49 protein-coding genes and 1 tRNA gene (1 of these 50 running past the window's edge) are annotated in these 57,671 nt (G+C 66.4%); 30 read left to right on the top strand and 20 right to left on the bottom strand.

Features of this window, described 5'->3' with window-relative positions; translation table 11 throughout:
• From gluQRS to CON76_RS04015, 4 genes are all read left to right on the top strand, one after another.
• A protein-coding gene (gene gluQRS / locus CON76_RS04030) for a tRNA glutamyl-Q(34) synthetase GluQRS (RefSeq protein ID WP_101102074.1) crosses the window boundary here: on the top strand, positions 1-635 show its 3' portion. It extends 301 nt beyond the left edge of the window; only the last 635 of its 936 coding nucleotides appear in the window; its start codon lies beyond the left edge, outside the window; its stop codon occupies positions 633-635.
• Positions 636-646: 11 nt separating this feature from the next.
• Positions 647-1,399, top strand: a complete 753-nt coding sequence (trmB, locus tag CON76_RS04025) for a tRNA (guanosine(46)-N7)-methyltransferase TrmB (RefSeq protein ID WP_240592760.1) — start codon at positions 647-649, stop codon at positions 1,397-1,399.
• Positions 1,400-1,433: 34 nt separating this feature from the next.
• The gene (locus tag CON76_RS04020) at positions 1,434-2,381 is read left to right on the top strand and encodes a pseudouridine synthase (protein ID WP_101102072.1); all 948 of its coding nucleotides are present in this window, start codon (positions 1,434-1,436) and stop codon (positions 2,379-2,381) included.
• Between the two features lie 292 nt (positions 2,382-2,673).
• Positions 2,674-4,368, top strand: a complete 1,695-nt coding sequence (locus tag CON76_RS04015; protein ID WP_169928973.1) for a sensor domain-containing protein — start codon at positions 2,674-2,676, stop codon at positions 4,366-4,368.
• Between the two features lie 23 nt (positions 4,369-4,391).
• Here the strand turns inward: CON76_RS04015 and CON76_RS04010 are convergent, their stop codons facing one another.
• Both CON76_RS04010 and alaS read right to left on the bottom strand, forming a co-directional pair.
• On the bottom strand, positions 4,392-6,560 hold the full coding sequence (locus CON76_RS04010) for a sensor histidine kinase (protein ID WP_101102070.1): 2,169 nt from the start codon (positions 6,558-6,560) through the stop codon (positions 4,392-4,394).
• A 36-nt stretch (positions 6,561-6,596) separates the two neighbouring features.
• Positions 6,597-9,233 (bottom strand): alanine--tRNA ligase, encoded by a 2,637-nt coding sequence (gene alaS, locus CON76_RS04005; RefSeq protein ID WP_101102069.1) that lies wholly within the window; start codon positions 9,231-9,233, stop codon positions 6,597-6,599.
• 122 nt (positions 9,234-9,355) lie between these two features.
• Here alaS and CON76_RS04000 point away from each other — a divergent pair, with 122 nt between their 5' ends.
• Positions 9,356-12,313, top strand: coding sequence for a UvrD-helicase domain-containing protein (locus tag CON76_RS04000; protein WP_101102068.1), 2,958 nt, complete (start codon positions 9,356-9,358; stop codon positions 12,311-12,313).
• 12 nt (positions 12,314-12,325) lie between these two features.
• Entirely contained in the window at positions 12,326-12,835 is a 510-nt protein-coding gene (locus CON76_RS03995; protein WP_101102067.1) for a dihydrofolate reductase, read from the top strand.
• A gap of 2 nt (positions 12,836-12,837) precedes the next feature.
• Here CON76_RS03995 and CON76_RS03990 read toward each other — a convergent pair whose 3' ends face one another.
• The 3 genes from CON76_RS03990 to CON76_RS03980 all read right to left on the bottom strand — a co-directional run bounded on the left by CON76_RS03990 (position 12,838) and on the right by CON76_RS03980 (position 14,010).
• The gene (locus CON76_RS03990) at positions 12,838-13,290 is read right to left on the bottom strand and encodes a DUF2442 domain-containing protein (protein WP_101102066.1); all 453 of its coding nucleotides are present in this window, start codon (positions 13,288-13,290) and stop codon (positions 12,838-12,840) included.
• A 115-nt stretch (positions 13,291-13,405) separates the two neighbouring features.
• Positions 13,406-13,720, bottom strand: a complete 315-nt coding sequence (locus CON76_RS03985; protein ID WP_101102065.1) for a HigA family addiction module antitoxin — start codon at positions 13,718-13,720, stop codon at positions 13,406-13,408.
• 11 nt (positions 13,721-13,731) lie between these two features.
• Positions 13,732-14,010 carry a type II toxin-antitoxin system RelE/ParE family toxin gene (locus tag CON76_RS03980; RefSeq protein ID WP_101102064.1) on the bottom strand — a complete coding sequence of 93 codons (279 nt, stop codon included), beginning with the start codon at positions 14,008-14,010 and terminating at the stop codon, positions 13,732-13,734.
• Between the two features lie 71 nt (positions 14,011-14,081).
• Between CON76_RS03980 and CON76_RS13675 the strand changes: the two genes are divergently transcribed.
• The gene (locus tag CON76_RS13675; RefSeq protein ID WP_101102063.1) at positions 14,082-17,762 is read left to right on the top strand and encodes a class I SAM-dependent DNA methyltransferase; all 3,681 of its coding nucleotides are present in this window, start codon (positions 14,082-14,084) and stop codon (positions 17,760-17,762) included.
• Positions 17,763-17,793: 31 nt separating this feature from the next.
• Positions 17,794-18,312: a PBECR2 nuclease fold domain-containing protein gene (locus CON76_RS03970; RefSeq protein ID WP_101102062.1), complete on the top strand. Its 519-nt coding sequence runs from the start codon at positions 17,794-17,796 to the stop codon at positions 18,310-18,312.
• A 134-nt stretch (positions 18,313-18,446) separates the two neighbouring features.
• Here CON76_RS03970 and CON76_RS03965 read toward each other — a convergent pair whose 3' ends face one another.
• Both CON76_RS03965 and CON76_RS03960 read right to left on the bottom strand, forming a co-directional pair.
• A complete protein-coding gene (locus CON76_RS03965; RefSeq protein ID WP_101102061.1) occupies positions 18,447-18,674 on the bottom strand; it encodes a helix-turn-helix domain-containing protein in 228 nt (75 codons plus the stop codon).
• A gap of 13 nt (positions 18,675-18,687) precedes the next feature.
• Positions 18,688-18,939 (bottom strand): DUF2442 domain-containing protein, encoded by a 252-nt coding sequence (locus CON76_RS03960; protein ID WP_101102060.1) that lies wholly within the window; start codon positions 18,937-18,939, stop codon positions 18,688-18,690.
• Between the two features lie 140 nt (positions 18,940-19,079).
• On the opposite strand from CON76_RS03960, the gene xth reads away from it, so the two are divergent.
• A complete protein-coding gene (gene xth / locus CON76_RS03955; protein ID WP_101102059.1) occupies positions 19,080-19,874 on the top strand; it encodes an exodeoxyribonuclease III in 795 nt (264 codons plus the stop codon).
• 15 nt (positions 19,875-19,889) lie between these two features.
• Here xth and ntrC read toward each other — a convergent pair whose 3' ends face one another.
• The 12 genes from ntrC to CON76_RS03895 form a co-directional block, all read right to left on the bottom strand.
• Positions 19,890-21,407 carry a nitrogen regulation protein NR(I) gene (ntrC, locus tag CON76_RS03950; RefSeq protein ID WP_101102058.1) on the bottom strand — a complete coding sequence of 506 codons (1,518 nt, stop codon included), beginning with the start codon at positions 21,405-21,407 and terminating at the stop codon, positions 19,890-19,892.
• 60 nt (positions 21,408-21,467) lie between these two features.
• Entirely contained in the window at positions 21,468-22,577 is a 1,110-nt protein-coding gene (gene glnL / locus CON76_RS03945) for a nitrogen regulation protein NR(II) (RefSeq protein WP_101102057.1), read from the bottom strand.
• A gap of 20 nt (positions 22,578-22,597) precedes the next feature.
• Positions 22,598-23,170 (bottom strand): hypothetical protein, encoded by a 573-nt coding sequence (locus tag CON76_RS03940; protein WP_101102085.1) that lies wholly within the window; start codon positions 23,168-23,170, stop codon positions 22,598-22,600.
• Positions 23,171-23,321: 151 nt separating this feature from the next.
• Entirely contained in the window at positions 23,322-24,737 is a 1,416-nt protein-coding gene (gene glnA, locus CON76_RS03935; protein WP_101102056.1) for a type I glutamate--ammonia ligase, read from the bottom strand.
• A 218-nt stretch (positions 24,738-24,955) separates the two neighbouring features.
• On the bottom strand, positions 24,956-25,807 hold the full coding sequence (locus CON76_RS03930) for a competence/damage-inducible protein A (protein ID WP_101102055.1): 852 nt from the start codon (positions 25,805-25,807) through the stop codon (positions 24,956-24,958).
• A gap of 66 nt (positions 25,808-25,873) precedes the next feature.
• Positions 25,874-26,836 carry an EI24 domain-containing protein gene (locus tag CON76_RS03925; protein ID WP_101102054.1) on the bottom strand — a complete coding sequence of 321 codons (963 nt, stop codon included), beginning with the start codon at positions 26,834-26,836 and terminating at the stop codon, positions 25,874-25,876.
• Positions 26,837-26,906: 70 nt separating this feature from the next.
• Positions 26,907-27,638, bottom strand: coding sequence for a pseudouridine synthase (locus CON76_RS03920; RefSeq protein ID WP_101102053.1), 732 nt, complete (start codon positions 27,636-27,638; stop codon positions 26,907-26,909).
• A 56-nt stretch (positions 27,639-27,694) separates the two neighbouring features.
• On the bottom strand, positions 27,695-28,978 hold the full coding sequence (locus CON76_RS03915) for a heme biosynthesis protein HemY (protein WP_101102052.1): 1,284 nt from the start codon (positions 28,976-28,978) through the stop codon (positions 27,695-27,697).
• Between the two features lie 19 nt (positions 28,979-28,997).
• Complete coding sequence (locus CON76_RS03910; RefSeq protein WP_101102051.1) at positions 28,998-30,188, bottom strand: uroporphyrinogen-III C-methyltransferase; 1,191 nt, start codon at positions 30,186-30,188, stop codon at positions 28,998-29,000.
• 6 nt (positions 30,189-30,194) lie between these two features.
• Entirely contained in the window at positions 30,195-31,034 is an 840-nt protein-coding gene (locus CON76_RS03905; protein ID WP_101102050.1) for a uroporphyrinogen-III synthase, read from the bottom strand.
• The gene (gene hemC, locus CON76_RS03900) at positions 31,031-31,996 is read right to left on the bottom strand and encodes a hydroxymethylbilane synthase (RefSeq protein WP_240592761.1); all 966 of its coding nucleotides are present in this window, start codon (positions 31,994-31,996) and stop codon (positions 31,031-31,033) included. The genes CON76_RS03905 and hemC overlap by 4 nt, the downstream gene beginning before the upstream one ends.
• 375 nt (positions 31,997-32,371) lie before the next feature.
• Complete coding sequence (locus CON76_RS03895; protein ID WP_240592759.1) at positions 32,372-32,851, bottom strand: LytTR family DNA-binding domain-containing protein; 480 nt, start codon at positions 32,849-32,851, stop codon at positions 32,372-32,374.
• Positions 32,852-33,079: 228 nt separating this feature from the next.
• On the opposite strand from CON76_RS03895, the gene ectA reads away from it, so the two are divergent.
• The 21 genes from ectA (at position 33,080) to CON76_RS03795 (ending at position 55,243) form a co-directional block, all read left to right on the top strand.
• Positions 33,080-33,589, top strand: a complete 510-nt coding sequence (ectA, locus tag CON76_RS03890) for a diaminobutyrate acetyltransferase (protein WP_101102048.1) — start codon at positions 33,080-33,082, stop codon at positions 33,587-33,589.
• 42 nt (positions 33,590-33,631) lie between these two features.
• Entirely contained in the window at positions 33,632-34,927 is a 1,296-nt protein-coding gene (ectB, locus tag CON76_RS03885; RefSeq protein ID WP_101102047.1) for a diaminobutyrate--2-oxoglutarate transaminase, read from the top strand.
• 85 nt (positions 34,928-35,012) lie between these two features.
• Positions 35,013-35,402 (top strand): ectoine synthase, encoded by a 390-nt coding sequence (locus tag CON76_RS03880; protein WP_101102046.1) that lies wholly within the window; start codon positions 35,013-35,015, stop codon positions 35,400-35,402.
• A gap of 77 nt (positions 35,403-35,479) precedes the next feature.
• Positions 35,480-35,968 (top strand): SH3 domain-containing protein, encoded by a 489-nt coding sequence (locus tag CON76_RS03875; protein ID WP_240592758.1) that lies wholly within the window; start codon positions 35,480-35,482, stop codon positions 35,966-35,968.
• Between the two features lie 2 nt (positions 35,969-35,970).
• Complete coding sequence (locus CON76_RS03870; RefSeq protein WP_101102045.1) at positions 35,971-37,116, top strand: mechanosensitive ion channel family protein; 1,146 nt, start codon at positions 35,971-35,973, stop codon at positions 37,114-37,116.
• A gap of 86 nt (positions 37,117-37,202) precedes the next feature.
• A complete protein-coding gene (argH, locus tag CON76_RS03865) occupies positions 37,203-38,654 on the top strand; it encodes an argininosuccinate lyase (RefSeq protein ID WP_101102044.1) in 1,452 nt (483 codons plus the stop codon).
• A gap of 4 nt (positions 38,655-38,658) precedes the next feature.
• Positions 38,659-40,710 carry an autotransporter assembly complex protein TamA gene (locus CON76_RS03860; RefSeq protein ID WP_145995319.1) on the top strand — a complete coding sequence of 684 codons (2,052 nt, stop codon included), beginning with the start codon at positions 38,659-38,661 and terminating at the stop codon, positions 40,708-40,710.
• Positions 40,711-40,735: 25 nt separating this feature from the next.
• Positions 40,736-45,307, top strand: a complete 4,572-nt coding sequence (locus CON76_RS03855) for a translocation/assembly module TamB domain-containing protein (RefSeq protein ID WP_101102042.1) — start codon at positions 40,736-40,738, stop codon at positions 45,305-45,307.
• Positions 45,298-45,372: transfer RNA gene (locus CON76_RS03850), tRNA-Arg, on the top strand. The genes CON76_RS03855 and CON76_RS03850 overlap by 10 nt, the downstream gene beginning before the upstream one ends.
• 179 nt (positions 45,373-45,551) lie before the next feature.
• Complete coding sequence (locus tag CON76_RS03845; protein ID WP_101102041.1) at positions 45,552-46,772, top strand: tyrosine-type recombinase/integrase; 1,221 nt, start codon at positions 45,552-45,554, stop codon at positions 46,770-46,772.
• Between the two features lie 137 nt (positions 46,773-46,909).
• Positions 46,910-47,515 (top strand): hypothetical protein, encoded by a 606-nt coding sequence (locus CON76_RS03840; protein WP_101102040.1) that lies wholly within the window; start codon positions 46,910-46,912, stop codon positions 47,513-47,515.
• A 107-nt stretch (positions 47,516-47,622) separates the two neighbouring features.
• A complete protein-coding gene (locus tag CON76_RS03835) occupies positions 47,623-47,862 on the top strand; it encodes a helix-turn-helix transcriptional regulator (RefSeq protein ID WP_101102082.1) in 240 nt (79 codons plus the stop codon).
• Between the two features lie 14 nt (positions 47,863-47,876).
• Positions 47,877-48,608: a hypothetical protein gene (locus CON76_RS12735; protein WP_145995318.1), complete on the top strand. Its 732-nt coding sequence runs from the start codon at positions 47,877-47,879 to the stop codon at positions 48,606-48,608.
• Positions 48,605-48,841 (top strand): hypothetical protein, encoded by a 237-nt coding sequence (locus tag CON76_RS03825; RefSeq protein ID WP_101102038.1) that lies wholly within the window; start codon positions 48,605-48,607, stop codon positions 48,839-48,841. Before CON76_RS12735 ends, CON76_RS03825 begins: the two co-directional genes overlap by 4 nt.
• 14 nt (positions 48,842-48,855) lie before the next feature.
• Positions 48,856-49,170: a hypothetical protein gene (locus CON76_RS03820; protein ID WP_145995317.1), complete on the top strand. Its 315-nt coding sequence runs from the start codon at positions 48,856-48,858 to the stop codon at positions 49,168-49,170.
• On the top strand, positions 49,167-50,021 hold the full coding sequence (locus CON76_RS03815) for a toprim domain-containing protein (RefSeq protein ID WP_240592757.1): 855 nt from the start codon (positions 49,167-49,169) through the stop codon (positions 50,019-50,021). Before CON76_RS03820 ends, CON76_RS03815 begins: the two co-directional genes overlap by 4 nt.
• Complete coding sequence (locus CON76_RS03810; protein WP_169928972.1) at positions 50,008-51,657, top strand: YfjI family protein; 1,650 nt, start codon at positions 50,008-50,010, stop codon at positions 51,655-51,657. Before CON76_RS03815 ends, CON76_RS03810 begins: the two co-directional genes overlap by 14 nt.
• Positions 51,658-52,154: 497 nt before the next feature.
• Entirely contained in the window at positions 52,155-52,403 is a 249-nt protein-coding gene (locus CON76_RS12730) for a hypothetical protein (RefSeq protein WP_145995316.1), read from the top strand.
• Between the two features lie 13 nt (positions 52,404-52,416).
• Positions 52,417-53,088: a hypothetical protein gene (locus tag CON76_RS03805; RefSeq protein ID WP_101102035.1), complete on the top strand. Its 672-nt coding sequence runs from the start codon at positions 52,417-52,419 to the stop codon at positions 53,086-53,088.
• A 2-nt stretch (positions 53,089-53,090) separates the two neighbouring features.
• Positions 53,091-54,224 carry a S49 family peptidase gene (locus CON76_RS03800; RefSeq protein WP_240592756.1) on the top strand — a complete coding sequence of 378 codons (1,134 nt, stop codon included), beginning with the start codon at positions 53,091-53,093 and terminating at the stop codon, positions 54,222-54,224.
• Complete coding sequence (locus CON76_RS03795) at positions 54,224-55,243, top strand: major capsid protein (RefSeq protein ID WP_101102033.1); 1,020 nt, start codon at positions 54,224-54,226, stop codon at positions 55,241-55,243. Before CON76_RS03800 ends, CON76_RS03795 begins: the two co-directional genes overlap by 1 nt.
• Before the next feature lie 522 nt (positions 55,244-55,765).
• On the opposite strand, the gene CON76_RS03790 is transcribed toward CON76_RS03795, so the two are convergent.
• On the bottom strand, positions 55,766-57,671 hold a 1,906-nt coding region (locus CON76_RS03790), incomplete at its 5' end, for a chemotaxis protein CheW (protein WP_205758169.1).

The following is a 57,671-nucleotide window of genomic DNA, read 5'->3' as shown; positions in this document are numbered from 1 at the left end:
CCCGCAAAGCCATTGCCACCGCCCAGGCCGCACGTGGCCAAGCACACCAGCGGCACCACGAGTGGGTGTACCCCGGCACCTGCCGCCCCGAACACGGCGGCCTGCACGGCCAGCCCGCCCGCGCTTGGCGCTTGCACGTGGAGGCATGCACCCGCCGCTTACATTGGCCTGCCGTACAACATTGGACCGACCGCCGCTTGGGGCCGCAACAACAGGACGTGGCCACCGACGTGGGCGACTTTGTGCTGCGCCGCGCCGACGGCCTGTGGGCGTACCAATTGGCGGTGGTGGTGGACGACGCAGCCCAAGGCATCACCCATATAGTGCGCGGCGAAGACCTGACCGACAACACCGCCCGCCAGCGCCTGCTGCAAGCCGCGCTGGGGCTGCCACACCCACAATACTTGCACACACCCTTGGTAAGGGGCCCAGATGGCGAAAAACTCTCCAAGCAGCACGGAGCACCAGCTCTGGTGCTGGACACCCCAGCCCAAGCTCTGGCTGCCCTGAACACCGCCGCTGCCGTGCTGGGCCTGCCGGTGAATTCGACAGCCACCACGGTGGCACAGGCGCTGGCCCACTGGGTACCCGCTTGGGCGGGCTCTCTACAATGCCGGGCCACGCACACACGCTGATGGACCCACACATGACGACAGAACACCCCGATACCCCGTCCGCTGACCCCACCGCCCCCGGTACCGCCCCCGCTGGCGTGGCCCACCCCAAGACCATCAAGAGCTACGTCAAACGCGCAGGCCGCACCACCACCGGGCAGGCCAAGGCCTTTGAAGAACTGGGCCCGCGCTTCTTGCTGCCCTACACCGGCCAGCCGCTGGACGCTACCAGCGCCTTTGGCCGCAGCGCGCCACTGATCCTTGAAATCGGCTTTGGCATGGGCGAAGCCACCGCCCACATTGCGCGCGTGCGCCCGGACGACAACTTTCTCTGCTGCGAAGTCCACGAACCCGGCGTGGGCGCGCTGCTCAAGCGCATTGGCGAGCAAGACCTCCACAACATCCGCATCCTGCAACACGACGCGGTGGAGGTGCTGGAACACATGCTGCCAGGGCAACCGCTGGCAGGCATCCACATCTTCTTCCCCGACCCGTGGCACAAGAAGAAGCACAACAAACGCCGTCTGATCCAGACCCCCTTCGTGGCCAAGCTGGTCAGCCGACTCCAGCCCGGCGGCTACCTGCACTGCGCCACCGACTGGCAACCCTACGCCGAACAGATGTTGGAAGTGCTGAGCGCCAACCCCGACCTGGCCAACACCGCCACCGACGCGGGCCTGGGTGGCTACGCGCCCAAACCCGAGTACCGCCCCCTGACCAAGTTCGAGAACCGTGGCCTGCGCTTGGGCCACGGGGTCTGGGACGTGGTGTTCCGCCGCATCTAAACCCGCCGTTCAACCCCGCCACGCCACCCCGCTTATGGCCCACGTGCCCAAGAACCCCGCCATCCCGATGCGCGAAGGGGTCTCGCCCAGCTGCGTGGCGCTGCCCCACATGCGCCAGCCGCCGTGGCGGCTGCTGCTCGACTATTTGGCCGAGCGCATGCCCGCCGTGGGCCGGGACGACTGGGCCCAGCGCATGGCCAGCGGCGAAGTGGTGGACGATGCCAACCAGCCGTTGCCCCCCGACACCCCGTGGCGCAACGGCCTGCGCGCCTACTACTGGCGGCAACTGCCGCACGAACCAGAGATCCCGTTCCGCGAAACCGTGCTGTTCCAGGACGAGCACCTGCTGGTGGCGGACAAGCCGCACTTCCTGCCCGTCACGCCGGGCGGGCGCTACGTGCGCCAAAGCCTGCTGGTGCGGCTCAAGCAACGGCTCAACCTGCCCGACCTGAGCCCCCTGCACCGCATCGACCGCGAAACCGCTGGGCTGGTGCTGTTCAGCCTGCGCCCGCAAGACCGCGATGCCTACCAACGCCTGTTTCGCGAACGGCGCATCGGCAAGACCTACGAAGCCATCGCCCCCGCCGCGCCCCACCTGACTTGGCCTCACACACGGCGCAGCCACATCCTGGAGCAAGAAGACGCTTTCTACAAGATGCGCGAAGCCCTGCCGCACGAGAACCTGCCCCACAACAGCGAAACCCACATCCACCTGCTGGAACAGCGCGGCGGCTGGGCGCGCTACCAGCTCGAACCCGTGACCGGCAAGCGCCACCAACTGCGCGTACACATGCACGGCCTGGGCCTGCCGCTGCTGGGCGACCAGTTTTACCCCACCGTGCGGCGCGCCCCCGGCGAGCTGGAAGACTTTGCCGAACCGCTGCGCCTGCTGGCGCGCGCGGTGCGCTTCACCGACCCCGTGACCGGGCAGGAACGCCACTTTGTCAGCCAGCAACAACTGGACTGGCCCGCCGCCACCTGACAACCACCCCCAGCCACAGATTGCCTGTTTTTTAGGCACCCTGTGCATATCAGGGTTTCCCCTTGGTTGGCACCGCTGCCTGGCCCGGTGGCGCACCCCGTGGTGGCAACTACCGCTAGTGGGCGGCGCCCTTGCACCACCCCAGCGCTAGTGGCCCGCCCCAGGCCCACCCATGCACCACGGCGGGGCACGTCATCAAAGTTACACACAGAATCTGTGGATAACTTTTGCAGCCAGGGCCCCCGCAACCACGTAAGATAGCGTTTCTCCTTTTTTGCCCGACAGGTTCAACGTGAACAACGAACTGCTCCAACTGCGCGCCGTGCTGGACAACGTGCAGGCCTGCATCTACACCAAGGACCGCCAGGGCCGCTACACCTACGCCAACCAGCAGGTGGGGCAGCTGTTCAACACGGCGCCGGAGCACATCCTCGGGCGCGACGACAGCGCCTTCCTGGCCCCGGCTCACCACGCCCAGGTGCGCGCCAACGACCAGCAGGTCATGACCAGCGGCGAGCCACTGACCGTGCGCGAGACCCGCACCCTGAGCAGCAGCGGCCAGACGCACAGCTTCCTCAGCGTCAAGGTGGCGCTGCGCGACGAACAGGGCCAGGTGGTGGGCCTGTGCGGCATCTCCAACGACATCACCGCGCAGGAACAGGCCGAGAGCGAACTGCGCGCGCACCGCGAACTGCTCGACACCGTGCTCGACAACGTCGAGGCCCACATCTACATGAAGGGGCCCGACCGCGCCTACCTCTACGTCAACGGCAAGGTGGCCCAGCTCTACGGGCGCGACGTGGCCGACATCATCGGCCACACCGACCAGGAGCTGCTGCCGCCCGAGACCGCCGCGCAGTTCCGGGCGCTGGACGACCGCGTGTTTGCCAGCGGCCAGCGCCAGGCCGGGCACGAGCTGGTGCACGACCGCCACGGCGTCAAGCACCACTTCTGGTCGATCAAGCTGGCGCTGGAGCGCCCGCCGCTGGGGCGCTGCCTGATCGGGTTCTCGTCCGACGTGACCGAACTCATGCAAGCCCAGGCCGCGCTGCAACGCTCAGAGCTGCGTTTCCGCACCCTGTTCGAGGCCACCAGCGAGGCCGTGCTGGTGCTGCAGGAGCAACGCTTCATCGACTGCAACAACATGACGCTGCAGCTGTTTGGCGCAACCGACAAGGCCGCGTTCTGCCGCCACCAGCCCGGCGACCTCTCGCCGCAGCGCCAGCCATGCGGCAACCTCTCGGCCACGCTGGCCCACGAGCACATCGCCACCGCCTGGCGCCTGGGCCGCCACCGCTTCGAGTGGGTCCACCAGCGCCTGGACAACGGCCAGCTCTTCCCGGCCGAAGTCACGCTCAACACCGTGCGGCTCGACGGCGAGGCGCTGCTGCTGGCCAGCCTGCGCGACCTGACCGAGCGCAAACGCTACGAGGCGCAGATCCAGCACCTGGCCTTCTACGACACCCTGACCCAGCTGCCCAACCGCAGCCTGCTGCACGAGCGCCTGTCGCAGGCGCTGGTGCGCGGCATGCGCACGCACCAGTACGGCGCGGTCATCTTCCTGGACCTGGACAACTTCAAGCCCCTCAACGACACCCACGGCCACGCCGCCGGCGACCTGCTGCTGCAGGAAGCGGCGCGGCGCATGAAGCACAGCCTGCGCGCCCAGGACACCGTGGCCCGCCAGGGCGGCGACGAGTTCGTGGTGGTGCTGCTGGACCTGGGCCTGCACCCCAGGGCCGCCCAGCGTGCCGCGCTGCACGTGGCCAACAAGGTGCGCCAGGTGCTGGCCCAGCCTTACGTGCTGCCCCTGCCCACCGACGGTGACAACGACGGCACCCACACCGTGCAGCACCACTGCTCGGCCAGCCTGGGCCTGACGCTGTTCAGCCCCACCGACCACAGCGTCGATGCCGTGCTCAAGCGCGCCGACGACGCCATGTACCAGGCCAAGGCCAAGGGCCGCAACCAGGTCTGCCTGGGCTGAAGCCTGGGGTGCAGGCCAGCGCCTCAGTGCGCGGGCTTGTGCAGCGCCAGCGGCACCTGGAACCAGAAGCGTGAACCCCGGCCAGGGTCACTTTCCACGCCCACGCGCCCGCCCATCAGCTCGGCAAACTGGCGCACCAGCGACAGCCCCAGTCCGCTGCCACCAAAGGCGCGCGTGCTGGACTCATCCACCTGCGTGAACGGCTGGAACAGCAGGTGCTGCTTGTCGGCGGGCACGCCAATGCCGGTGTCGGCCACGGCAAACTCCACCCAGCACAGGCCCGCGTCGGCGGCGCCAGGCTCGTCCAGCGCACGCACCTGCACCTGGATGGTGCCCTGGGCCGTGAACTTGATGGCGTTATTGACCAGGTTGGTCAGCATCTGCTTGAGGCGCAACGGGTCACTCCAGAACACCTGGCCCGGCTCCAGTGCGCAATCCACGGTCAAGGCCAGCCCCTTGAGCTGCGCGTTGGGCGCCAGCAGGTCAAACACCTCCTGCGCCACCTTGGCCGGTTCACAGGCGTGGTTGTCCAGCACCACCTGGCCCGACTCGGTGTTGGCCAGCGTCAGAATGTCGCCCAGCAGCACTTGCAGGCTGTTGCCCGATTCGAGCAGAATGTGCGCGTACTCCAGCCGCTCTTCGTTGCTGGTGTCGTCGTACACCATCAGCTGCGCCATGCCCAAAATGCCGTTGAGCGGGGTGCGGATCTCGTGGCTCATGTTGGCCAAGAACAAACTCTTGATACGGCTGGCTTCTTCGGCGGTGATCTTGGCATCCACGTAAGCGCGGGTGCGCGCTTCCAACTCGCGGATCATGACCGAGAAATTGTTGCCCAAATCGTCGATTTCCTCGATCTGCACCGGCTCGATGTGCGGGTTCTTGAGCTTTTGCACAAAGTCGCGCGTGATGGCCGACAGGTTCTCGATCGGCGCCGACAACTGCGCCGCCAGCTTGTGCGACTTGCGCTGCACGTACACGAAAAAGATCAGGTAGAACAACAGCATCACCGCAATCGCCAGGTAGCCGATGCGGTCGCTGATTTTCTTCAGTTCGGTGATGGGCGCAAACACCGTGTTCTTCTCGATGAGCGTCATCATGCGCCAGCCGGTCTCGGGCACGATCTCCTGGCTGACGATGTACTCCACACCCTCAATGTTGAGCATGGCCATGCGCGTCTCGTCGGCAAACAGGCGCTGCATCTGGGCGCGGGTGGCCTCGTGGCCGCGCTGGAGCAGGTTGAAGTCCTCGGGCTTTTCCACCGTCTCGCGCACGTTGTCCTTGTAGTCGTGGCTCTTGAGCTCACGCAGGCCCAGGATCTGCTCGGCCCGAGGTTGCAAGGCCAGGATCATGCCGTGGCTGTCCACCATGAAGGTGGCGGCGTCCCACGGCATCTTCAGGCCCAGCACATTCTGCACAAAGGAATCGATGGTGACATCCAGCCCGCTCACGCCCTCCAGAAAATCGCCCCGGTACACCGGCACAATCACCGACACCATCCAGCCCTGGCCCGCCGGGTCCAAGTACGCGCCCGTCCACACCGGCTTGCGCTCGGGGTTGTGTTTCGCGTCGGCCTCGTGGTAAAAGTTGTAGTCCGTCATGGTCAGGATCGGCCCATACTGGCCAGGCGCATCCTCCATGAAGGGGTAGAGCCGGTTCATGTTGTCCCAGCTGTTGAAGTAGGCCTGCGTCACCAGCGGGCTGGTGTCCACCAGCGACTTGAGCAGCGGGTCCATCACCTCGCTGCAACGCGCCTTGCGGCGCTCTTCTGGCCCCATTTTGGTGTCGCTGGAGTAGTACAACGACGCGCCGCCGTTGTTCACGGTCTTGAAGTACACCCCGTTCTTGTGCACACCAAACTGCGGCTCGCCGTTGGGCAGCACGCACGCCTGTGGCGGCTGACGCACGAACAGCTCGTGGTCGGCGCGCATCATCTGCGCCAGCCGCGAGGCCTCTTGCAACTGCGCGTTGATGTTGCCCACCTCGCGCGAGGCAATCTCTTGCACCTGCACCTGCGCGCCCTTGAGCAAGGTGTTCTGGTTCTGCTGCGAGATGTAGAAGTTGATGCCGAAATACAGCACCAGCAGCACCAGCTCGATCGTGAAGATCGGGATCAGCGAGTTGCGCAGCGTGCTCTTGTAGATGAGCGAACGGATGTTCTGGGCATGCAGTTTCCTGATGGGGGTGTGGTTCATGGTGTGCCCAGTGCTCGCGTTCGCTCGGTGGAGGGATTACAACTTGGCGCCAACCCAGCCCGGCACGCTGGCCAGCGCGGCGGGCAGCTGGCTGGCGTCGGTGCCGCCGGCCATGGCCATGTCGGGCTTGCCACCGCCCTTGCCGCCCACTTGCTGGGCCACAAAGTTGACCAGCTCGCCGGCCTTGACCTTGCCCACGCTGTCGGCGGTCACGCCAGCGGCCAGTTGCACCTTGCTGCCATCGACGGCGGCCAGCACGATGGCTGCGGTCTTGAGCTTGTCCTTGAGCTTGTCCATCGTGTCGCGCAGGGTCTTGGCATCGGCACCTTGCAGCACGGCGGCCAGCACCTTCAGGCCCTTGACGTCCACCGCCTGGCCCAGCAGCTCATCGCCTTGGGCCGAAGCGAGCTTGCCCTTGAGCGCGGCGATCTCTTTCTCGAGCGCCTTGATCTGGTCCTGCGACTGCGCGATGCGGTGCGTCAGTTCGGCCACCGGCGCCTTGAACGCGGCAGCGGCCTCGGCCACCGTGTGTTCCAGCGACTGCAGGTAGGCCAGCGCGTTGGCGCCGGTCACGGCCTCGATGCGGCGCACGCCAGCGGCCACACCGCTTTCGGCCACCACCTTGAACAGGCCGATGTCGCCCGTGCGCTGCACGTGGGTGCCACCGCACAGCTCGCGGCTGGAGCCGATGTCGAGCACGCGCACGGTCTCGCCGTACTTCTCGCCAAACAGCATCATGGCGCCGGTCTGCTGCGCGCTTTCGATGTCCATCACGCGCGCCTCGGTGGCGGCGTTGGCCAGGATCTCGGCGTTCACGATCGCCTCGATCTCGCGGATCTGTGCGTCCGTGACCGGGGCGTTGTGCGCAAAGTCAAAGCGCGTGCGCTCCGCCGTCACCAACGAGCCTTTTTGCTGCACGTGTGCGCCCAACACTTCGCGCAAAGCTTTGTGCATCAGGTGGGTGGCGCTGTGGTTGCGCACGGTGGCCAGGCGCAACTCGGTGTCCACTTGGGCCAGCACGTGGTCGCCCACGGCCAGCGTGCCGGTTTCCAGCGCGCCGTGGTGGCCAAACACGTCGGCCTTGATCTTGAGCGTGTCGGCCACCGCAAAGCGCGCCGAACCGCTGGTAATAAAGCCCTGGTCGCCCACCTGGCCGCCGCTTTCGGCGTAAAACGGGGTGGTGTCGAGCACCACCACGCCGTGCTGGCACGACTTGAGTTCGGCCACCGACACGCCGTCCACGTAGATGGCCAACACCTTGGCTTGCGGCGCTTCCAGCTGCTCGTAGCCCACAAAGGCGTTGCCAGCACCGTGGTACTCCAGCGCCTTGTCCATCTTGAACTTGCCTGCGGCGCGGGCTTGGGCCTTCTGGCGCTCCATGGCGGCGTTGAAGCCGTCGGCATCCACCGCCACGCCGCGCTCGCGGCACACGTCGTTGGTCAAGTCCAGCGGGAAGCCGTAGGTGTCGTGCAGCTTGAAGGCCACGTCGCCCGGCAGCACGCGCTCGACGCTCAGGACGGTGTCCAGAATGTCCATGCCATGGGCCAGCGTCTCGTAGAAGCGTTCTTCTTCAGCCTTGAGCACGTCGGTGATGCGCTGCGCCTGGTTGGCCAGGCTGGGGTAAGCCTCGCCCATCAATGCCACCAGGTCGGGCACCAGCTTGTGGAAGAACGGTGCCTTGCGGCCCAGCTTGTAGCCGTGGCGGATGGCGCGGCGCACAATGCGGCGCTGCACGTAGCCCCGGCCCTCGTTGCTGGGCATCACGCCGTCGCTCACCAGGAAGGCGGTGGCGCGCAGGTGGTCGGCAATCACGCGCAGGCTGGGGTTGTGCAGGTCGGCACAGCCGGTCTCGCGCGCAGCGGCCTTGATCAGTGCGTCGAACAGGTCGATCTCGTAGTTGCTGTGGACGTGCTGCAAAATGGCCGCCAGACGTTCCAGCCCCATGCCCGTGTCCACGCACGGCGCGGGCAACGGCGTGAGGGAGCCGTCTTCGTGCATCTCGAACTGCATGAACACGTTGTTCCAGATTTCGATGAAGCGGTCGCCGTCCTCCTCGGGGCTGCCTGGGGGGCCACCCGGGATGTGCTCGCCGTGGTCGTAGAAGATCTCGGAACACGGGCCGCACGGGCCGGTGTCGGCCATCATCCAGAAGTTGTCCGACTTGTAGCGTCCGCCCTTGTTGTCGCCAATGCGGATCACGCGCTCGGGCGGCAGACCGATCTCTTTCGTCCAGATGTCGTAGGCTTCGTCGTCTTCTTCGTACACCGTGGCCAACAGGCGCTCGGCGGGCAGTTTGTACACATCGGTCAACAGCTCCCACGCCCACTTCAGGCTTTCGCGTTTGAAGTAGTCGCCAAAGCTCCAGTTGCCCAACATTTCAAAGAAGGTGTGGTGGCGCGCGGTATAGCCCACGTTCTCCAGGTCGTTGTGCTTGCCACCGGCCCGCAGGCAGGCCTGCACCGACGCGGCGCGCACATAAGAGCGCTTGTCGCTGCCCAGGAACACGTCCTTGAACTGCACCATGCCCGAGTTGGTGAACATCAGCGTCGGGTCGTTGCCCGGCACCAGCGGGCTCGATGCCACCACGGTGTGGCCCTTGCTGGCAAAAAAGTCCAGAAAGGTCTTGCGGATCTCGGCCACGGAGGCCACGGGGGTGCTGGAAAGCTGGGTCATGTCGGTTGCGCTTGTATATGAAGACAGGAATGGGGTCGGTCGGTGCCGGTGGCAGAATTTTACGCGGGCGGTCTGGCTGGTATTCTTGCAGCTTGCACGCTTCCCCTCTTTGCCCCCACACCATGCGCATACTGGAATACACCGGCCTCGACACCCACAAAGTTGCCAAGAGCTACCGCAAGGTGGCGCAGGCCATTGCCGCGCGCGACTTCCGGGCTGCCCAGGTCAAGAAGCTGGGCCAGGCGGGCCAGGGCCGCTTCTACCGCGCGCGCCTGGACGACAGCAACCGCCTGCTGTTCACGCTGGTGCCCTACCAGGGCGAAGTCTGCGCGCTGATGCTTGAAGTCATCCTCAACCACGACTACGACAAGTCGCGCTTTCTGCGCGGCGCCACCATCGACGAGGCCAAGATCCCCGACATCGACTGGGCCGAGGCCGAAACCGACGCGCAGCAGGCCCCGCCCCTGCGCTACCTGCACCCCGAACACGCCGCCGTCCACCTGCTGGACAAGCCGATCTCGTTCGACGACGTGCAGGAAGCCATCTACCGCGAACCCGCCCCGCTGGTGGTGGTGGGCAGCGCGGGCAGCGGCAAGACCGCCCTCACGCTGGAAAAACTCAAGCACGCCGAAGGCGAGGTGCTGTACGTGACGCACTCGGCGTTTTTGGCCCAAAGCGCGCGCGATTTGTACTACGCCAACGGCTTTGAGCACACTGGGCAGGAGGCGGTGTTTCTGTCGTACCGCGAGTTCATCGAAACCATCCACGTGCCGCCGGGGCGCGAGGCGCTGTGGCGCGACTTTGTGGGCTGGTTCACGCGCATCCGCCAAGCGTTCAAGGACATCGAAGCGCACCAGGCGTTCGAGGAAATCCGGGGCGTGCTGGCCGCATCGGCGCAAGGCATCCTGTCGCGCGAGGCCTACCGCGCGCTGGGCGTGCGCCAGTCCATCTTTGCGCCCGAGCGGCGCGACGCGCTCTACGACCTGTTCGAGAAATACCGCGCCTGGCTGGCCGAATCCCAGCTGTTTGACTTGAACCTGGTGGCGCAGGACTGGCTAGCGCGCGCCCAGCCGCGTTACGACTTTGTAGTGGTGGACGAGGTGCAAGACCTCACACCGGTGCAACTGGCACTGGTGCTCAAGACGCTCAAAAAACCTGGCCACTTTCTGCTGTGCGGCGATTCCAACCAGATCGTCCACCCCAACTTTTTCTCGTGGGCACAGGTCAAGAGCCTGTTCTGGCAGGACGCCACGCTGGCCGAACGCCAGCAACTGCGCGTGCTGGCAGCCAACTTCCGCAACGGGCACGAGGCCACGCGCGTGGCCAACCAGCTGCTCAAGATCAAGCAGCGCCGCTTTGGCTCCATCGACCGCGAGAGCAACTACCTGGTGCAGGCCGTGGGCGGCGAGCCCGGCGCGGTGCAGCTGCTGGCCGACAAGGACGCCGACAAAAAGGCGCTCAACCAGCAAATCCGCCAATCCACCCAGTTTGCCGTGCTGGTGATGCGCGACGAGGACAAGGCCGCCGCGCGCCAGCACTTCAGCACGCCGCTGCTGTTCTCCATCCACGAGGCCAAGGGGCTGGAGTACGACAACATCGTGCTGTACCGCTTTGTGTCCGACCACCGCGCCGAGTTTGCCGACATCGTGGACGGCGTGTCCGCCGCCGACCTGCAAGTCGACACGCTGGAATACCGCCGCGCCAGGGACAAGCAGGACAAGTCGCTGGAGGTGTACAAGTTCTTCGTCAACGCGCTGTACGTGGCGCTCACGCGCGCGGTGCGCAACCTGTACCTGATCGAGTCCGACCTGCGCCACCCGCTGTTCGACCTGCTGGAGGTGCGCGACAGCGGCCAGGTCAGCCTCAAGGTGCAGCAGTCCTCGCTGGAGGACTGGCAAAAAGAGGCGCGCAAGCTCGAACTGCAAGGCAAGCAGGAACAGGCCGATGCCATCCGCAAGGACATCCTCAAGCAGGCCACGCCGCCGTGGCCGGTGTTCGACCAGGCCCACACCGAGGAGCTGATGCGCAAGGTCTTCATCGACCAGGTGCCCGGCAACAAGCACAAGCAGCAACTGCTGGAAATTGCCGCCTGCCACCAGCTGCCCACACTCAGCAGCTGCCTGCACAGCGTGGCCAAATTCCAGCCCGGCCTAGGCTTGTACGAGAGCCTGTTGCAGCACCGTGCGTACGACAAGCCCGAACCCGCTGGCCTCAAAACCCTGCGGCGCAAAAGCTACACCACCTACGCCAGCCGCCACACCAAAGACATCTTGCGCCAGTGCGAACAGTTTGGGCTGGAACACCGCCTACCCATGAACCTGACACCGCTGATGGCCGCTGCCGCCTCAGGCAACGTGCCCTTGGTGCAGGCCTTGGTTGAACGCGGTGCCGACCGAGAAGCCACCGACCACTTCGGCTGCAACGCCCTGCACTGGGCGCTGCGCGAAGCCTTTACCGATACCGAATTTGCCACCCAGACCCTGCCCGCACTGTACGAACTGCTGGCCCCGGCATTTCTCGACATCAACACCGGCGAACGCCTGGTGCGCATCGACCGCCACTTGACCGAATACTTTTTGCTGCAAACGCTGTGGGCCGGGTTCCGCGACATCACCCACACGGCCATCAACTACGCCTACAAACCGGCTGGAGCCTTCAACACCGACACGCTGCTGCAAGCCTGGCAACACCTGCCCACCAGCGTGCTGCGCACCGAGCGCCGCAAACGTCCCCACCTCAACAACGTGCTGTCGCGCAACGAGCTTAACCGCGACTACGCCTACAACCGCAAACTGTTCTGGCGCGTGGGGCACGGCCAGTACCAGTTCAACCCGGCGCTGTCGGTACGGCGCAAAATCAAGGGCGAGGACACCTGGGTACCGCTGTTCGAGGCGCTCAACCTGCGTTGGCTGACCGAATTCCTGCCCGACCTCGGGCCAGAGGATCACACAGCATGGCTCCCCCCGGGCCGGCACACACAACAAATCCAGCACAAAGTGGCCCAGATCAACCATTACCTGGAGCAAGCCAAGTTGCCACCGGTGGCCATGCCCCGACTGCACACCTGGGCCAACGCCTGAACCCGACACACCATGCGACTCAACCTGATTTACGCCCGCGCCGCCAATGGCGTGATTGGCCGCGACAACACCATGCCTTGGCACCTGCCCGAGGATCTGGCCCACTTCAAACAACACACACTGGGCTGCCCCGTCGTCATGGGGCGCAAAACGTGGGATTCGCTCCCCGCCAAATTCCGCCCGCTGCCGGGCAGGCTCAACATCGTGCTCACGCGCAACGGTGCCACCGCCGCCCAATTGGAAGCGCAGGGCGCGCTGCCGCTGCACAGTCTGGACGCTGCGCTGGCCCACTGCGCCGCCCTGCCCCAACCCCCCGCCGAGGTGTGGGTGATGGGCGGCGCGCAAGTCTACGCCCAAGCCCTGCCGCTGGCCCAGCGCGTGCTGGTCACGGAAATTGCCCAAAACTTTGAAGGCGACGCTTACGCCCCCCCATTGGGGCCAGAGTGGCACGCCACCGCCCACGAAGCCCACACCAGCGCCAGCGGGCTGGCGTTTGCGTTCGTGACCTACGAAAGAGGCTGAACCTACCGGCCCAGCCCGTCGTCGCCCACCAGATCAACGGCTTTGCATGCCAGTCGCACCACCTTCGGAATGGGACGGGTGGCGGTGCGGTAGTTGATGATGTTGCGCCGACTCATGCCCAGCACGTCGGCGGCCTTGCTGGCCGAAAAACCGTGCTGCATCATCCACGCATCAAAGCTGCGCGCCGTGTCGCCCGCTTGCTCCGAGGCCAGCCGGTACACCGTGGTGGCGGCAATGGAGAGCGGGCCTTCATCGTCCCACGTCACGCCGCTGCCCCACTCCTCCACCGTCACACAGGCAAACAGCTGAGGGTCGCGTAACGGATGCAGGCTCTTGAAATCGGCCACAAACCCAGCCAGATCCACTTCTGCGCTCCAGCCGTCTTCAAAACCGACCGCCAAACGCATACCGTCCAGCGCCTTGACACAAGTGATTCGGGGCATTTTTTGGCGCATGTTCACACTCCTTCGTTCAGTTTGTCCCACTCGCCACCGGGGAGCCACCCCGGCTAGGACTCATCATCCGCGCGGCGGAAGGTCACGGCAGGCTGCCGTATCGGCGAATTTTTCTTCAGGCGGCCAGCGTCACCAGATGGCAGCGGTGTACTCGCTGGGCAATCTCGGTTCGGTTGGGCAATGTTTTGAGGTCGTAATCCGCCTGCATCATCAGCCACGACGCAGCATCGCCGCCAAAATACTGGGCCAAGCGCTGGGCGGTATCGGCGGTGATGGAGCGGCGCTCCTTCACGATTTCATGGATGCGCGTGGCGGGCACACCCAGCGCCAGCGCCAGCGCGTTCACACTCAAGCCCAGCGGCACCAGAAAATCCTCGCGCAACACCTCGCCAGGGTGTACGGCACGCATACCATTCACAGGACGGCTCATGTTCACTCCTTTTAGTGGTAATCGACAATTTCAACGTCAGCCGGGCCGTTGTCTGTCCACGTAAAACACACCCGCCACTGGTCGTTGATGCGGATACTGTACTGGCCCGCACGGTCGCCCCGCAGGGCCTCCAGCCGGTTGCCGGGCGGGGCACGCAAAAATTCCAGCGTCTGCGCTGCATCCAGTTGCGTCAGTTTGCGTTCGGCCACTGTCTGTATGGCACGCCAGCGGCGCGGCTGCCCACCTTCAAACAGGGCCTGCGTGTGGGGGCATCGGAACGACTGAATCATGGAACCGACTGTATTACGCCTTGCGTATTACGTCAATCGTTACACCGGACCGCTTGCTTTACCATCCCCCCATGCAAAACGACAAAAACACCAGGGACACCCACGCAGATGCCTTCATTGCCCGCTGGCAGGGTGTGGCGGCCAGTGAACTGGCCACGGCACAGAGCTTCATCATCGACCTGTGCGAGCTGCTGGACGTGCCCAAGCCGCACCCCACCGCCGCGCAGGACTACATGTTCGAGCGCCCCATCACCTTTGCGCACGGTGACGGCTCCAGCAGCGCGGGGCGCATCGACTGCTACCGGCGCGGCCATTTTGTGCTGGAGGCCAAGAAGCTCAAGGCCGGCACCCAGTCCAGGCGCTTTGACGACGGCCTGCTGCGCGCCCGCACCCAGGCCGAGAACTACGCCCGCGCCCTGCCCGCCACCGAAGGCCGCCCGCCCTTTGTGCTGGTGGTCGATGTGGGCACCGTGATCGAGGTGTACGCCGAATTCAGCCGCAGCGGTGGCACCTACACCCCCTTCCCCGACCCGGCGCACCACCGCATCGCGCTGGCCGACCTGGCCTTGCCGCAGGTGCGCGCACAACTGCGCCTGGTCTGGACAGCGCCCGACCAACTCGACCCCGCCCGCATCCGGGCGCAAGTCACGCGCACCGTGTCGGGGCAACTGGCGCAGCTGGCCAAAGCGCTGGAGCAGGACGGCCACGCGCCCGCCCAGGTGGCCGCCTACCTCAGCCGCTGCCTGTTCAGCATGTTTGCCGAAGACGTGGAACTGCTGCCGCCTGGCGCCTTTCTGGGCCTGCTGCAACGCCACCGCGACCAGCCCGACACCCTGCAACAGATGCTGCACCTGCTGTGGGCCGACATGGACACCGGCGGTTTTTGCGGCGCGCTGGCGCAAAAAGTGGTCAAGTTCAACGGCAAACTGTTCAAAGGGGCCGACGCACCGGGTTACAGCCTGCCACTGACCCCGGCGCAAATCGACCTGCTGCTGGCCGCCGCCCAGACCAACTGGCGCGAGGTCGAGCCCGCCATCTTCGGCACCCTGCTGGAGCGCGCCCTGAGCACCACCGAACGCCACGCCCTGGGCGCGCACTACACGCCCCGCGCTTACGTGGAGCGCCTGATCATGCCCACGGTGATGGAACCCCTGCGCGCCGAATGGGCCAACGCCCAGGCCGCCGCCCTGCTGCTGGCACAGGAAGCCACAGAGCTGGAGGCCAACCCGCCACCCGTGGCCAGCAAAGAAGATTTTGCGGCACTCGACCGCCACCAGGCCCAAGTCCGCGCCAAGTGGGAGGCCGCCCGCAACGAAGTGCGCCGCTTCCACCACCACCTGTGTACCCAGCGCGTGCTCGACCCCGCCTGCGGCAGCGCCAACTTCTTGTACGTCACGCTGGAACACCTCAAGCGCCTGGAAGGCGAAGTGCTCAACCAGTTGCGCGCGTTGGGCAAGTGGCAAGACGCCCTGGACATGGAGCAGCAGACCGTGACCCTGCAACAACTGCGCGGCATCGAACTCAATCCCCGCGCCGCCGCACTGGCCGAACTCGTGCTGTGGATAGGCTACCTGCAATGGCAGGTGCGCACCTTTGGCCGCCAAGGCGTGGCCGAACCGGTGGTTCACGACTACGGCAACATCGAATGCCGCGACGCGGTGCTGCACTGGAGCGAACGCACCCCGGCGCTGGATGCCAACGGCGATCCCATCACACGCTGGGACGGCATCACCACCAAAAAACACCCCGCCACGGGCGAACCCGTGCCCGACGACACCGCCCGCGTGCCCGTATGGCACTACCAACACGCCCGCCCCGCCGACTGGCCGCCAGCCGACTTCATCGTCGGCAACCCGCCGTTCATTGGCGCGTCCACCATGCGCGCCGCTTTGGGCGATGGCTACGTGCAAGCCCTGCGCCAAGCGTGGCCGCACGTGCCCGACAGCGCCGACTTTGTGATGTTCTGGTGGGCCAAGGCCGCCGAACTGGTAGCACGTGGCCAAGTGCAGCGCATGGGACTCATCACCACCAACAGCCTGCGCCAAACCTTCAACCGCCGCGTGGTACAAGCCGCGCTGGACCAGCACACCGCCCTGACCTTTGCCATTGCCGACCACCCGTGGGTGGACAGCGCCAACGGGGCCGCCGTGCGCATTGCCATGACCGTGCTGCAACCCGGCCCCACCGAAGGCCGCTTGTGCCATGTGGCGGCAGAAACCCCCGGCGACGACGGCGAAGTGGCCGTGACCCTGCACGAACACACCGGACACATCCACGCCGACCTGAGCGTGGGGGCCAACGTGGCAGCGGCACGCACGCTGCAAGCCATGACGGGCATCTCCTCGCCCGGTGTCAAACTGCATGGCGCAGGCTTCATCGTCACCCCGGCAGAAGCCGACACCCTGCTGGCCGCCACCCCCGCCGAAACCTCCGCCCAAGCCCGCGCCCGCATCATCCGCGACTACCGCAATGGCCGCGACCTGACCGACCGGCCACGCGGCGTGCGCGTCATCGACGCTTTTGGCCTGAGCGCCGACGAACTGCGCGCCCAGCACCCCGGCGTGTACCAATGGCTACTGGAACGGGTCAAGCCCGAGCGTGATGCCAAAGCCAGCAGCAAGGACGGGGCCGGTTACGCCAAGCTGTGGTGGCTGCACGGCAAACCACGGCAGGAAATGCGCAAGCAACTCCACGGCCTGCCCCGCTACATCGCCACCGTCGAAACCGCCAAACACCGCGTGTTCCAGTTCGTCGATGCCGACATCCTGCCCGACAACATGGTGATTGCCGTGGCATTGAACGATGGATGTTCCTTGGGTGTCTTGTCCAGCGAAATCCATGCCCAATGGGCTTGGGCAAATGGCGGCTCCATTGGAATGTACGTTGGCAACGTTCGTTACAACAAATCCCGCTGCTTCGAGACCTTCCCCTTCCCCAGCGACGACACCGGCCTCACCCCCGAACTCGCCCAACGCATCGCCCAACTCGCCGAGCACATCGACACGCACCGCAAGCGCCAGCAAGCCGCACACGCCAGCGTCACCCTCACCGGCCTGTACAACGTGCTCGAAGCCCTGCGCGCAGGCCGCGCCCTCACGCCCAAAGAAAAAACCCTGCACCAACAAGGGCTGGTGGGCGTGCTGCTCAGCCTGCACCAAGAACTGGACGCTGCCGTGCTGCAAGCCTACGGTTGGGCCGACCTCACCCCCGCCCTGGCCAGCGCCCCCGGCAGCGCCGCCCACACCCACGCCGTGGCCGCCCTGCTGCAACGGCTGGTCGAACTCAACGCCCGCCGCGCCACCGAAGAAGCCCAAGGCACCGTGCGCTGGCTGCGCCCCGCCTTCCAGCAAGCGCCCCAACCCGGCCAGCAAACCAGCATCGCCCTGCCCGCACCGGACGACGACACCGGCACCCATACCGGCACTACCAACAGCAAGACAAGCCGACGCGGCGCAGCGGGCAAAGCCAGCGCCACAGGCAAAGGCGCAAGCGCCAAAGGCAGAAAATCCAGCGCAACCAGCACCGCCATCGTCACTCAACCCTGGCCCGGCACCTTGGCCGAACAAATCAAGGCCGTGGCGCACGTGCTGGCACAAGCCGACACCGCCCTCACCTTGGCCGACATCGCCGCCCACTTCACAGGCCGGGGCCGCTGGCGCGAACGCCTGCCCGCCCTGCTCAACACCCTCGAAGCCCTGGGCCGCATCCACGCCCCCCGCCCCGGCGTGTGGGTGCAGGTGGGTGGGCGCTGAACCATAAAAACCCAAGCCGGATAATCGCGCAATGCCTACCCCCAAGAACATTGCACAGGCGGTTGCAGACCAAACCACATGGAAAACCCTTGGCTACCCTGACCTGCGCACTTTCGACCATTCAACACTGGAAACAGCCCCGCCCATACTGGCGGGGGCACCATCGGTGGATGAGGCCATATCGGTGGTCAGGGAGGCGTTGGGCGTTCAGGCGGGCAGCCAAATCAATGTGCAAACCCCCATTGAAATGGTCTCCATCAAGGATGCCAGCTTGCTGCATGTGGTTGAAAAGCGTTCCGATCAGCGCGAACGTTTCGCCCAGTTTGTACTTCCGGCGCTCCAACGTCCAACAGAGGTTTGGCGTGTTGCCTACGATGACGGCTCGTACAGGAACCGCTACATCAAGCTGTTCACAGGATCCAAGTACGATTTGCTGGTGATGGTGAAGATCCTAGAAGACGGAAGCGTGTTCTGGAACATGATGCAGCGCGACCGAAAAGGCATGAACGCCTTGCGCCTGGGGGAATTGCTCACCCATGAAAAAACCTGATGGTGGGGATCAAGCTCCAACGCTAACTGGTCGCGTTGGTCAACTTTCAGGTAGCTATAAGGCCAGCCCCAGCTACTTTCGCGCCCATCCATCAGGTGCAGGCAAATTTTAGTGCAAACGGCGCTTGCAGACAATTACCTACCCGCCGCACGCACGGCACTATGAGCTGTAATGCCCAGACGACGCGCGGACTGGGCCTGTGTCCAGCTTTGCGCCTGCAAGTGTTGCCGCATGCGAATCATCACCTCGGCGCGCAGCTTCATCACCTCAGCTTCAGCGGGATCAAAACCCAGATCTACAAACACATTGCCACTGCCCAACGTGCGACTTTCGTCGCTCCAGCGAGGGGCGGTCTTTTCCATAGGCATGGCTGTTTCAAACCTTGCAGACCAAGGGGTACGCCGCTGGGTTGCGGATGGAGTCCCGCGACAAATCCACGTCCAGCTCGGGCCAGTAGAGGTGCGTCGGCGACAGCGCCTCCATCGTGGTGATCTGGTCTATCGTGGCATGGCGAAACCAGGGGAATTGCGTGAATGGCAGGAACAGCTCCTCATCGTCCCACAGCAACCAAAGGCCGTGACGGGATACTTGCGTGACTTCAGGTTCCGAAATGGCGGTTCCAGGCATCTGTGATCTCCTGCACAGAAACCGGAACGGGCCTTCTCTGAAAACCGTGGGTGCCATTGGGATGGTGGTGAATGTACGTGCGATAAATTCTATGATCGCACACTCCCATACCCCAACCCTTTTCCACACCGCCACCTTCCATGCAAATCGCCACCTGGAACATCAACTCGCTCAATGTGCGCCTGCCGCAGGTGCTGGACTGGCTGGCCGACAACCCGGTCGATGTGCTGGCCCTGCAGGAGCTCAAGCTCACCGACGACAAGTTCCCCGCCGAGGCGCTGGCGCAGGCGGGCTACCGCGCCATCTGGTTCGGCCAGAAAACCTACAACGGTGTGGCCCTGCTGTCGCGCATCGACCACCCGGCGGGCACCGAGGTGGTCAAAAACATCCCCGGTTTTGACGATGAGCAGGCCCGCGTCGTCAGCGCCAGCTACGCCCTGCCGGGCGGGCCGCTGCGTGTGGTGGGGGCGTACTTCCCGAACGGACAAGCGCCGGGCTCCGACAAGTTTGCCTACAAGATGCGCTGGCTGGACGCGCTGCGCGGCTGGCTGCGCGACGAACTCACGCGCCACCCGCAATTGGTGCTGCTGGGCGACTTCAACATCACCTTTGACGACGCCGACGTGTGGGACGCCGAGGCGCTACACGAAACCATCCACTGCACCAGCGCCGAACGCGAGCAGTTGCAAGCCTTGGTCGGGCTGGGCCTGCACGATGCGCTGCGCCTGTTCGAGCCACCGCCCAAAAGTTACAGCTGGTGGGACTACCGCGACCTGGCGTTCCGGCGCAACCGGGGCTTGCGCATCGACCACCTGCTCATCACCGACGCGCTGAAACAACGCGCCAGTGCCTGCCACATCGACCGTGCCCCGCGCAAGAACGAGCGCCCCAGCGACCATGCTCCGGTGGTGCTGACGCTGGGTGCGCCGCAATAACCCAAGGCCCAACCATCAGTCCGCATCCAGCCCCAATTCTTGGATTTTGCGCGTGATGGTGTTGCGCCCAATGCCGAGCTTGTGCGCGGCCTCGATGCGGCGGCCCCGCGTGGTGGCCAGCGCGGCCTGGATCAGCGTCACTTCAAAACGGTCGCACAGCACGTCCCACACATCGGTGCGGTCTTGTGCCAGCAGCGTCATGGCTTCGGCACGCAAACCAGCCTCCCAATCAGAGCTGGCTTCTGGCACCGCACCGGCCATCATGGCAGGAGCCAGCGTGCGTGGCAGTGGCGCAGCCTCAGCAGCCACCGTTGCCGTTGCGGCCACCGGCGCTGCCGTGCCAACTTGGCCTTGCAGCACCTCGGGCGGCAAGTCCTTGACCTCAATCACCTGCGCTGGAGCCATCACCGTCAGCCAGTGGCAGATGTTTTCCAGCTGGCGCACGTTGCCGGGGCAGTCGAACGTGCCCAGCACCTGCAATGCCGCGTCGGAAATGCGCTTGGGCTCCACGCCCAGCTGCTTGGCGCTCTGCTGCAAAAAGTAGCGCGTCAGCAGCGGCACATCCTCGCGGCGCTCGCGCAGCGGCGGCAGGCGCAGGCGGATGACGTTGAGGCGGTGGAACAGGTCCTCGCGGAACGCGCCGTCCTTGACGCGCTGTTCCAGCTGCTGGTGCGTGGCCGCAATCACGCGCACCTGGGTCTTGATGGCACTGTGCCCGCCCACGCGGTAGAAATGCCCGTCCGACAGCACCCGCAGCAGGCGCGTTTGCAGCTCGAACGGCATGTCGCCGATTTCGTCCAGGAACAGCGTGCCGCCCTCGGCCTGCTCGAAGCGGCCCCGGCGCATGGTTTGCGCGCCAGTGAAGGCGCCGCGTTCGTGGCCAAACAGCTCGCTTTCCAGCAGATCCTTGGGGATGGCGGCGGTGTTGATGGCCACGAACGGGCCGTGCGCGCGTGGCGAGTGCTTGTGCAGCGCGCGCGCCACCAGCTCCTTGCCCGAGCCCGACTCGCCCGTGATGAGCACCGTGACGTTGCTCTGGCTCAGGCGGCCAATGGCGCGGAACACGTCCTGCATCGCGGGCGCCTGGCCCAGCATTTCGGGCAGGGCGCCCAGACGCTCCTCGGCCACCGCCGCTTCGCGCTGGCTTTCCTCCAGCGCGCGGCGGATCAGCTCCACCGCCTTGGGCACATCGAACGGCTTGGGCAGGTACTCGAACGCCCCGCCCTGGAACGCCGACACCGCGCTGTCGAGGTCGGAATACGCGGTCATGATGATGACGGGCAGGCTGGGCAGACGCTCGCGCAGCTGGGCCAGCAAGTCCAGCCCGGAGCCGCCGGGCATGCGGATGTCACTGATCAGGGCCTGGGGGCCAGCTTCAGCACCGGGGTCGCCGGGGGGCGGCAGGTCGTCAAGCGCCTGCAGCACCTCGCGCGGGTGGACAAAGCTGCGGGTGGGCAACTGCTCGCGTTGCAGGGCTTTTTCCAGCACAAAGCGTATCGATGGGTCATCGTCCACGATCCAGATGGGTTTCATGCGCGCGCGTCTCCTCTGTATGGTCTGTGCCCCTGCGGTGGACGTGGTGGCCGCCAGGCTTCAAGGCAGGGGTATGAGCAACTTGAAGTCGGTGTGGCCCGGCACGCTGTCGCACTCGATCAGGCCCTGGTGCTGCTGCACGAAGGTCTGGGCCAGCGTCAGGCCCAGGCCCGAGCCGCCGTCCTTGCCCGACACCAGCGGGTAGAAGATGCGGTCCTTGATCTCGTCGGGCACGCCGGGCCCGTTGTCGATCACATGCAATTCCAGTGCCAACCGGTAACGCTGCTTGCCAAACGTGACCTGGCGCGCCACGCGGGTGCGCAAAGTGATCTGCGCATCGCCCTGCGCCATGCGATCCTGCAGCGCATGCGCGGCGTTGTGCGCGATGTTGAGCACCGCCTGGATAAGCTGCTCGCGGTCGCCCCGGAACTCGGGCAGCGAGGTGTCGTAGTCGCGCACCACCGCCAGCCCGCGCGGAAATTCGGCCAGGATGAGCGCACGCACGCGCTCGCACACTTCGTGGATGTTGACATCGCCCACCACACGCGTGCGCCGGTGCGGCGCCAGCAGGCGGTCCACCAGGGTCTGCAGGCGGTCGGCCTCGTGGATGATGACCTGGGTGTACTCGATCAGTTCGGGCGATTCCAGCTCCATTTGCAGCAGCTGTGCCGCGCCGCGCAGGCCGCCCAGCGGGTTCTTGATCTCATGCGCCAGGTTGCGGATCAGCTCCTTGTTGGCCTGCGCCTGGTCGATCAGGCGCTCCTCGCGCTCCAGCCGCGCGTGCTGCTCCAGTGGCACCAGCTCCAGCACCACGGCGTCGGCGCTGTCGGTGGGTGCCACCACCACGTGCACCGGCAGCGGGTCGTGCTGCGGGCGCAGCAGCTGGGTGTCGTAGCGGATGACGCTGGTGTCGCCCTGCGCGCTGGCGTGGTGCAGGGCCTGCTGCAACGGCACAGCGTCGGCCAGCCAGTCGGCCAGCGGCACCCCGGCCAGGGTGCGGCGCGAGATGGCCAGTGCGTCCTCCAGCGCGGTGTTGACGAAGCGCACGCAGCCTTGGCGGTCCAGCACCGCCACCAGCGTGGCCAGCCAGTCGAAGGCCTGCCAGCGTTGGGGCTGGGTCTGCGGTGTGGCGGCGGTGTCGGACGGGGGGTGGGCAGCGGACAGGGGCATGGTGGGGCAGGCGATGTACGTCAGGGGGCCAGGCGGGCCAGTTCGCGCTTGATGCCGGCCACATCGGCCTCGGCGCGCAGCACCTGGGTGCGCAGGTTTTCCACGCGGTCCAGGTAACGCTGGTGGTTGCGGAATTCGTCGCCCTGCTTGTCGAGCTGGCCGTTGTTGTAGGCGGCGCGGGCTTCCTGCCAGCGGGCTTCGGCCTTGCGCAGTTCGGCGGTCAGGATCATGCGGGCGTCGTTGTCGCGCGCGCGCTGCTCGGTGCCGGAGACTTGTTCGGCCTCGGTACGCGCACCGACCACCGGGGCGGCAGCGCGCGGCGCGGCACTGGGGCCGACACTGGCCGGGGCCGCTGCAACAGCGGCGGGCTGTTGTGGCCGCAGACCTTCCACCACGGTCAGGTTGGCACCCTCCACCAGGCGGCAGTTGCGCGCCTGGGCGTTGCCGGGCTGGTTGGTGTATTCGTTGCCACAGCGGTAGATTTTCTGCTGCGCCTGCAGCGGCAACGCCACGCCCAGCACCAGCAGCAACGCCAGCACTCCCGGCGCCACGCGGCACGCCCGCTCCACCTGTTTCCACCCGATTGACCACATCTGCTGCTCCTCCCTGCCCCGGCTGCACGCCAGCCACCACGGTACACGTTTCAGCGGCAATTGTGCAGCATCCGCGCCTGGATGCGGCGGACACAAAAAAGGGACGGTTGCCCGTCCCTTTTTTCCCTTGCACTTACAGCGTGACGTCAGATCACAGGCTGTAGTACATGTCGTACTCGACCGGCGCCACTTCGATGCGGCCGCGGGTCACTTCGCCCATCTTGAGCTCGATGTAGGCGTCGAGCATGGAGTCGGTGAACACACCACCCTTGGTCAGGAAGGCGCGGTCCTTGTCCAAGGCTTCCAGCGCCTGGTCCAGGCTGGAGCACACGGTCGGCACCAGCTTGTCCTCTTCCGGCGGCAGGTGGTACAAGTCCTTGGTGGCGGCTTCGCCCGGGTGGATCTTGTTTTCCACGCCGTCCAGACCGGCCATCAGCAGCGCGGCAAAACCCAGGTACGGGTTCATCAGCGGATCGGGGAAGCGCGCCTCGACGCGGCGGCCCTTGGGGTTGGCCACGTACGGGATGCGGATGGAAGCGGAGCGGTTCTTGGCCGAGTAGGCCAGCTTGACCGGGGCCTCGAAGTGCGGCACCAGACGGCGGTAGCTGTTGGTACCGGGGTTGGTGATGGCGTTGAGGGCACGGGCGTGCTTGATGATGCCGCCGATGTAGTACAGCGCAAAGTCGCTCAGGCCAGCGTAGCCGTCACCGGCAAACAGGTTCTTGCCGTCTTTCCACACCGATTGGTGGACGTGCATACCGCTGCCGTTGTCGCCAGCGTAAGGCTTGGGCATGAAAGTGGCGGTCTTGCCATAGCGGTGGGCCACGTTGTGGATCACGTACTTTTGCAGCATGGTCCAGTCGGCGCGTTCCACCAGGGTGGAGAAGCGGGTGCCGATCTCGTTCTGGCCGGCGCCCGCCACTTCGTGGTGGAACACTTCGACCGGAATGCCCAGCGATTCGAGCAGCAGCGACATTTCAGCGCGCATGTCTTGCGTGCTGTCCACCGGCGGCACCGGGAAGTAGCCACCCTTGACGGTCGGACGGTGGCCCTTGTTGCCGCCGTCGATCTCGGCGCCGGTGTTCCACGGCGCTTCGTACTCGTCGATCTTGTAGAAGGTGTGGCCGGGTTCGGTGCTCCAGCGCACGCCGTCAAAGATGAAGAATTCAGGTTCGGGGCCGAAGAAGGCGGTGTCGCCCAGGCCAGAGGCCTTGAGGTAGGACTCGGCGCGCTTGGCGATGGAGCGCGGGTCGCGCTCGTAGGCCTTGCCGTCGCTGGGCTCGATCACGTCGCAGGTCAGGATCAGGGTCGGCTCTTCAAAGAACGGATCGATGTTGGCGCTGTTGGGGTCGGGAATCAGCTGCATGTCCGACGCTTCAATGCCCTTCCAGCCCGCGATGGACGAACCGTCAAAGGCGTGGCCCGACTGGAACTTGTCTTCGTCAAAGTGGGACACCGGCACCGTGGTGTGGTGCTGTTTGCCACGGGTGTCGGTAAAGCGGAAGTCAACGAACTTGACGTCGTTGTCCTTCACCATTTGCATCACGTCTGCAACGGTCTTGGCCATCAGAATTCTCCTGGACTGGAACGGGGTAAGGAATTGCGTTACCTGTAAGCAGCAACCGTGCCAGGTTGTCTGGCCGGGCCACCGCGCGCGGGCAGCGACGGGAAAAAACAGCCTCTATTGTTGCACGTGCCACCCGTGGCGGCCACGGGGGCGCAGGGGCAGAAATGCCACGCCGCACGAATGCACTTTTGTAGTGCATGCGCATGGTTTTGGTGCCATCATGATCGCACCATTTCGGGGCCAAGGCGGGCGTTGTGCGCGTGCAGGCCTTGCAGCAGGGCGGGCCAGGCGGCCTGCACCGCCGCCACCTCGCCCTTGAGGCCCAGCTCGATGTGGCGCCCGTACTGCGGGTGGTCCACGCTGGGCAGGCTAAAGACCTTGATGCCGGGGTGCTGGGCTTCGAGCTGCTCCATCAGCGGCGTGAGGCTGGCTTCCATCGCACCCATCACGATCACCGAACGCTCCTGGCGCTGCACGGTGCGCAGGTGCGGCACGTACTGGGTGTCGAGCACCCACTCGATCATCGGCCACGCCATCACCGGAAAGCCCGGCACGAAATGCACCGCCCCCCCGCCCGCCCCGGCGCAGGTAAAGCCCGGAATCTTGTTGTACGGGTTGGGGATGATGCTGGCCCCGGCCGGGAACACACCCATGTTGAGGCGGTGCACGTTGTCGTCGCGCCCGGGCTCGAACGGCTGGCCCTGCTCGCGCGCAATGTCCTGCATGCGCTCGATGATGAGATCGCGGGCCCGCGGGTGCAGCGCCAGCTCCACGCCCAGCGCGGCGGCGGCGCACTGGCGGGTGTGGTCGTCGGGCGTGGCACCAATGCCGCCGCACGAGAACACCACGTCGCCGCTGGCAAACGCTTCGCGCAGCGCGGCGGTGATGCGCGGGCGGTCGTCGCCCACCAGCTTCATCCACGACAGGCTCAGGCCCCGCGCGGCCAGCAGTTCGATGACTTTGGGCAGGTGTTTGTCGGTGCGCTTGCCCGACAGGATTTCATCGCCCACGATGATGAGGCCAAACGCCGGGGTCGGGCTGGTGGCCGCAGGGGAAGCAGACAGGCTCATGGTGACAGGCTCTTGGTTGAAAAGTGGTGATTTTGGTGCGATACGCGGTGCAATACGGTGCGCCGTTCAGTGCAGGGCGCGGGGCGTGACGTCGATGACATCGGGCACCGCCGGGCCAGTGGCGGCCACGGTGCCTACGCCGGCTGTACCGGTGGCGGCAGCGGGAAAGAGGTCGGCGGCGGGGGCGTCCTGCACCGCCTGTGCGGCGGCGTCGGGCACCGGGGTGGGCGGGGCCAAGCGGCGGCGGTGTTCGTCCAGCGCGGCCAGCAAAAAGTGCGCAAACCACAGCGACGAGAACGCAAACACCAGCGCATAGACCCACACCGCCGCAGGTACCAGCAGCGGCGCCAGCGCCACAAAGAACGCGCCCGAGGCCCACAGCACGCTGGGGGCCGCGCCCAGAAAGCCGCACGCCACGCCCATCACCAGCAGCGTCAGGCGGTGCTGGGCCAGCAGGGCGTTGCGCTCGGCGGTGGTGGCGTGGTCGGCCAGCGCATCAAACGCAAACACGCGGTAGGTGAGCCAGCCCCAGATGAGCGGCGGAAACAGCAGCACCAGCGGCGGCAGCAGCCACAGCGGCATGGAGGCGGCCAGCATCAGCAGCGCCAGCACGGTGGAGCCCAGCGACCACGCCACACTGCCCCAGAACCCGGCCTGGCCCTGGCGCTGCAGGTGCCCAAAGCGGCGCTGCGCGACCAGCGAGACCATGGCCGGCGTCATGAACAAGCCCACCACCAGCAGCGCCAGCACCACCAGCACTGGCGTGACGAGCACCAGCACCAGCAGCGGCGCAAACACGCTGCGCAACTGCCCCGCCCCCACCGATTCGAGCCACAGCAGCAGCGACTGCACCAGCGACCAGCCCTCCAGCCACAGCCGCACGGTGTCCACGGCGGTGTCCCAGTACAGGTAGGCCAGGCCCAGCGCGGTGCCCGCCATCAGCAGCACCGGCAGCACCGACAACAGCACCACGCGCGGGTGCAGGCAATAGGCGGCGGCGCGCCAGAAGGAGTCGATCAGTAAACGCATGCGGCAAGCATACAACGGCGCGCCGGGTGGGCGCTGGGCAAGGTGGGTGGCGGGCGGGCGTTGTGGCGTGTTATTGGCGTGCGACCAGGCCCGCCACTTCGTCGGGCGTGAGCCAGCGCCAGCCGCCCGGAGGCAGGTCGGCGGGCAGGTCGATGCGGCCTATGCGGCTGCGGTGCAGGGCCTCGACGCGGTTGCTCACCGCCGCCACCATGCGCTTGACTTGGTGGTATTTGCCTTCGGTCAGCGTGAGTTCCAGCGTGTGCTCGTCCAGCGCGCGGCAGGCGGCGGCCTGGACGGGCTTGGGGTCGTCGTCCAGCACCACGCCGGCCAGCAGCTTGTCCACCATCGCCGGGGTGATGGGGTGCTTGCAGGTGGCCAGGTACACCTTGGGCACGTGGTGCTTGGGCGAGGACAGGCGGTGGATGAACTTGCCGTCGTCGGACAGCAGCAGCAGGCCGGTGGTGTCCTGGTCCAGCCGTCCCACGGCTTGCACCCCGCAGGCGGCGCCGGAAGGGCGCGCGCGCAGCGGCGCAGGCAGCAGGGTGTAGATGCTGGGCCACGCGCTGGGTTTTTGCGAGCACTCGTGCCCGGTGGGCTTGTGCAGCATCAGGTAGGCGTGCTCCTGGTACTGCCACGGCTGGCCCTGCACGGTGTAGGCCAGGCCTTGGGGGTCGAAGTCTTCGGTGGGGTCGGTACACGGCACAGGGGGCGTGCCCACGGTGACCAGGCCTTGCTGCACCAGCCCGCAGCAGACGCGGCGGGTGCCAAAACCTTGGGAGTAGAGAATGTCTTGCAGTTGCATGGGCGCAAGCATACCGCGCCCATGCAGTGGGGCCGCAGCGGATGGTGGTGGCGGCGTCAGTCCTGGGCAGCCTGCTGCCAGGCGGCCAGGGCGGCGGCGGTGTCGCCGCGCTCGTGCGCCAGTTCGGCCACGGCGCGCCAGGCGCGGCGGCGCAGGGTGGCGTCAATCAGGGCGGCGCCGGCCTGGCTCAGGTGCTGGCTGGCGGCGTCGGGTTGCTGACGCTGGCGGCACAGCAGGCCCGCTAGGTAGTGCAGGCCGGGGTTGCCGGGGTGCTCGCGCTGCAGGGCGTCGATCTGGCCCAGCCAGTTCTCGTCGAGTTGCGGCCACGCGGCTTGCAGGTGCGCCACCAGGCGCTGCTGGGCGCTGGCGTTAAGGTCGGCGTAGTCGCGCCACAGGGTTTGCAGCAGGTCTTGGTGCAGGCGCCATTCCTGCACGCTGGGTTCGTGGGCGGGGTCTTGCTCGCGCAGTTGGCGCCAGCGGTCGGCCACGGCCAGCGCCCAGTCGGGGCGGTGGCGCTCGGGCGTGGGCAGGTCGGCCCACAGTTGCAGCACCTGGGCCGGTTGATGCGGGTGTTGCACGGCTTCGAGCATCACGTCGTGCAGGGCGGTGCCAGCGCTGTCGTCGGGCGGGCTGGCGTGGTGCTTGGCCAGCGCACGGGCGGCGTCGATGGCGGTGGCGGCGTCGTGCTGCAGGCGCGCCAGTTGCAGCTTGAGGCGCACGCTCAGGATGCGCCGCGCCGCGCCGGGCGTGAGCGCCGCCAGCCGGTCTTGGGCGGCTTGGGCGTCGCGGTCGTCCAGCGCCCAGCGCACGGCGCGCAGCTGCACGGCCTCCCACATGGGTTCTTCGGGCGTGGGGCCCAGGTGCTGACCGATGTCGTGCAGCCACTGGTCGCGCTGGGCGGCATCGCCCAGACTGTGCGCGCTTTCGGCGGCCAGCCACTGCGCCAGCACCAGCGCCTGTTCGCGCTGCACAAAGGCGGGCTGGGCCTGCATGGCGTGCAGTTGCCCGATGGCGTGCTGGGCGGCGGTGTTGGCGCGCTTGAAGCGGCCCGCCATGTGCAGCGCCAGCGCATCGAACACCGCGCCCATGGCCGCACGTTCGCGCTGCAGGCCGCGCCAGCGCCGCGCCCGCTCGGGCAGCTGACGCAGCAAGGCGCCCGCGCGCAAGGCGGCGTAGAACAGCCCGAACAGCAGCAGCAGGCCAAACAGGGCCAGGTTGAACGAGACGTCGATGCGGTGCGGCGACCAGAACAGGGTCACGCTGGCGTGGTTCTGCCCCATCAGCAGGGCCAGCGCCACCGCCACCGCCGCCAGCGCCAGCCAGCCAAAAATGCCTTTCATGTTGTGCTGCTCCTGGGCGTTAGTGGCTGGCGATCACGGCGGCCAGGGCGCCCAGGGTCTCGTCGGGCCGGGGCTGGGCGGTCTGCTTGAGGTCTTGCTGCAGGCGCGCCAGCGCGGCCCGCGCCTGCACGGTGGCCTTGGCCTGGGGGTCGAAGTAGCGTTGCAGCAGCGCGTCGGTGGCCTGCAGGTCGGTGCGCACGGTCTCGGTCTGGCGCGACAGCAGCGCCAAGCGGGTGTTGAGCAGCTTGAGCTTGAGGTTCTCGCGCAGGAAGAAGCCCTGCTCGGGCGCCAGCAGTGCGGCCTCGGGGTGGTCCAGGCGGCTGACGCGCACCAGCTGGCCGGTGCGCTGCTGCACCGCGTCCAGCCACGGCTGCACCCAGGCCAGCGCCACCTGGCTGTACTGCACCCACCACTGCGACAGCACGGAGGCGGCGTCGGTGCCCGAGGTGCCCGACGCGTACACCGAGGCCGACTTGGTGCCGCTGGCGGACGCAGCCGGAGCGGGCACGGGCGCCACCGCCGGCGCGGCCAAGCCGTTGACCAGCGGCAGCTCGTCAATCTGGCGCACCAGCGCGTCGATGCGCTCGGCCAGCACGGGCAGATCCATCAGCGCGGCGGTCTGCAGGCGCTCGATGTCGCGCACGATGGCCTTTTGCACCGGGTTGAGGCGCGGCTGCACGCTGCGCGCAATGCGCTGGTCGGCGGCCTGCAGCGCCGAGATCAGCGGCTGCGCGCTGCCAGTGAGCTGGCTTTGCTGCTGCGCCAGTTGCAGCGTGGATTCAAGGTCTTGCAGCAGGCTGTCGTCGCGCGAACGCGACAGGCTTTGCATCAGCTCCTCCAGTTGGCTGCGCTGCAGCGTGACTTCGGAGATCTTGACCTCGGCCACGCCCAGGCGGGCCTGCAGGTCTTGCGTCAGGGCCTGGGACTGCGCCGCCACCGAGCGCGCCGCGCTGGCCTGGGCCAGGGTGTCGGTGCTGCGCCGCGCCAGCTCCTGCTGGGCCTGGTCGAGCTTGCTCCACAGGCTCACGCTCACGGCCAGCGCGCCAGCGGCAGCACCCAACGCCAGCCACGCCACCACCACCGCGCCGGTGTTGCGCGCGGGCGGTGCCACGGGGGCAGCCACCGGCGCGGCGGGGGTAGGTGGCGGCGTCGGCGAAGCGGGTGCCACCGGGGGCAGCACGGCAGAGGGGTCAGTAGCAGAGGAAGCCATAAGCGATCAGGACAACAATTCTTCAAGGCTGCGCCGCACGTCGGGCCACGCCGGGCGGCTGGTGTGGACCGCACCCACGCCCAACGCCTGCGCGGCCTGGGCAATGCGGGGGTGGGTGGCCAAGGCGCGCATCCGGGCCCACGGGGCGCTGGCGGGCAGCAGCGCGGCCAGGTGCGCCAAGGCCTCGGAGCTGCTCAGCAGCCACACGCTGCCGTCTTGCAGCGCCTGCAGGGCCTGGGCGCAGCGGGCTGCGTCCCACACCGGGGCGCGGCGCTGGTAGGCCACACCATACACCACCGCGCCGCCCTGCGCCTGACAGCGTTGCGCCAGCCAGTCGCGGCCATGGCCTTGCTGGCCAGCGGTGGCCGGGGTGGGCGGTGCATCGGCTGCGGTCTGCGACAAGCCGCGCACCAGCAGCAGGCGGTGGCCGGGTCGCACCTGGAATGCCACCTGCGTCCACAGAGCTTCGGAATCGAATTGCGGCGCGTCGGGCGCGGGCGCGTCGATGGCTTGCAGCGGCACGCCGGCGGCCTGCAGCGCACGCGCCGTGCCCGGCCCCGGCGCCCAGGCGCGCACGTCAGCGGGCCAGGCACACCCAGTGGCGCTGTCATCCCCAAAAAAACCGCGCACCGCCTGCGGGCTGACGAACATGGCGGCGTCGTACCCACCTTGGCACAGCTCGGCGCGGCGTTGCGCCAGCGCGGCCTCATCGGGCGCTGGGCCGATGTCGATCAGCGGCCACGCCTGCGCGGGCCAGCCGGCGGCGTGCAGCCAAGCCAGCCACTGCGCGGCCTCGTGCGCCGGACGCGTGACGATGATGCGCGGCCTGGGCACGGCTGGTGTCATGCCAACGGGGCTGGCGTTGCGGGCTGGGCACCCTGTGCGCACAGCAGCGCAGCGGCGCGCTGGCCCAGCGCCTCGGCCTCGGCCAGGGAGGCCACGGGGCCGGTCACGCTCACCTGCACCAGCGGCAGCTGGCCGTCCACATCGCCCCAGGCGGCGCGCAGTTGCAGTTGCGCGCCGTCGCCGGCCCAGGTGGCAAACGCGGCCAGCGGCATGGAACAGCTGCCGCCCATGCTGCGCGAGACGGTGCGCTCCGCCGCCACCGCCAGCCAGGTGGGCATGTGCGCCAGCGGGGCCAGCAGGTCTTGCACGTCGCGGCGCTGCTGGCGGATTTCAATGCCCAGCGCACCCTGCCCGGCGGCGGGCAGCATCTCGTCGGGCGAGAACACGTGGCGGATGCGCTGCGCCAGCCCCAGGCGCTTGAGGCCCGCCGCCGCCAGCACAATGGCGTGGTACTGGCCTTCGTCGAGCTTGCGCAAGCGGGTGTCGAGGTTGCCGCGCAGCGGCTCGATGCGCACATCGTCGCGGCCCAAGGCCTGCAAGGCGGCGCGCAGCAGCACCACGCGGCGCAGGCTGGAGGTGCCCACCACCGCCTGGGGCGGCAGATCGGCCAGCCCGGCGCAGTGCGGCGAGACCCAGGCGTCGTGCGGGTCCTCGCGCTCCAGCACGCAGACCAGCGCAAAGCCGTCGGGCAGCTCCATGGGCACGTCCTTGAGCGAATGCACGGCCAGGTCGGCGCGGCCTTGCTCCAGCGCCAGCTCCAGCTCCTTGACGAACAGGCCCTTGCCGCCGACCTTGCTCAGGGCGCGGTCCAGGATCTGGTCGCCCTGCGTGGTCATGCCCAGCAGCTCGACGCGCGCGCCGCGCTGCGCCAGGAGGGCCTGCACATGTTCAGCCTGCCACAGCGCCAGGCGGCTCTCGCGGGTGGCAATCTTGACATCCTCCCCGCCATTAATGGCAGGGATTCCCTCTACAGGACGGCCATGCCCGACCGCATCGGCTTGCGCCGACTCATTCAGCAAAGCGCCTACCTCTCGGACTCCCATGCGGGACGGCGAATTACCGGAAATTTCTGTGCTCGGTTCCAACTGCCTAATGGCAAAAGAAGAATTTGGAACTGTTGTCGCAACAGAAGGCAGTTTACCACCAAGCAGGCCGTCCCGGCCTGTTCGCTCAGACCTCGGGCTGAACCCCGAGGCTTGCCGCTCAATCTGGGTCAAATGGGGGGAGGATACGGAATCGGACACAGCACAACAGCCCTGCAAAACAACACCAAAGGCCAGCGGGAAGCAACGCCCCGACCACGGCCAGCCAAGCAAGGATGCTAGCACGCGCAGACGTCAGGCCCGGTCGGCCCACGCCGCCCGCACCGTGGCCAGCAGACGGCGCGACACCGGCAACCTTTCGGGCACGCCCTGCAGCTGCACGCACCAGCCCCCGCCCACACCCTCATCCGCCGGGCAACGCTGCAGGGCTTGCAGACAGCGGCGCGCCACCAGCGCGTTGCGGTGGATGCGCAGCCACAGCTCGGGGTGGCGCCGCTCCAGCTCGCACAGGCTGCCGTCGTACAGGTAGGTGCGCTGCGCGGTGCGCACGGTCACGTACTTGAGCTCGGCCTTGAGGTACACCACATCGGCCACGGGCACGCATTCCAGGCGGCGGCGGTGGTGGATGGGCAGGCAGTCGGCCCCGGCCCGCCCCAGCGCAGCGCCACCCGCCGGGCTGGCACCGCCGCCACCGGGCCAAGGCGTGCCCCCCGGCAGCCAGGCGGCCTCCAGCGCGTTGCCCACGTCATCCACCGCCCAGACATTCAACACCATGCGTGCGCCTTTTTTGCAAGTTGAGCCACGGCCAACGGCCTGGCGTTTTCGGGTTGTTGCGTGGCCTATCGCTGCAGAAAACGGCATTTCCTGGCCACTTGACAACAGTTTAACCACAGTAGACCACACAGGCCAGCGGTACTTGCAGCGTGGCAACTTGCACGATCGGGCCAGCTGGTGTAGGCTAAAAAAAGAATTTGTACAAATACTTTCACCAAACCGCACCGCATGCCCCATCACCACACCGCACCCAGCCCCCAGACCTTGCAGTTGCGCACCCCGCGCCCCGGCGACGGCACGGCGCTGTGGCAGCTGGTGCAGGCCACGGGAACGCTGGAGGCGAATTCGGCCTATTGCTACGTGCTGTTTGCCACCGACTTTGCCGACACCTGCCTGGTGGCCGAGCAGGACGGGCAGCTGGTGGGCGCCGTGGTGGGCTACCACCCGCCGCGCGAACCCGGCACAGCCTTTGTATGGCAAGTGGGCGTGCGCCCCAGCCACCAGGGCCAGGGGCTGGGCCTGCAGCTGCTGCAACACTGGCGCGCACTGCCCGCCAACGCGGGTTGCCGCTGGATCACCGCCACGGTGGCCGACGACAACGCCGCCTCGCAGGCGCTGTTTCGCCGCCTGGCACACGGGCTTGGCACAGCCTGCCACGTCAGCCCGCACTTTGGCGCCGAACTGTTCCCCTCCGGGCATGCCGCCGAGCCGCTGTACCGCATCGGCCCGCTGGCGTAGATGCCCCTCCCCTTTCCACCACAACCACCAGGAACAACCCCCATGACAAATACATTTGAACAATACGAATCCGAGGTACGTGGCTACTGCCGCAGCTTTCCCACCGTCTTCAGCAGCGCCAAGGGCGCGTGGATGACCGACACCAGCGGCCAGCGCTACCTGGACTTCTTCTGCGGCGCTGGCGTGCTCAACTACGGCCACAACCCCGACAAGATCAAGCAGGCCTTGCTGGCCTACCTGATGCGCGACGGCATCACCCACTCGCTGGACATGTACACCGAGGCCAAGCAGCGCTTCATTGAGCGCTTCAACGAGGTGATCCTGCAGCCGCGCGGCCTGCACTACAAATTCCAGTTCCCCGGCCCCACCGGCACCAACGCGGTGGAAGCCGCGCTCAAGCTGGCGCGCAAGGTCACCGGGCGCGAGCAGGTGGTGGGCTTCACCAACGCCTTCCACGGCATGACGCTGGGCGCGCTGGCCGTGACCGGCAACGGCTTCAAGCGCGCCGGCGCGGGCGTGCCGCTGGGCCACAGCGCCTCGGTGCCGTTCGACGGCTACCTGGGTGCCGACACCGACACGCTGGACTACTTCGAGGCCCTGCTCAAGGACGGTGGCAGTGGCATGGACAAGCCCGCTGCCGTGATCCTGGAAACCGTGCAGGCCGAAGGTGGCGTCAACGTGGCCAGCGTGGAGTGGCTGCAGCGCCTGCGCCGCATCACCGCCGAGCACGGCATCCTGCTGATTGCCGACGACATCCAGGTCGGCTGCGGGCGCACCGGCGGCTTCTTCAGCTTTGAGGAGGCGGGCATCGTGCCCGACATCGTCACGCTGTCCAAGTCGCTCTCGGGCTACGGCCTGCCGCTGGCGCTGGTGCTGATGAAGCCCGAGTTCGACCAGTGGGCGCCGGGCGAGCACAACGGCACCTTCCGGGGCCACAACCCGGCCTTCGTGACCGCCACCGCCGCGCTGGCCCACTGGGAAAGCGACACCCTGGCGCGCGACGTAGCGCGCAAGGGCGCCCTGGTCGAGCGCCAGCTCCAGCGCATGGTGCAACGCCTCACGCCGGGCGCCCAGGTGCGCGGCCGTGGCCTGATCTGGGGCGTGGAGTTCAGCGACGCCACGCTGGCCGGGCGCATCTCGCAAGCCTGCTTCGAGCGCGGCCTGATCATCGAGACCGCCGGCATCGATGACCAGGTGCTCAAGCTGCTGCCCAGCCTGACCATCAGCGACGAGGAACTCCAGCACGGGCTGGACGTGATCGAGACCAGCCTCCAGGCCGTGCTCGGCCAGGCCGATGCCCAGCCCCAGGCCTGCGCCGAACTGGCCAAGGCGGCCTGACGCCCTGCCCGCCAGAACAGACCACGGCACCACACACAACACACAACACACAACACACAACACACAGACAGAAAGGATCCCCGACATGATCGTGAAACACCTGGACGACGTCATTGGCACCGCCGCCGACGTGGACACCGCAGGCTGGAACAGCCGTCGCCTCATCTACCAGGACGCGGGCGTGGGCTACTCCGTCAACGACACCCTCATCAAGCCCGGCACCGAACACGAGTTCGAGTACAAAAACCACTTCGAGACCGTGTACTGCATTGAGGGCGCAGGCGAGATCGTGGACCTGGCCACGGGCGTGACCCACCCCATCCGCCCTGGCACGCTGTACTGCCTCAACCAGCACGACCGCCACATCCTGCGCGCCAACCAGGGCACCCACATGCGCATGGTCTGCGTGTTCAACCCGCCGCTGACCGGCCGCGAGGTACACGACGCCAGTGGTGCCTACGCGCTGGCCGACTGACGCGACAGGCACAATCGACGTCTGACACCCGCTTGCGGTACGAACCCATCAAGGAGTCCCGATTGCTACAAGGCAGATTGAACCGGCACAGGGGGCATCAGGCGCCCCGCCGCTTTGCGCTGGGCAGCGCGCTGTGCGCAGGCCTGGCCATGACCGTGGCGGCCTGGCCAACGGGCGCGCAGGCGTCCGACATGGTCAGCGTGCGCCACAAGGTGCTCAACATGCGGGCCGGGCCGGGCACGCAACACGCCACGCTGTGGCAGCTGGGCCAGGGCTTTCCGCTCCAGGTGGTCGGGCGCAAGGGCCAGTGGCTGCAGGTGCGCGACTTCGAGAACGACACCGGCTGGGTGGCCCGTTCGCTGACGAACAGCCGCGCACCGCACCACATCGTCAAGTCCGGCGTGGCCAACGTGCGCAGCGGCCCGGGCCTGCAGCACCGCGTGCTGGGCCAGGCCCAGTATGGCGAGGTGCTGCGCACGCTGGCGCGTCAGCCGTCGTGGGTGCGCGTGGAAAAAGAAAACGGCTTGCGGGGCTGGGTATCGCGCCCCCTGCTGTGGGGGTGGTAAGCATGAACCTGTCCGACATCTGGCACACCTACTTCCAGATCTCGCCCGACCCGCGCATCTGGCTGGTGCAGCTGTTCATGGTGGTGGTGGCCACGGTGGGCTGCAACTTCGTCCTGATGCGGCTGGTGCGCGTGGCCGAGCGCGCGGTGCAAGGCACCAACTCGCTCTGGGACGACGCGCTGCTATCGGCGGCGGTGCTGCCCGTGCGGCTGCTGATGTGGGTCATCGGGCTGTCGGTGGCGGCCGAGATCCTGGAGGCCATCGAGCCCAGCGCCATATTTGCCTACATGCCCCAGGTGCGGCGCATTGCCTTCATTGTGGTGGGCACGCTGTTCCTGACGCGCTTCATCACCCACATCGAGCACAACCTGTGCAGCCGCAGCTGCACCGGCAAGTCGATGGACGAGACCACCGCGCGCGCCGTGGCCAAGCTGCTGCGGCTGTCGGTGGTCATCACGGCCACGTTGGTGGCGCTGCAGACGCTGGGCTACTCGATCTCGGGCGTGCTGGCCTTTGGCGGCATCGGCGGCGTGGCCATCGGCTTTGCGTCCAAGGACTTGCTGTCCAACTTCTTTGGCGGGCTGATGATCTACCTGGACAAGCCGTTCTCGGTGGGCGACTGGGTGCGCTCGCCCGACCGCAACATCGAGGGTACGGTGGAGGACATCGGCTGGCGCCTGACGCGGCTGCGCACCTTCGACAAGCGTCCGCTCTACATTCCCAACTCCATGTTTGCCAGCATCGTGGTGGAAAACCCCTCGCGCATGACGCACCGGCGCATCTCGGAGAACCTGGGCATACGCTATGAGGACGGCCAGCACATGGCCAGCATCTGCAACGCGGTGCGCCAGATGCTGCGCGAGCACCCGGAGCTGGACGCGACGCAGACGCAGATCGTGCACTTCAACGCCTACGGCGCCTCGCACCTGGAGTTCATGGTGTACTGCTTCACCAGGACCACCGAGTGGGTCAAGTACCACGCCGTCAAGGAAGACGTGCTGCTGCGCATCATGCAGATCGTGCAGGCGCACGGTGCCGAGTTCGCCTTACCGACCCAGACGCTGCACATTGCCAGCACGGCGCCCCCCGCCGAGGGCTGGCCGCAGGAGCTGCCCGACCCGCTGGCGCCCACGGCGGCACGGCGCTGACACGCGCACGGCAGACCGGATGGCTAAAATCCGGTCTTCTGTTGTTCATCTTCGGCGGGGCGCAGCGCCCCAGCCTTTCACACGCCATGTCCCAAAACCAACTCGACACCAAATCCCAGGCCTGGTCCGCGCTTTTTTCGGAGCCCATGAGCGAGTTGGTCAAACGCTACACCGCCAGCGTGTTTTTTGACAAACGCCTGTGGCAAGCCGACATTGCGGGCAGTCTGGCCCACGCCGACATGCTGGCCGCGCAAGGCATCATCAGCACCGACGATTTGGCCGCCATCCAGCGCGGCATGGCGCAGATCACGCAAGAGATCGAATCCGGTGCCTTCGACTGGAAACTGGATCTGGAAGACGTACACCTCAACATCGAGGCGCGCCTGACCCAGCTGGTGGGCGATGCGGGCAAACGCCTGCACACGGGCCGCAGCCGCAACGACCAGGTGGCCACCGACGTACGCCTGTGGCTGCGTGGCGAGATCGACACCATCGGCGGCTTGCTGACCGAGCTGCAACAGGCGCTGGTGGACATTGCCGCCGCCAACGTGGATGTGATTCTGCCCGGCTTTACCCACCTGCAAGTGGCGCAACCCGTGAGCTTTGGCCACCACCTGCTGGCCTATGTGGAAATGTTTGCCCGCGACGCCGAACGCATGGCCGACGTGCGCCGCCGCACCAACCGCCTGCCACTGGGCAGCGCCGCGCTGGCGGGCACCACCTACCCGCTGGACCGCGCCCGTGTGGCGCGCACGCTGGGCATGGTCGATGACAACGGCGAAGCGCAGCTGTGCCAGAACAGCCTGGACGCGGTGAGCGACCGCGACTTTGCCATTGAATTTACCGCCGCCGCCAGCCTGTGCATGGTCCACATCAGCCGCCTGAGCGAAGAATTGATTGTGTGGATGAGCCAGAACTTTGGCTTCATCCGCATTGCCGACCGCTTCACCACCGGCAGCTCCATCATGCCGCAGAAGAAAAACCCCGACGTGCCCGAACTGGCGCGCGGCAAAACGGGCCGTGTGGTGGGCCACTTGATGGGCCTCATCACGCTGATGAAAGGCCAGCCGCTGGCCTACAACAAAGACAACCAGGAAGACAAAGAGCCGCTGTTCGACACCGTGGACACGCTCAAGGACACGCTGCGCATCTTTGCCGAAATGATTGGCGGCCAGCTCAACCCCGCCACCGGCCAAAAAGAAGGCGGCCTGAGCGTCAACCCCCAAGCGATGGAAGACGCGGCCAAGAAGGGCTACGCCACCGCCACCGACTTGGCCGACTACTTGGTGAAAAAGGGCGTGCCCTTCCGCGACGCGCACGAGACCGTGGCCCACGCCGTCAAAAGCGCACAAGCGCACCTGGTGGATCTGTCGGAACTACCGCTGGAAGTGCTGCAAGGTTTCCACGCTTCCATCGAGCAGGATGTGTACGACTGCCTGAGCCTGCGCGGCAGCTTGAACGCCCGCAACACGCTGGGCGGCACCGCCCCGGCGCAGGTGCGCGCCCAGATCGAGCGCCACCGCGCACGCCTGAACTGACGCAATGGCCAAGCGCGGGCCGTTGCCGATGGGTGGCCCCCAGCGGGCCGCCGTTGCGCTGGTGCTGCTGTGCGCCACCGGCTGGCCCGCCGCGTGGGGCGCTGACGCCTTGGGCACGACCAACGCAGCCACAGCAACCGAAGCGGCACCGGCCACTGCACCGGCGCCCTTACCTGTGGCCAGCCCCAGCGACGATGCGGCTGCTTTGGCAGTACCCGCCAACCCCGCCATCGGCGACGACCACAGCACCCCGCTGGCCGACACGGACAGCAGCATGGGCAGCGGCGGGCCGCCGTTCCTGCTGCACATCAGCGCCCCGGCGCCGCTGGACGCCTTCCTGCGCCAGCACCTGGAGCTGCGCCGCTTCCAGGAGCTGCCCGACCTGACGCGCGGCGAGCTCGAGCAGCTGCTGGCCACCGCGCCCGACAACATCCGCCAGCTGCTGGGCACGCAGGGCCACTTTGCACCCGTCATCCAGCTGGAGCTGGACGAAAACACAAACGCCCCCGCCCCCACCAGCGGCGACGCCACATCCCCACAGCAGCCCCCCACGGTGCGGATCACCGTGCAGCCCGGCCCGCTGACGCGGGTGACGGCGGTGGACTTGCAGCTCTACGGCGACGCGCTGATCCGCCCCGAGGCCGCGCCACAGCGCCAGGCCCTGACCGCCGACTGGGCCCTGCCCCGGGGCCGCACGTTCACGCAAGCGGGCTGGGACGGCGCCAAGGGCCAGGCGCTGCGCCGCTTCAGCGCGCAACGCTACCCCAAGGCGCAACTGGCGCACAGCCTGGCCGACATCGACCCCGCCACCCACAGCGCGCGGCTGGAAGTGGCCATCGACTCCGGCCCGCACCACCGCTTTGGCGACGAGATCGACGTGCGCGGGCACCGCCGCTACGACCCCGACATGGTGCGCCGCCTGGTGCGCCTGGGCGGCGTGCGCCCCGGCGTGCCCTACGACGAGGCCCTGCTGCAAGCCGCGCAACAACGCCTGAGCGCCAGCGGCTACTTCGAGTCCGCCTTTGTGCAGCTCGACCCCGACAGCGACCCCGAGCACGCCGTGGTGCGGGCGCGGGTGCGCGAGGCGCGGCTGCAAAAAGTGGTGGCCGGCATAGGCGCCAGCACCGACAACGGCGCGCGCCTGAGCCTGGAGCACACCCACCACCAGATCGCCGGGCTGGGCTGGCGCGCGGTGTCCAAGCTGCAACTGGAGCGCGACACCAGCACCCTGGGCAGCGAGCTGACCTCGCCCGTCAACGAACGCGGGCGGCGCTGGATCACCGGCGCCCAGCTGCAGCAGCGCACCGACACCGGCGGCCTCGTCACCCACAGCCAGCAAATCCGCGCGGGCCAGGCCATGGACAGCACCTGGCTTGACCAGAGCCTGTTCCTGCAACTCGACCGCGCCCGCACCACCGACCCGGCGCTGGCACAGCAGCCCGAGGCCGACGTGGCCATCAGCGCCAACTACGCTTGGACGCAGCGCCGCTTCAACGACCTGACCTTCCCGACCCAGGGCCACGGCCTGGCCGCCGAGGTGGGCGTGGGCCTGACGCTGGCGCAGGTGCAAAAACCCTATCTGCGCGGCAAGGTGCGCTGGCAGGGCTACTGGCCGCTGGCGCAGGCGTCGAGCCGCCCCAGCCGGCTGGCGCTGCGGCTCGAAGGCGGTGCCATCTGGCGCGAGGGCAGCGCGCCCGTGCCCAGCACGCAGCGCTTCCTGGCCGGGGGCGACCAGAGCGTGCGTGGCTACACCCAGCGCAGCATAGGCGTGCCGCGCAGCAGCGGCCTGGGCGTGGATCCGGGCTACCTGCTGGGCGTGGTCAGCGTGGAATGGCAACGCCCGCTGTGGCGCAACGGCCAGCGCAGCCCGTGGGAGGCGGTGCTGTTTGTGGACAGCGGCGCCGTGGCCAACCGCGTCAACGACTTCGAGCGCCACACCGGCGTGGGCACGGGCGTACGCTACCAGAGCCCGGTCGGGCCGCTGCAGGCCGATCTGGCCTACGGGCTGGCCACGCGCGAATACCGCCTGCACATGAGCGTGGGCTTCGCGTTCTGACGCCACGACCGACTGTTGCTTGCCCATGTCCCACCCCGACGACCAGCACCCCCTTCCTGCGCCCGCCACCGCCGCCCCTCGCCACGCCGCGTGGTGGCGGCTGCAACTGCCCGCCAGCTGGCTGGTGGAGCTGCTGCTGTGGACCGCTGGCGCCAGCGTGGCCCTGCTGCTGGCCACGCTGGTGGGGCTGTGGTGGTGGAGCGGCCAGCCCCAGTCCTTGCCGCAGGCGCTGCAGTGGGCCAGCAATCTGTTGCGCGACCCGGCCAGCGGCACCTCGCCGCTGCAGGTGGCGGGCGCGCAAGGCAGCGTGCGCGGCAGCGGGCGCATCGAACACCTGCGCTGGCAACACCAGGGGCTGGACGTGGAGCTGCAGCAGCTGCAATGGCGCTGGCCCGAGGCCCTCTGGCGCGAGCTGCTGCTGGAGCGGCGCCTGCAACTGGAGCAGCTGCAACTGCAACGCCTGCGCCTCCACGACCAGAGCCCGCCCAACCCCGAACCACGCCAGCCCCCGGCCAGCGTGAGCGTGCCGTGGCTGCGCCACATCAGCGTGCCGCTGCAGGTGGAGCAGATCCACGTGCAGGGCGACACCGACATCACCCTGGGCCCGCTGCGCGCCCACTACCGCTACGGCCCAGCCAGCAAGCAGCCCCACCCCCCCGGCCAGCCCAGCAGCGGTGATGCAACCGACGCCCCACGCCACAGCCTGGACATCCCCACCCTGCACTGGGCGCAGGGCCAGTACCGCCTGCAGGCCCACGTGGAGACCCAGGCCCCCATGCGGCTGCACGCCACCCTGCACGGCCAGGTGCAAACGCAAGTGCCGGGCGGGGATCAGGCGCTGACGCTGCAGGCGCAGCTCCAGCTCAGCGGCGCGCTGGGCGAGCGCGACCTGCCCTGGCCGCTGCGTGCCTCGGTGCAGCCGGCATCCTCCAGCCCCGGCAGCGCGCGCGAGCGCTTGCGCCCCGAACTGACGCTGCAAGCGCAACTGCTGCCGTGGCAGCCGCTGCCGCTGTACAGCGGCGCGCTGCAACTGCAAGACATCGACCTGGCCAGCTTCTGGCCCCAGGCGCCCCGCACCCGCCTGCACGGGCAGTGGCAAGTGGAAGCGCCCACACCACCCGCCCACAGCGCAACATCCGCCCAGCCACCAGTGTCAGCACCCCAGCACGCCAACGCGCCCTCAACCCAATGGCGCCTGCGTGGCGAACTGCACAACCAGCGCCCCGGCCCGTGGGACAAGCAAGCCCTGCCGCTGCAACGCCTGCGCGCCGACGTGGAACTCAGCGGCAGCACCTGGCGCCTGCACACGCTCGACGCCGATCTGGCGGGCGGCACCCTGCAAGCCCAAGGCCAGGCCGAACTGTCCGCCACTGCAGCCACCGCCACCGGCAGCACCGCCAGCCCAGCCGATGCCACCAGCGCCAGCAACACCAGCACGCCCGGCTGGCTGCAACGCCTGCGCCAATGGAGCGGCCAGCTCCAGGTGCGCAACCTCCAGCCCCAGGCGCTGTTGAGCACCCTCGCCGTGCAGGCGCTGCACCTCGACGCCGACGCCCGCACCGGTGACACCGCCACCCCATCCCGCCCGCCCAACACCGCCCCAGCCCACAGCACCCGCTTCAGCCTCAACCTGCGCCCCGCCAGCGGCAGCGCCGCACGCAGCGGCCCCCTGCTGCCCACGCCGCAACTGCAGGCCAGCGGGCACTGGCACAACGGCCTGCTCACCCTGCAACAGGCCCAGGCCCAGCTGTGGGACATCCAGGCCCAGGCGCGCGGCACCCTCCACCCCCAGCCCGCCGACTTTGCGGGCAACGTCACCCTGCGCGCGCCGGGCAGCAGCGCCACGTTCGAAGGCCGGCTCAACGCCGCCACCGGCAGCACCAACACCGCCCGCGTGCAGGTGGACGACGCCGCCGCGCTGCACCGCTGGGGCCTGGCCACCCTGACCCAGCTCGACCGCCTGCTGCCACAACTGGCACTGGGCCAGAAAATACCCGCCACGCTGCAACAAGCCCAGCTGCAAGGCCAGGCCGAGCTGCAAGCCCAGTGGCGCGACACCCTGCCCCTGCCCTGGCTGGGCGCACAGCAGCGCAGCACAGCCCCAGGCGCCGCCACACCAGCCCAGCCCCCCGACTGGCAAATCGCCCTGCACCTGCCCCAGCTGCAAATCCGCCTGCCCGACGCCACCGCCCCGCTGCAACTGCGCGACTGGCGCACCACCCTGCACGGGCAGCGGCAACAGTTCAACCTGCAACACCACGGCGCACTGCAGGCCACGCCCTGGCAGGCCGACCTGCAACTGCAGGCCAGCGGCCAGCTGCGCCCCGGCGGCCAGGGCACCGCCCTGCAAGCCCAGCTGCAACAACTCGAACTCAACGCCCGCCACGACCAGCAACCCCTGCGCTGGCAAGCGCGCAGCCAGAGCGCCAGCCTGCAATGGCACCCCACCGACGGCCTGACCGTGCCCCCCGGCCAGCTGCAACTCCAGCCCAGCGCCCGCCCCGGCGCCACCGTGCCCGCCATGGCGCGCGAACCGCTGACCCTGGCCTGGGACACCACCCGCTGGCGCGACGGCGTGCTCACCTCGCAAGGCCGCATCCAGCACCTGGCCCTGAGCTGGCTCAACGCCCAGCTCAGCAACCCGCGCGCGCCACAGGGGCCGCTGACGCAGGCGGGCCTCAGCGGCGAGCTGCTGTTTGATGGCCACTGGAACCTGCGCCTGCCCACCCAGGCCAGCGCCCCAGGCGCCAAGAACCCCGTCACGGCCCAGGCCGAGCTGCAACTGCAACGCCGCAGCGGCGACCTGACCCTGACCAGCGGCGACGGCCAACGCCGCCAGCAACTGCGCGCCGGCCTGAGCGAAGCCCTGCTGCGGCTGGAGCTGCAACACACCCAGCTGCAGGCGCAACTGCGCTGGCTGAGCCAGAACGCGGGCCAGGTGCAGGTGCGCGTGGGCAGCACCCTGAGCGCACCATCGGCCAGCCAGCCCGGCTGGGCCTGGCCCGAACAAGCGCCGCTGCAAGGCGAGGTGCAGGCCAGCCTGCCCCAGCTGGGGCTGTGGTCGCGCTTCACGCCACCGGGCTGGCGCATGCAGGGCAGCCTGCAGGCCAACGCCCAACTCAGCGGATCGCGCAGCCGCCCGCAATGGCAAGGCCAGATCGAAGCCAACGACGTGGCCCTGCGCTCCCTGCTCGACGGGCTGGAATTCAGCGGCGGCCAGCTGCGCGCCAGCCTGCACGGCGAACGCCTCAGCATCGACAGCCTGCGCCTGCGCGGCGCGGGCGGCGAAGCCGGCGGCGAAGCCGGCGGCCTGCTGCTGGGCAGCGGCGCCATCGACTGGAGCCCACCGACGTCCACCAGCACGGCCTCCGTCAGCAGTGCTGCAACCCCGGCCAACGCAACACCCGCCGTCGGCAACACGGCCAACACGCTGCCCAGCAGCGCCAGCACCGAAACGGCCATGCAAACGGTGCCCGCCGCTCCCCACCTCACGGCAACCCCGGCAACTGCTACAGCCGCCACCACCGGCAGCCCGCCAGCAAGCGCTACCCCCCACCTGCCGCGCATCGACCTGCAACTGCAGGCCCAGAAGCTGCGCCTGCTGGCCCGTGCCGACCGGCGCCTGACGCTGTCGGGCGATGTCAAGCTGCAGCTGCGCGACACCCTGCTGGACCTGAGCGGCAACCTCAGCACCGACCAGGCCCTGTTCCTGCTGCCCGACGCCAGCACCCCCACCCTGGGCGACGACGTGGTGGTGCGCGGCTGGGCGCGCCCACAGGCCAGCGGCGGCAACAGCCCCATCCAGACCCGGCTCAAGGTCACCCTAGTGCTGGGGGACAACTTCGAGTTGCGCGGCAAAGGCATCCAGACCCACTTGACGGGCCGCCTGCAGTTCAGCGCCGAGCCCGGCCAGAGCGTGCCCGAACTGACCGGCCTGGTGCGCACCGTGCGCGGCAGCTACCGCGCCTACGGCCAGACGCTGAGCATCGACAACGGCCGCATCCAGTTCGGCGGGCCCTACGACAACCCCGGTCTCAACATCCTGGCCGTGCGGCCCCACCCCTCGCAGGTGGTGGGGGTGGAAATCACCGGCACCGCACAGGCGCCGCGCGTGCGCCTGTACGCCGAACCCGACCTGCCCGACAGCGAAAAGCTTGCCTGGCTGGTGCTTGGCCGGCCCGCCACCGGCGCCGGGGCCGAAAGCGCCGTGCTGCAACAAGCCGCGCTGGCCCTGCTCAGCGGCCAGACGCCCGAAGGCGCCAGCGGCCTGGGCAGCCGCGTCGGGCTCGATGAAATCTCGTTCCAGGGCGAACAGATCAACGCCGACGGCAGCACCGCCAGCGCCGCGGCCATCACGCTGGGCAAGCGCCTGTCCAACGACCTGTACCTGAGCTACTCGCGCAGCGTGGTGGGCGCCATGGGCACCGTGTCGGTGCTGTACGACATCTCGCAATACCTGACGCTGCGCGCCCAGGCCGGCGACGACAACGCCATCGACCTGATCTACACCCACAAATACGATGGGCGCGAAATCCCCCCCCGCGTGCGCCGCAATAACGCGCCGCTACAATCCGGTACAGCCAGTGCCTCTCCGTAGTTCAATGGATAGAACGGCCGCCTCCTAAGCGGCAAATACAGGTTCGATTCCTGTCGGAGAGACCACCAAGTTATTTCATCAAGTGTCATATCACCCCAAAAACCCGCTATCCTCCTAGGGCAGCGGGTTTTTTGTTGTGTCATTTCATGCCAATGGATAGCACGACAACCCACCAAAAACACGGTACTTTTTACGGTATCTGAAGTACCGCACAAAACCAGATACCGTAAATGGGCACACAGGCATGGCACTGACCAACACCTTCATCAAGCAAAGCAAGCCCACCGGCAAACCCGCTGGCGACAAATACGCCGATGGCGGTGGCCTGTACCTGCTGGTTAAACCGGCTGGCAAATATTGGCGCATGGACTACACCGTGCTGGGCAAGCGCAAGACGCTGGCCATCGGCGTGTACCCGGCGGTAACGCTGGCCGATGCCCGCCGTGCCAGAGAAGCCGCCAAAGCCCTGCTGGCCAAAGGCACAGACCCCGGCGAAGCCAAACGCAAAGCGAAGCTGGAGGCCACCGCCGCCGCTGCCAACACCTTTCAAGTGGTGGCCGACCGCTGGCTAGAGGCCACAGCATCCGACCGTGGGCAAGCCACCCGCAACAAAGTGGCCACTTGGCTACGCAAAGACGTGTACCCCCAGATTGGCCGCATGGCCATCACCAGCATTACCGCGCCCGACGTGCTGGCCGTGGTGCGCAAGATGGAGGCCCGTGGCGTGGGCGAAAGCGCCAAACGCATAGGCCAGATTTGCGGGCAAGTGTTTCGCTACGCCGTGGCCGAAGGCAGTGCCGAACGCGATGTAACAGCGGGCCTGCACGATGCGTACAAAAAAACCGAAACCAAACACCACGCCGCCATTACCGACCCGGCGGAGCTGGCCGCACTGTTGCGCGCCATTGCCGCGTACAGCGGGCACCCGTACTGCATGGCCGCGCTGAAACTGTCGCCACTGGTGTTTTTGCGCCCCGGCGAACTGCGCACCGGGGAATGGGCCGACGTGGATTTTGAAGCCGCAGAGTGGCGCATACCCGGTGCCAAGATGAAGATGCGCAACGACCACGTGGTGCCACTGGCCACGCAAGCCCTGGCCATCTTGCGCGAGCTGCACGCCATTACCGGCCACGGCAAATACATCTTCCCCAGCCTGCGCACCAGCGCACGACCTATGAGTGAAAACACCGTGAACGCTGCACTGCGTGGCATGGGTTACAGCGGTGACGTACACACCGCCCACGGTTTCAGGGCCACCGCACGCACCATCATGGACGAGGTGCTGGGCGAACGTGTGGATTTGATCGAACACCAGCTTGCGCACAGCGTCAAAGATGCCAACGGACGCGCCTACAACCGCACCGCCCACCTGCCCGCGCGCAAAGCCATGATGCAGCGTTGGGCCGACTACCTTGACCAATTGGCCAAAGGTGCCGACGTGGTGCCACTGCACCGGGCCGCGTAACCGCACACCGGCCCAAGACGTGCCACAATGACCACCACAACGCGCCTAGCCCGTGACTGATCCCCACTGGCGAAACACCGGACACCTTGACCGGCTGGCGCGTTTTTTCATTTCAAGGGGCGATACAAGGAACGCGAATGGCAACCGACAAGGCCGCGCCCGCTGGTGTGCTGTGCCAACTACTCAAGGCGTGCCCCACCTTCAAACCAGAGTCTCACGAAATGGTGGCGTTCTATCGGCAGCAAATTGCCGAACAATTCCACGAGCGCATTGCCGATCCGTTGGGTGTACCGCGTTTTTCACCCTTGCTGATGGCAGAGATTGCCAAAAAGCTGAAGAACCCCGAAGCGGCTGAAATCTTGCACGTAGCCGTCCGTATGGGCAACTTTGGCAACAGAAAAGAGCACGAACTCCAGCGCCGTGACGTGAAAAAGCTTATGGACAAGGCTGGCCATACCAGCACAGTCGGCAAACGTGTGACACCCGGCTTAGACGAATTTGTGGACTGTGTGGTGCCCTTGCTGCTGCACTACGGTGTCAAGTTTTCCACAAGCGAGACATCCCGCATGGTGAATCTGTTGGATCTCATGGCCAAAGAAATAGGGCTTACCGCTGATCCGCGCAACGAACTGCGCCGCCGCCGTCGGGAACAGCTTGAAATTAACGCAAGATTGGTAACGACCATCAAAGCCGCTGTGTGGCGTGGCCTTGAACCGTTGCGACAACTTTCAACTGAAAAATAGTTGCCGAAACATCACCCCCCCCCAATATCTACCCTTTTTTTGCAGTTTGCTTTTCATGATGATGCCAACCCATGCCGCCACGTTGCAGCGGTATTCAAGGAATCATCATGCAAGTACGCCCCATCCGCCGCCCGTTCGACGCCCTGCCGGACAGTGCGCTGATCCGCGAAGCCCGTTTGGTGCAGAACCGCCACGTGGCCGCGCCCCTGCCTTTCAGTTCCTCAACTTTGTGGCGCAAGGTGCGAGAAGGCAGCTTCCCGAAGCCGCTGAAGTTGTCGCCGCGTGTTACTGCGTGGAGGGTCGGTGACGTGCGCGCCTGGATCAACCAATGCGCCGCCACGGCTTAACGGGAGTGGCCACCGTGATCCACACCCGCAACAAACCACCCCGGCGTGACGAGCGCCGCCGCGCCCGCGACCGCAAGCGGTGCCCCGACCGTTTGGCCAAAAAAATGGCCCCCAGTGGAGCTACACCGAGGGCCATTGTGGTTTTACCGCCAAAGCAAAAACCGCTATCGACAAGGAAGGATTTTAAGACATTTTCAATGATGGCGGTGAAGTTTTGCCGCCACAATAGCCGCAAGCCTAACGGCCCGGTGTGTGAAGACACCTTCGATAACGCGTTTGCAACCCACGACGAAACAGTGGGTTTTGTTGTGTCCAAATTTCATGATCGTCTGAGGTTTCAGGCGGTTGACCGCTACCGGAATACCGGTGGTGGCGTGGTTTTGGGCAAGATGGGCCATTCCGTGAGGCTGGCCGCATGGCGTTATCCGTGTCTTCAACATCTTGCCCACCCGTTGTATGTGAAGGTGCAGCGAGTGGTTCCTGAGTCTCATAACGGAGCCAAAACCATGATGATGCAAGCCGCATCCGTGCGCACCAGCGCGCAAACCGCCCACCACGGGCAAACCTTCCCCGCCCACACTGGCGACTTCAACCGCGATCTGATCGCCATTGCCAATATCGAGAACGCCCTCCAGCGCGTCATGTACGAGCTGAAGAAGGCCAGCCCCGACATGGCACGCGCCCAAAAACTGACGCTGGCCGCAATGGCCGCTGTGCAATACGTGGGCGTGGAGGTGTTGCAGTGAACGGCACCATCCACAAAGCCATGCCCTTGCCCGCTGAGGCGCTGGCCCTGTTGCAGCAAGCCAGCGTGCAAATGCACAAGGCGCTGGCCGTGCTGGCACAGGCCCAACACCGTGCATTGACGGTGGCCGACCTGCACGCCGTCACTGGCCCCACCATGCGCAGCGCAACCGCCGTCAAACGCGCCTGCACCGCCACCGAAGCCGCCACCCGCAACCACAAAACCCCCGCCTAACAGGCACCACCGCCATGACCAAAAAACAAGCCGGTACAGCCCCGGTTCAAGCTGCTGCATTGCCCGCTGACACCGCCCGCACGCTCAAGACCACGCAAAACCGCCTTGCGCACCTGCAAGAGCTGGTGAAGCTGTGCGCCTTTGCCATCAACGCTGACCGCACCTTACGCGACTTGACCCACGCCCTGCAACAACACCCCAACGCGCAACACCTGCACAACCTGGCCAGCGGCCCCGCGTTGGACGACCAAATCGCCACCACCGTGCTGGACCGCGTGGCGGATGAAATGGCCGCGCTGTGCTGCGATTTGAGCGAGGTGCAAGAGTGATTCGCGCCACCCTGTTGGATGCCATGCGTGCTGCTGGCCTTGCCCCGGCCAAAGACCTGCCCGCCGTCGGTGGTGGCGTGCTGCACCGCTATCGAGTGGAGGGCGACAAACCCGGCAGCTTGAACGGTTGGGTATCGCTGCACGACGATGAGCGCCCGGCCTTTGCCAACTTTGGATCGTGGAAAACCGGGGAACAACACCACTGGCGCGACGGTGGCAACAACCGGTTGACCGTGGCCGAACAAACCGAACTGAAGCGCCGCATGGCCGCCGCCAAAGCTGCATGCGATGCCGAAGAAGCCCGCGTACAGGCCGAAGCCCGCGCCAAAGCGGAACGACTCTGGGGCCGCGCCACCCAAGTGGATACCAGGCACCCTTATCTGGCGGTCAAGGGCTTCGTTCCGCCCTACGGCTTGCGCCAATTGGGCGATACGTTGCTGGTGCCCGCCCGCGATACCGCGGGAACGCTGCACACCTTGCAATTCATCAAGCCCGATGAACGCAAACGGTTTTTGAAAGATGGCCGCATCAAAGGCTGTTACCACGCCATCGGGCAAGTGGCCGATAAGAACGCGCTGCTGCTGTGCGAAGGCTTCGCCACTGGTGCCAGTTTGGCCGTGACCACCGGTTACGCCGTGGCCGTGTGTCTTGCAGCGAACAACCTGCTACCCGTTGGACTGGCCTTGCGCGCCAAATTCCCCGACGTACGCATGGTGGTGTGCGCCGACCGTGATGCAGCTGGCCTCAATGCCGCCCACGCAACCGCCCGCGCCATTGGTGCCGCCGTGGCGGTACCCCCATCCGTCAAAACCGCCAAACAACAACAGGAGGCCGCACATGGCCCGCAGTGAAATTTTTCCCGACTTGACCACCGCCAACGACCGGTTGGACGGCAGCGACTTCAACGATCTGGAAAACGCCCACGGCCCCGCCGCTGTGGTGGAGTCCATCAACGCCGCGCTGAGTGGCAGCAACGCCATGCCCGACGCTGATACGGCCCCGGCTGAAGACTGGCCCGAGCCGGTACCCCTGCCCGATGCCTTGCCACCTGTAATGCCCTTTGATGTTGAACTGTTGCCCGAAGCCTTGCGCGCCTGGGTGGCCGACATTGCCCACCGGATGCAATGCCCGCCCGACTTCACCGCTGTGGGCGCTGTGGCAGCACTGTCTAGCCTCGTAGGTGCCCGCGCTGTGGTTAAGCCAAAAGCGCGCGACGATTGGGCCGTGGTGCCAAATCTGTGGGGACTGATCGTTGGTAGGCCCAGCGTAATGAAGTCGCCCGCAATGGGTGAAGCCATCAAGCCGTTGCACCGCATGGAGGCCGATGAACTGCAATTCCATAAGGCAGCGATGGAGGAGTGGGACTTGGATAACCGCGTGGAGGCACTGGCCAGCGAATCACGGGAAAAAGAAGCCAAGAAGCTGGCCGCCAAAGACCCCACCGCCGCCCGTGAGTTGCTGCGTGCAACGCAAACGGCACCCCGGCCCATAGAGCGCCGCTACATCGTCAACGATGCCACAGTGGAAAAGTTGGGTGAAGTGTTGATGAACAACCCGTGGGGCTTACTGGCGTACCGTGACGAATTACACGGACTGTTGTGCAGTTTGGACAAGCAAGGCCAAGAGGGTAGCCGTGCCTTTTACCTGCAAGCCTACGACGGCAATCAGGGCTACACCTTTGACCGCATCGGCAGGGGCACACAACGCATTCCACGGGTGTGCTTGGCCATGTTGGGTGGCATGCAACCCGGCAAACTCCAAAGCTACATCCGCGATGCGGTATCAGGCGGGGGCGGTGATGATGGACTGCTGCAACGGTTTGGGCTTGCGGTTTGGCCCGACGTTACCCGCGAATTCGAGTACGTTGACCAATGGCCCGACACGCCCGCCAAACAGGCCGCATGGGAGGTTTTCGAGCGGCTCAATACACTGCAACCCACCAGCGACAACGAGCCGCAAGAGTGGCGTTTTTCACCCGGTGCACAAGCCATCTACGTGCAATGGGTAACGGCATTTGAAAACGAAATCCGTGGCGACGAAATCCATCCGGCACTGGTATCGCACCTTGCCAAGTACCGCAAGCTGATACCGGCCTTGGCGCTGATATTCGCCCTGGTGGATACGCCTGAGTCAGGCAACCTGATCCACGAGGCCGAGCTGTTGCGCGCCTTGGCATGGGGCAAATACCTGCGAAGCCATGCCGAGCGGATTTACAGCGCCGCCGTGATGCCAGAAACATCGGGGGCAACCATCTTGCTGGCCAAGATCAAAGCGGGCCATCTGGGTGATGCGTTTACACCCCGTCAGGTGGCGGTCAAGCATTGGGCCGGATTGGTGACACCCGACGCGGTGCGCAAGGCCGCTGACTTGCTGGCGGATTACGGGTGGCTGGCCCGTGAGACCGCACAGGTCAGTGCCAAAGGTGGGCGACCCAGTGACCGCTACATCGTTCATCCGCTGGTGATGAAGGAGGGGAAAAAAACTTAAAAACGCGGCACCCCCTACGCTACGAAACCTACAAAACCCCTGATAAGGAGTGAAAAACAGGGTTTCGTAGGTTTTGTAGCGTACCTACCGGGCCATATCCAGAAATTTCACAGCCCCACGGATGCTGTACCGATGAAGTCTGAAAACGAGTCCGAAGGTAGGTTTCGTAGGTTTTGTAGCGTACCTACCGGGCCATATCCAGAAATTTCACGGTTCCACGGACGACACCCAGCCACCACCACCACCGCCCATTCCATAGCCCCGACCTATTGCAAAAGGTACTCCGGTAGCTTGAATTACGAGGGTGAATTGACCGGCGCGCGCGCGCTAGTTTCCGGCCAATTACAGGGGGGTGATATTTCAATCCTGGCCATTGGATCCATTTCACCCACCAACCTGCAACGACAACCATTAAGCCCAATTCAGCAAGGGTAAAAATTTCACCCAGATCACATAACCAATACCTATCAACCCCCTAATTCTGGTAAAATAAATCCATGAATCATGCAATGCAACACCATCAAACCCATTCGGCCATACCCGCCGGTTTGACTGTACGCTCCAATTTGGAAGGTGCCACCATTGGAATGTTTACAGGTGAACGCGAATTGATCGCTACCCTGAATTCCAATCAAGTGGAATGGCTGTTGTCGGCATTGACCAGCCCCACCGGGTTGGTGCAGTTGACCGGCCTAATCCGTGAGACCGTTTTCCCTGCCCACCACCCGTTCCTCAAGGCCCACTGACCGCCCCACACCCATGCAGCAAACCTTTACCGCCATCACGCCCACCACACCGCAAGCCATCCTGAGCAACATGCCAGCGCAACAGGGCGTACCCACCGCAACCAGCTTGCGCGACGAAATCACCAACCGCCTGGACGACCTGCGCTTAGAGGCCCGCCGTGGCCTGGACACCGTGGACGCTGCTATCCGCGACAAGACCGACCGTCTGGCCGTGGTGGCCCGTCAGGTCAACCAAAACGACGCCGCCGCGCTGATCGTGGCCGATATCCAGCGCGCCTTAGACGAGCCGCGCCGCAAGCTGGCACAGCGCGCCGCCCAGGCCGCCCACCTGAGCAACCACCGCCCCCTGGCCAAGTTTGGCGCCATCAATGCCAAGGGCGAAATTCAGGAAACCACCAGCGAGCCGCGACCGCTTAACATCCTGTCGCACAATTTGACCGTGCTGGAATTGGCCGCGCTGGCTTTGACCGATGCCCAGATTGAATCATTTGCCCGCAAAGTGGTAGAAGACCTGCCCGTACTTGGCCCCGGCGTTGACCAATTGAAAGCCGAGGCCGATGAATTCGCCAATGAATTGCGCGAATTGCACCGCCACCGTTTGGAGATTAAGGAGGAATTCGGGCAATTGATTAACGCCACGGTTTCGCCATTGGTGTCGGATTCGTTTTTCAAATTCAAGGATTGACCGTGCCAGCCATTTACCCCCACCTGGCCGCGCGCATCTTCAACACACCGCTGCTGATTCACCCGCAAAAGTTGGACGCCATGATCGCCGCCGTCGGGCAGCGCCTGCTAGGCCAGCCGGTGGCCAGCAACGCCCACGCTGCGCCCGAAGCATTCAGTACCCGCCCCACCGCGCAAGCTGGCGAACCCTACGCCGTCCATGATGGTGTGGCCGTGATCAACATCTTTGGCGCCCTGGCACACCGCACCCGCATCAATGCCGACTGCACCGGGTTTTTGGGCTATGACGCCATCGTTGCGCGCCTGGAACACGCCATGCAAGACCCCGGCGCCCACGCCGTGCTGTTGTGCCTGGATAGCCCCGGCGGTGAAGTGCAAGGCGCTTTTGAGTGTGCCGAACGCGTGGCCGCATTGCGTGGCCGCAAACCCATGCTAGCCATTGCCGACGGCATGGCCGCCAGCGCAGCGTACCTTCTCGCCAGCGCCGCCGATGAAGTCGTGGTAACGCCCACGGGCTACGCCGGTTCCATCGGCGTCGTGACGCGCCACGTCGATACGAGCGCCGCCCTGGCACAAGATGGCCTGAAGGTGACACACATCTTTGCCGGTGCGCACAAGATCGACGGCAACCCGTACGAGCCTCTGCCCGCGTCGGTGCGTGCCGACTGGCAAGCCGAGATTGATGGCCTCTACACCGAGTTTGTGCAAGCCGTGGCCGCATACCGTGGCCTGAGCTTTGACGCGGTGCGCAACACGCAAGCGCGCCTGTTCCGTGGCCACGCTGCGCAAGCCTCTGGCCTGGCCAACTGCGTGGGCACCACCGACGCCGTGATAGCGGAGCTGGCCAGCCGCCGCAACGCCCCGAAAGTTTTCCTCCCCGCAACCCACCAGGCAACCGCCGTAACCCCGAAAGTGAACCGCATGATGAGCCACGCCACCCACCAAACCGTCCACTGCGCCAGCGCCGCCACCAGCCAAGAAGCGCAAGCCGAAGCCCTGGCCATGCAAGTGCTGCAAAGTGCCGGTTTTGCCACCCCCACCAAAGCCGCGCCGGTGCCAGCCGCTACCACCGCTGAAGACTTGGCCGACCGCATGGTTGCCGACTACCGCCGCATCATTTTGGGCGAGGTGGCGTAATGGACATGTTCGCTACTCCCATCCTGGCACGCGTGGTTGCTGCACTGGAGCCGATGCAAAAGCCGTTCCTGCTGAATTCGTTTTTCCCGAATGTGCAGCTTGAGGCCACCGAGGAAATCCGGTTCGACGTGGAACACCGCCGCCGCCGCTTGGCCCCGTTTGTTTCGCCTATGGTGGCCGGTCAAGTGGTGCAGTCACAGGGCTACACCACCAAGAGCTTCAAGCCCGCGTACATCAAAGACAAACGAATCTTCAACCCGAACCGCCCCTTCATCCGCGCAATGGGCGAGCGCATTGGCGGTGAGGCGTCCCCCGCGCAACGGCTGCAACACGCTGTTGCAAGCGAGCTGAACGACCAAATCACCATGCTCACACGCCGCCAAGAATTGATGGCCGCTGAAGTGCTGCGCACTGGCAAGACCATCGTTGAGGGGGCCATGTACCCGCGCGTTGAGGTCGATTTTGGCCGTGACCCCGACTTGACCCTTCGCCTGGTGGACGACGCCCGCTGGGGTGAGGGCGCCGCCGTTGACCCGCTGGAAGACTTGGCCCAATGGTCGAAGCTGGTGACGCAAAAATCCGGCGCCCTGGCCAACATCGTGGTGATGGACTTGAAGGCGTGGCAGCTTTTCAGCGCCGCCCCCAGCGTGCAAGACCTGTTGGATCGCCAGCGCGGCACCGCCACCGCCAACCCCGCCGTGGCCGGTGAAGGTGGCCGCCACATGGCCACCATCGGCGACTTGGAAATTTGGGTGTACCAGTCTTGGTTCAACGACCCCGACACCGACGCCCAGGTGCCCTACCTGCCACCTTACACCGTGATCTTGACTGGCCCCGATTTGGAAGGCACGCGTTGCTATGGCGCCATCAAAGACGCTGAGGCCGGTTTTCAGGCGGTGCCCTACTTCGCCAAGTCCTGGGACGATGAAGACCCGGCGGTGCGCTACATGATGTTGCAGTCGGCACCGCTGATCGTGCCCTACCGCGTAAACGCTTCCATGTGCGTGACCGTTCGCTGATTCACCACCATCCCAACACCACACCCGGCCCCGTGCCGGGTTGTGATGTGGTGCAGCGAAACCGGACGTATTGATGTTCCGATGGATCCGCGTTACTGCGTAACGATGGCAGGTGCAGTCAACCGTTTGGCCTTACCAGCGCAGTGCAGCGGCTCCCCAGCCACCCCGGTTTGTCGAGTTTGTCGAGTTTGTCGATAGGGTGGTATGCGTGGCCAGGCACCACCTGCCATGCCGGTACAGGTCAACCTTTTGGACTGGCCAGCATGGTGCAGCGCCACCCCAAACCGTGACAGTCACGAAAATGCCAAAGGCCAGCGTAGTGCAGCGGCTCCCCAGCCACCCCGGTTTGTCGAGTTTGTCGAGTTTGTCGATAGGGTGGTATGCGTGGCCAGGCACCACCTACCATGCCGATACAGTCGGCCATCCTGCCCCATACGGCACCACGGTTTTGTGCTGGATTTCAAGGACACTTTGAAAAAACACGGTACTTTTTACGGTATCTCCAAAGTGATGGTGAATTTTTCACCTAGAAAAACAATTGGTTAGCATCGCTATTCGATTCCTGTCGGACACGCGGTAACAGGCCGAGACCCGCACCGGGTCGTACAGCAGCGCCACCAGCCCAGAGGCCAGCACCGCAGCCCCCACCACCCCGGGCAGCTGCGCCAGTTGCGGCCCGGCGGGTTGCACCCACACCTCCTGGTGTCCCAGCACCTCGTCCACCTGCCAGGCCACGTGCTGCCCCCCGCCGTGGAACACCAGCACCGGCTCATGGGCCGACGCAGGCAACTCGCCGGCGGGCAACAAGCCCAGCACCTCGCACGCGGACTCGAACGGCACGCTGCCCTCGGGATGAGGCGCCACCCAGCGGCCCGTGGCGCGGGCCAGCGCCAGCTCGGCGGCACTGGCGCGCTGCACGCCGCTGATCCACGGCGCAGGCACCGCCAGCACCACGTCGGCCACCCGCAGCAGCACCACGCGCGTCACGGCTGCGCACCACGGCAGCACCAGCTCCACGCAAGTGCCCGCGCCGGGGCTGGAAGATCCTTGCAGGCGCCCACCCAGCTGGCGCACCCACTGGGCCAGCGCGTCCAGGCCTGGCGCTTCTGCGGGTGATGGCGGCGGCGCGCAGGCAGGCGGCTCTGGGGCGTCAGTGGTGGGCATCACGCTGGTGGCGGCCCAGACTGCACCCACGCCACCGGTATCACAGGCATCACCGGCGCGACCGCCGTGACCATCGGCAAGTGCTACGCTGATGTCATGACCCCGCTGCTGCCACGCGAGCGTGAGGGCAGCGGGCACCCGGCAGGGAACGTTGGCGTCGGCGTTGTGCGCTGCATCGCCTGGACGGAGGGCTGCCGCAGGATCGGGCGACTGGATGGACATGCCGTGTACCACCACGTGGCGCAGCAGGCGCTCCAGCACTGGCAGCAGGTGCTCCAGCAGGCCGCAGTCCAGCATCAGCGCCCCGCCCTGGATCTCCAGCAGCATCGGCGGCGTGCCCTGCGCTTGCGCGGCATCGCGCAGCGCGCGCTGCAGGCGTTCGGTGATGCTGTCGGCGGGCAACAGGCGCGCGCGCAGCACGTCCTGTTGCAGGGCGCGGCTGTGGCGGGCCTGCGCAGCCAGCGTGGTGCCCGTGTGCGTCAGGGCATGCTGCCAGCGGCGCTGCACAGCGGCCAGGTCTTGCACCGACGCGGCCAGCCAGCGGGCCAGCTCAGGCGCGGCGGGGGCGTCCGGCGCCAGGTCGCGCAGTTGCGCGCGCCAGCGTTCCAACTCACAGGCCATGTCGTGGCAGGCGTGCTGCAGGGTGTGCCACTGCGCTTCGAGCTGAGCGCGGCTGTGGTCCACGTCGCCAGTGTGTGCCGTGAGGCGCTGCAGCCAGTCCGACGCAACCGGCACCGGGATCGGCGCCACGGCATCGGCCAGGCCCGGCGCCCCGGCGGGCGTTGCAATTGCGGTTGCCGGAGCGCAGGTGGCAGGCGAATCGAGGGGCGGTGCCACACCGGGCGCTGCGGGCAGTGGCACGTCCAGCGCATCCACCACGGTACCAGCACCGTCACCACCGCCGGGGACTGGATCGACGACACCTGGGGATGGCGTCCTGGCAATCGCAGCACCGTACAACTGTGGCTCGGCCTGGGGCACAACAGCCAGATCGGCAGGGCTGGTGTTCGGGTCGGGCACGGTGGCGTGGTAGTCCCACACCGGGAGCAAGGCGTTGCCCCAGGCGCGGCGCAGCGCGCTCCAGCACGGGGCGCTGGCCACCTCGTCCTGCCCGGCAAAGGCCTGCGCGGCCCAGAACAGCAGCTCGTGCGTCAGCGCCGCCAGCCCGCTGCTGCGGCCCTGCGCCAGCTGCACGTACTGGCGCAGGATGCGCAACGGCGTGCGCCGGGCGTCGTCCGCTGCGGGCAGGGCGCGGGCGGCCAGG

The sequence above is a fragment of the Macromonas bipunctata genome (genome assembly GCF_002837135.1).
GTDB lineage: Bacteria > Pseudomonadota > Gammaproteobacteria > Burkholderiales > Burkholderiaceae_C > Macromonas_A > Macromonas_A bipunctata.
The sequence above is the reverse complement of the archived record's forward strand: the minus strand, read 5'-3'. Positions and strand labels throughout refer to the sequence as shown.

Excerpts from the sequence above, each read along its gene's own strand:
- trmB (WP_240592760.1), top strand. The coding sequence starts at position 647 with ATGACGACAGAACACCCCGATACCCCGTCCGCTGACCCCACCGCCCCC.
- CON76_RS04020 (WP_101102072.1), top strand. The coding sequence starts at position 1,434 with ATGGCCCACGTGCCCAAGAACCCCGCCATCCCGATGCGCGAAGGGGTC.
- CON76_RS04010 (WP_101102070.1), bottom strand. The coding sequence starts at position 6,560 with ATGAACCACACCCCCATCAGGAAACTGCATGCCCAGAACATCCGTTCG.
- alaS (WP_101102069.1), bottom strand. The coding sequence starts at position 9,233 with ATGACCCAGCTTTCCAGCACCCCCGTGGCCTCCGTGGCCGAGATCCGC.
- CON76_RS04000 (WP_101102068.1), top strand. The coding sequence starts at position 9,356 with ATGCGCATACTGGAATACACCGGCCTCGACACCCACAAAGTTGCCAAG.
- CON76_RS03995 (WP_101102067.1), top strand. The coding sequence starts at position 12,326 with ATGCGACTCAACCTGATTTACGCCCGCGCCGCCAATGGCGTGATTGGC.
- CON76_RS03990 (WP_101102066.1), bottom strand. The coding sequence starts at position 13,290 with ATGCGCCAAAAAATGCCCCGAATCACTTGTGTCAAGGCGCTGGACGGT.
- CON76_RS03985 (WP_101102065.1), bottom strand. The coding sequence starts at position 13,720 with ATGAGCCGTCCTGTGAATGGTATGCGTGCCGTACACCCTGGCGAGGTG.
- CON76_RS03980 (WP_101102064.1), bottom strand. The coding sequence starts at position 14,010 with ATGATTCAGTCGTTCCGATGCCCCCACACGCAGGCCCTGTTTGAAGGT.
- CON76_RS13675 (WP_101102063.1), top strand. The coding sequence starts at position 14,082 with ATGCAAAACGACAAAAACACCAGGGACACCCACGCAGATGCCTTCATT.
- CON76_RS03970 (WP_101102062.1), top strand. The coding sequence starts at position 17,794 with ATGCCTACCCCCAAGAACATTGCACAGGCGGTTGCAGACCAAACCACA.
- CON76_RS03965 (WP_101102061.1), bottom strand. The coding sequence starts at position 18,674 with ATGGAAAAGACCGCCCCTCGCTGGAGCGACGAAAGTCGCACGTTGGGC.
- CON76_RS03960 (WP_101102060.1), bottom strand. The coding sequence starts at position 18,939 with ATGCCTGGAACCGCCATTTCGGAACCTGAAGTCACGCAAGTATCCCGT.
- xth (WP_101102059.1), top strand. The coding sequence starts at position 19,080 with ATGCAAATCGCCACCTGGAACATCAACTCGCTCAATGTGCGCCTGCCG.
- ntrC (WP_101102058.1), bottom strand. The coding sequence starts at position 21,407 with ATGAAACCCATCTGGATCGTGGACGATGACCCATCGATACGCTTTGTG.
- glnL (WP_101102057.1), bottom strand. The coding sequence starts at position 22,577 with ATGCCCCTGTCCGCTGCCCACCCCCCGTCCGACACCGCCGCCACACCG.
- CON76_RS03940 (WP_101102085.1), bottom strand. The coding sequence starts at position 23,170 with ATGTGGTCAATCGGGTGGAAACAGGTGGAGCGGGCGTGCCGCGTGGCG.
- glnA (WP_101102056.1), bottom strand. The coding sequence starts at position 24,737 with ATGGCCAAGACCGTTGCAGACGTGATGCAAATGGTGAAGGACAACGAC.
- CON76_RS03930 (WP_101102055.1), bottom strand. The coding sequence starts at position 25,807 with ATGAGCCTGTCTGCTTCCCCTGCGGCCACCAGCCCGACCCCGGCGTTT.
- CON76_RS03925 (WP_101102054.1), bottom strand. The coding sequence starts at position 26,836 with ATGCGTTTACTGATCGACTCCTTCTGGCGCGCCGCCGCCTATTGCCTG.
- CON76_RS03920 (WP_101102053.1), bottom strand. The coding sequence starts at position 27,638 with ATGCAACTGCAAGACATTCTCTACTCCCAAGGTTTTGGCACCCGCCGC.
- CON76_RS03915 (WP_101102052.1), bottom strand. The coding sequence starts at position 28,978 with ATGAAAGGCATTTTTGGCTGGCTGGCGCTGGCGGCGGTGGCGGTGGCG.
- CON76_RS03910 (WP_101102051.1), bottom strand. The coding sequence starts at position 30,188 with ATGGCTTCCTCTGCTACTGACCCCTCTGCCGTGCTGCCCCCGGTGGCA.
- CON76_RS03905 (WP_101102050.1), bottom strand. The coding sequence starts at position 31,034 with ATGACACCAGCCGTGCCCAGGCCGCGCATCATCGTCACGCGTCCGGCG.
- CON76_RS03895 (WP_240592759.1), bottom strand. The coding sequence starts at position 32,851 with ATGGTGTTGAATGTCTGGGCGGTGGATGACGTGGGCAACGCGCTGGAG.
- ectA (WP_101102048.1), top strand. The coding sequence starts at position 33,080 with ATGCCCCATCACCACACCGCACCCAGCCCCCAGACCTTGCAGTTGCGC.
- ectB (WP_101102047.1), top strand. The coding sequence starts at position 33,632 with ATGACAAATACATTTGAACAATACGAATCCGAGGTACGTGGCTACTGC.
- CON76_RS03880 (WP_101102046.1), top strand. The coding sequence starts at position 35,013 with ATGATCGTGAAACACCTGGACGACGTCATTGGCACCGCCGCCGACGTG.
- CON76_RS03870 (WP_101102045.1), top strand. The coding sequence starts at position 35,971 with ATGAACCTGTCCGACATCTGGCACACCTACTTCCAGATCTCGCCCGAC.
- argH (WP_101102044.1), top strand. The coding sequence starts at position 37,203 with ATGTCCCAAAACCAACTCGACACCAAATCCCAGGCCTGGTCCGCGCTT.
- CON76_RS03860 (WP_145995319.1), top strand. The coding sequence starts at position 38,659 with ATGGCCAAGCGCGGGCCGTTGCCGATGGGTGGCCCCCAGCGGGCCGCC.
- CON76_RS03855 (WP_101102042.1), top strand. The coding sequence starts at position 40,736 with ATGTCCCACCCCGACGACCAGCACCCCCTTCCTGCGCCCGCCACCGCC.
- CON76_RS03845 (WP_101102041.1), top strand. The coding sequence starts at position 45,552 with ATGGCACTGACCAACACCTTCATCAAGCAAAGCAAGCCCACCGGCAAA.
- CON76_RS03840 (WP_101102040.1), top strand. The coding sequence starts at position 46,910 with ATGGCAACCGACAAGGCCGCGCCCGCTGGTGTGCTGTGCCAACTACTC.
- CON76_RS03835 (WP_101102082.1), top strand. The coding sequence starts at position 47,623 with ATGCAAGTACGCCCCATCCGCCGCCCGTTCGACGCCCTGCCGGACAGT.
- CON76_RS03820 (WP_145995317.1), top strand. The coding sequence starts at position 48,856 with ATGACCAAAAAACAAGCCGGTACAGCCCCGGTTCAAGCTGCTGCATTG.
- CON76_RS03810 (WP_169928972.1), top strand. The coding sequence starts at position 50,008 with ATGGCCCGCAGTGAAATTTTTCCCGACTTGACCACCGCCAACGACCGG.
- CON76_RS12730 (WP_145995316.1), top strand. The coding sequence starts at position 52,155 with ATGAATCATGCAATGCAACACCATCAAACCCATTCGGCCATACCCGCC.
- CON76_RS03805 (WP_101102035.1), top strand. The coding sequence starts at position 52,417 with ATGCAGCAAACCTTTACCGCCATCACGCCCACCACACCGCAAGCCATC.
- CON76_RS03795 (WP_101102033.1), top strand. The coding sequence starts at position 54,224 with ATGGACATGTTCGCTACTCCCATCCTGGCACGCGTGGTTGCTGCACTG.